The organism is Pirellulales bacterium, assembly GCA_019694455.1.
Lineage (GTDB): Bacteria > Planctomycetota > Planctomycetia > Pirellulales > JAEUIK01 > JAIBBY01.
In genome coordinates, this window is the sequence record JAIBBY010000043.1 from 1 (window position 1) to 42,081 (window position 42,081).

Sequence of the window (42,081 nt, forward strand, 5' to 3'; positions counted from 1 at the left end):
ATGAGGCCCTACCAACGGATAGAACATGAAGATCTACACCAAAACCGGCGATCAAGGCGAAACCGGCCTGTTTGGCGGTCCACGGGTCCGCAAGGATTCCCCCCGTATCGAGGCCTATGGCACGGTCGACGAACTGAACGCCGTGCTAGGCGCCGCGCGCGTCGAAACCACCGAGCTAGACGCCCCCCTCGACGAACTGCTTGCCCGCGTGCAAAACGACCTGTTCGACCTGGGCGCCGAACTGGCCTCGCCACAGGCCGAAAAGCATCGCCGCGCCATCGCCGCAGCGCAGATCGCCGAGTTGGAACAGGCCATCGACCGCTACGAAGAGCGCTTGCCGCCGCTGCGCGAGTTTATTTTGCCCGGTGGCTCTCCCGCCGCGGCGCAGCTTCATCTGGCCCGCACCGTCTGTCGCCGCGCGGAGCGTCTCGTCGTCGCCCTCTCAGCCGCGCCTGGCGAGTCGGTTTCGGATCTCGCAATTGTCTATCTCAACCGGCTCAGCGATCTCTTGTTCGTACTGGCGAGGGTCGCCAATCAACTGGCCGGCAAGGCCGATGTCGCCTGGCAAAAGCGCGGCGAGTAGCCCAGGCGACCGCTGCGCGCCGCTTGCGCAATCCATGCCGCAATCGCTGGCATGCCTCGATCAGCCCACGTCGTTTTCGACCGACGTCAAAAAAAGTGGCGCAGGTCTAATCTCTTGTGATTCCAAGAGATAAGGCATCTCCCTGCGCAATCACCCCAGGGTTCGGGGAGCCGGCTGGCCCGCCCCTTGCTATCAGCGGACTCCGCGCGTTTTAGGCGCGACGCACCGCGCCGGCGACACCATCCTTCTACCTTCTACTCGAACCCGTTGAGTTTCCTTCTGAAAGGCGGACCACCGTGTTATTTACTCGCCCCTCGATTCTCGGTTTGTGCTGCGCTGCCTTGTGCTGCGTACTGCTGCAACCAGGCCCTCTCTGGGCACAAGAAACCAATGATGCTCCCGCGGAGGCGGCGGCCGCTGCCCCAGCCGACAGCACCGCTGCGCCCCGCACCCTCGACCGGGGTGACAACGCCTGGATGCTCACCTCCTCGGCGCTGGTGCTCATGATGACTGCCCCCGGACTGGCCATGTTCTATGGCGGTCTCGTTCGCAAGAAAAACGTCCTCAGCGTCATCATGCAGTGCATCACCCTCATGGGGCTGATGTCTGTCATTTGGGCGCTGTACGGCTATTCGCTCTCCTTCGGGGGCGCCGCTGCCTGGATCGGCAACGATCAATACCTGCTCATGCGGGGGGTGCAGGCCACCTGGGATGAGGCCACCAACGCCTCGGTCATTCCGCTTCACGATACGCTTCCCATTCCCATGCTCACACACATGCTCTTCCAAGGCATGTTCTTCATCATCACCCCCGCGCTCATCTGCGGCGCCTTCGCCGAACGCATGAAGTTTAGCGCCATGGTGATCTTCTCCATCCTCTGGGGAACGATCGTCTATTGTCCGCTTTGTCACTGGGTGTGGGATGGCGGCATCCTGGCGTACGGCAGCGAGTCGGCCAAAACCTTCTCGGCCGGCGGCGCGCTCGATTTCGCCGGCGGCACCGTGGTCCACATCAGCTCCGGCATCTCGGCCTTGGTCTGCGCGCTTGTGCTCGGCAAGCGATTGGGCTACGGCAGCCAGCCGATGCCGCCCCATAACCTCACCTACACCGCCCTGGGCGCTGGCCTGTTGTGGGTGGGTTGGTTCGGCTTCAACGCCGGCAGTGCGCTGGCCGCCGACGGCATCGCCGCCAGCGCCTTCGCCGCCACGCATTTCTCCGCCGCCGCCGGCGCGCTCTCTTGGGCCGGCCTGGAATGGATCATGCGCGGCAAGCCCACCGTGCTCGGCGCCTCATCCGGCGCGGTGGCTGGCTTGGTCTGCATCACGCCGGCCGCCGGCTTCGTGCTGCCGATGCCCGCCATCTTCATGGGCGCGCTGGCCGGCGTGGTCTGCTGCCTGGCGTGCTCGCTGCTCAAGAACAAGCTGGGCTACGACGACTCGCTCGATGCCTTCGGCGTTCACGGCATCGGCGGCACCCTCGGCGCCTTGCTCACCGGCGTCTTCGCCACCCGAGCGGTCTGGGACATCTCCCTGAAAGGCGAAAAGCTGGGTCTGCTCGAGGGCGGCCCAGTGCTCACCGCGCAGGCTATTGCCACCGGCGTCACTTGGATCATGGCCGCCGTCGTGACGCTCGTCTTGCTCAAGCTGATCGATTGGACCATCGGTCTGCGTGTCACGGAGAACAACGAACGACAAGGGCTCGATCTCACCGAGCACGGCGAAGAAGGCTACATCTTTCTCTAATCGAGATCATCGCGTAGCTGTCTCGAAGCGCCGGTCCTGGTCGGAGTCGCCATCGACTCCGGCCAGGGCCTTTTGGTTTCTCGACTCGCTTGCCAGGCTTCAGTGCCGCTGCCGCGCTTTACGCTCACCAAGGGCCCCGTTACGCTGTCGTAACGAATGGGACCACAGGGGGCAGCGGGTCCACGCAAACGACTTACTTCCGACCAAGGCGCGTTATGGCGCATGTCCGCCGACCGATATTCCTCATCCTTGCATTGATAAGCTGCCTTGCCGTCGCGCGCGCTCAGAATGCCACATTCGACGAAGACGCCGGTATCGTCAGCGTCGAGGGAGACTCCGCCACCAGCGACGTGCAACCCACCGCCGCCGACTCTGGCGACAACGCCTGGTTGCTCACCAGCAGCGCGCTGGTGCTGCTGATGACCGCGCCAGGCCTGGCCCTCTTTTACTGTGGACTGGTTCGCAAAAAGAACGTGCTGGCCGTGATGATGCAGTGCGTCTTTCTGATGGGGCTAATGACCGTCGTCTGGGCGACCTACGGCTACACCCTGGCCTTTGGCGGCGATCCGCAGGCCGATCCCGATCATTTCCATCCCTATATCGGCAACACCGATTACTTGTTCATGGGGGCGCTGCACCAAGGCAGCGAGTCCAAGGGCGTGCAGCCGTATTACAACGAAAGCTCGCGCCAAGTCATTTACCCCATGACCGGCACGGTCCCCACCCTCACGCACATGCTCTTTCATGGCATGTTATTCATCATCACCCCCGCGTTGATCTGCGGCGCGTTCGCCGAACGCATGAAGTTCAGCGCCATGGCCCTCTTCATGATCCTGTGGGGCACCTTGGTGTATTGCCCCTTGTGTCATTGGGTCTGGGACAATGGGCCGCTGTCGTTCGACAATCAACAAGGCTGGTTTCGTTCGCTCGACTTTGCCGGTGGCACGGTGGTGCATGTCAGCGCCGGTGTATCGGCCCTGGTCTGCGCGCTGGTGCTTGGCAAACGGCTCGGCTACGGATCAGAGCCCATGCCACCGCATAACCTCACCTACACCGTGGTCGGCGCGGCGCTGCTCTGGGTCGGCTGGTTCGGCTTCAACGCCGGTCGAGCCGGCGCCGCCAACAATCTGGCCGCGAGCGTCTTCACCGCCACACACTTCGCCGCCGCCGCCGGTGCCCTGGCCTGGACCCTCGTCGAGTGGATCACGCGCGGCAAACCCACCGTGCTCGGCGCTTGCACCGGCGCCGTCTCCGGATTGGTCTGCGTTACCCCCGCCAGCGGCTATGTGCAGCCCATGCCCGCGCTACTCGTCGGCGCCTTGGGCTCGGTGGCCTGTTACTTCGCCGTCACGCAACTCAAGCCGCGGCTAGGCTACGACGACACGCTCGATGTGTTTGGCGTGCATGGCATTGGCGGCACGCTCGGCGTCTTGCTCACCGGTCTGTTCGCCACCAAGGCGATCAAAGGCGGGACCGAGGCCTTGGGCCTGTTCGAGAATGGCAAGCTGTTTGGCGCCCAAATTGGCGCCGTCGCCGTCACCTGGGCCTATGCCGCGGTCGTCACCTTCATTCTGCTCAAACTGCTCGACTGGATGATGGGTCTGCGCGTCACGCAACAACAAGAACTGCAAGGGCTCGATCTCACCCAGCACGGCGAAGAAGGTTACATCTATATCTAAGTCGAATGCCCAGGCGCGCTCGGCGCCGCGGCTCAGAGGAGCAAACAACATGAAAAAAGTCGAAGCCATCATCCGCCACTTCAAGCTCGAAGACGTCAAGAACGCGCTCACCGAACAAGGCGTGGCGGGCATGACCATCACCGAAGTGCGCGGTTTCGGTCGCCAGAAGGGACACACCGAGATGTATCGCGGCGCCGAGTATTCCGTCGACTTCGTCCCCAAGGTCAAAGTCGAAGTCGCGGTGCCCGATTCGCAACTCCGAGCGGTGATCGACACCATTCTCCGTTCCGCTCAGACCGGCCAAATCGGCGATGGCAAGGTCTTCGTTAGCGATCTGGTAGAAACCGTGCGCATCCGCACCGGAGAAAACGGCGACGAGTCGTTGACCTAAAGGTTAAGCCACACGCATCTTGTCCGGAGCGCCGCGCCATCATGTCTCTCAAGCCTCACTTGCGAGCCAGCGTCGCGGCCGCCAAGACTCAACTGACGGAAGGCCGCGACAAGCTGAAGCGCCGCCACGCGGCCGGCGCCCCGGGTGTGCAACTTTGCCATGCGCTCACCGACCTCGTCGATGCCGTCGTCCGCGAACTCTACGAGGCCGCCCTCGCCGAACTCGATGGCGCCGCTGCCAGCGCGCTCCGCGAATCGCTGACCTTGGTCGCGCATGGCGGCTACGGACGCCGCGATTTGGCGCCCTATTCCGATATCGACCTGATGCTCTTGTACGCGCCGGAGGCCGCGCGCCCCGTCGCCCAATTCGCCGAACGCTTGACCCGCGATCTGTACGACAGTGGACTGTCGCTCGGCCATAGCGTGCGCACCCCCAACGACGCTTGCGAGTTGGCCCTCAAAGACGCCACCATCGGCACCTCGCTCATGGAATCGCGCCATCTGGCAGGCAGCGAAAGCCTCTTCACGCGGTTTACCAGGCGATACCAACAACGACTGCGGCGCCGCGGCCACAAGCAGATGCAGGCCGCCCTCAAGGCCCGCGCCGAGGAACGCGTTCAATTTGGCGACACCATCTACCTGCTCGAGCCCAACATCAAGCGCTCGCCCGGCGGACTCCGCGATCTGCACCTGCTGCGCTGGACAGGTTACGCCCGCTATGGCGTCGGCGATCCCGAAGGCCTGCACCTGCGAGGTTATCTCACCCAGGAAGATGTTCGCGCCATTCGCAAAAGTCACGAGTTTCTCTTGCGCCTGCGCAACGAGATGCACTTTCACGCGGGCAAGGCCCACGACGTGCTCGATCGCGCCGAGCAACTTCGCGTGTCCGAGGCGCTGGCCTACGCTGGCGACGAGGCGCTGTTGCCGGTCGAAAAGTTCATGAAGGACTATTTTCAAGCCACCACCAACATCAGCCAGGTCACCAACCACTTTGTTCAAGGCGCGCAGCCCGGTCATCGTCTGCGCGCCTGGCTCGCGCCACTGGTCGGGCATCAGGTGCAAGGAGGCGACTATCTGGCGGGGCCGCTCGAAATCACCGCCACGCGCCGCGGCAAGGAAAAGCTGGCCGCCGACCTGACCGAAGCCTTGCGGCTAGCCGATCTCGCCAATTTGTACGACAAGCGCATCGCTTATTCCGCCTGCCAGGTGATTCGCAAGGCGGCCCCGTCCTATCCCGAGGGCGTCTCCAGCGAATCGGCCCGCCATTTCCTGTCGCTGCTCGCGCAGCCCGCGCGGCTGGGAGAAATGCTCCGCACGCTGCACGATCTGCGCGTGCTGGAGCGCGTCATCCCCGAATATGCCCACGCCCGCTGCCTCTTGCAGTTCAACGAATACCACCGCTACACAGTCGACGAGCATTGCATCCGCGCCGTCGAGCGCTGCGTGGAGTTAAAGAACGATCCCGGCGCGCTCGGCGAGGTCTATCGCAGCATCAAACAAAAGCGCGTCCTCCATCTGGCGCTATTGATCCACGATCTTGGCAAGGGGCACGTGGGGGACCATAGCGATGTCGGTTTGCAATTCGCCATCGAAACCGCGCGGCGGCTGCGGCTCCCCCCCGCCGAGACCGAACTGCTCAAGTTCTTGGTGCACAAACATCTGAACATGTCGCACCTGGCTTTCCGCCGCGATACAAGCGACGAGCAGCTCATCGTCAAGTTCGCTGTCGAAGTCGGTTCGCCCGAGGCGCTCAAGATGCTCTTCGCACTCACGGCGGCCGACTTCGCGGCCGTCGGTCCAGGCGTGTGGAACCGCTGGAAGGGCGAAGTGCTTGCCGAACTCTACCGCCGCACCATGCAGCATTTGGCCGGTGACGGCGGCGCCGGCGCCATCGATCAGGCCCTCGACGAGCGCCGTCGCGCCGTCCGCGCGCAACTGCGCACCGAAGACGATCTTGCCTGGTTCAACATCGAGATCGATTCGCTCCCCAGCGAGTACCTGCGCGCCACGCCTCCCCAGCAGGTCGCCGCCGAATTGAAAGAATTGCGCAATCTGCCGGGCGGCGCCGCCATCGCCCGCGGACGTTATCTCGCCGAAAGTCACACCGTCGAGTACACCATCTCCACTCGCGAGTCGATCGCGCCGGGCATCTTTCATCGCCTCACCGGCGCGCTCAGTAGCCAAGGCCTGGAAATTCTCAGCGCCCAGATCAACACCCTGGCCGAAGGGCTGGTGCTAGACCGCTTTGGCGTGGCCGATCCCGATTACGCCGCCGCCCCTCCGCAATCGCGCATCGACGCCGTCTGCGAACAACTTGTGGAATCGCTGCGCGCCGCCGATGGCCAGCGCCCTTCCTTCCGCCGCACCTGGTCGATGCGCGCCGACGCGCCCCGCTCGGTGCTACCCACGCAGGTCCGCACCGACAACAACACCTCCGACCGCTACACGATTATCGACGTCTTCGCCGCCGACCGCGCGGGACTGTTGTATCGCGTGACACGCGCGCTGTACGAACTGGGGCTTTCGGTCGCCTTGGCCAAGATCGCCACGCATCTCGATCAAGTGCTCGACGTGTTTTACGTCACCGATCAACACGGTCACAAGATCACCGACGATGCCCGGTTGCAGGCCATCGAGTCGCGCTTGCTGGAAGAGATCAACCAGCACGAACGCCAGGAAACCAGCCGCGCCAGCGCCTACTGAGCCTCGGCCGGCGCCGAAGAGTCCGCCCCATGTCGACCGATGCCTGGAATCCTCAGCAATACCACCAATTTCGCGACCAGCGCAGCCAACCCTTTCGCGATCTGGTGGCGATGGTTCAGCTCCCGCCCGGAGCGCGCGTCGTCGATCTGGGTTGCGGCACGGGCGAGCTAACGCGCGACTTGCGCCAACGACTCGCCGCGCGCGAAGTGATCGGCGTCGATAGCTCCGAGGCCATGTTGGAGCAGGCTCGCTCCTTGGCGGGCGATGGCCTCCACTTCCAGCGGCAATCGATCGAATCGTTCGACTCTGAGGAACCGTTCGACCTCATCTTCTCCAACGCCGCGCTCCATTGGGCGCCCGATCACGAGCGTCTGCTCGCCCGCTTGACTCGGCTTCTCGCGCCGCACGGTCAACTGGCGGTGCAAGTGCCCGCCATGCACGATCAGCCGTCGCATCAAGCCGCGCACGATGTGGCGCGGCGCCCCAAATTCAGCCGACTTCTCAACGGGTTTGTCTACCACTCTCCCGTTCTACAGCCAAAGCGTTATGCCGAACTGTTGTACGAACTCGGCTACGAACATCAGCAGGTGCGACTGGTGATGTACAGCCACCTGCTGCCATCGACCGACGCCGTGGTCGATTGGCTCAAAGGGACAACGCTCACCGTTTATCAAGCGCGACTCAGCCCCGACCACTTCGCCGAATTTGTCGAAGCGTATCGACAACTGCTCCACGAGCGACTGCCCCAGCGCTCTCCCTATCTGTTCGTGTTCCAGCGCATCCTGTTCTGGGCGCAGCGCTAAGTGATACTTATCACTCGCGAGGGGCGCCTCATAAGTGGGTTCCGGACCTCACACGCCACGTACGGCCGATCACCAAACTAGCGGTCACATTTTTTTGCCACTGGCCATCAGCCAATATCCTCCCGTTCCAATTGTCAGTCGCTCACGGTACAAAACTATTTCTGTATTGGTCCGGAACCCAATCGCGCTTTTCGCCCAATCCTTGGAGTCGCAACAAATGACGAGGCATCTTCCGCTTTCTTTCGCCGTCATGCTCGCGCTGGCGTTGCCGCTGCGGGCCGACGAAATCGATTGGGCCAGTCTCCCCTACACCGACATCCAAACCATGCAGGCGGTCAATGGCGCCGGCGGACCGGCGTTCTCGGGCGGCGCCTTTCCGCTCAAGGTCCGCGGCGTCATCCTCAATAATCCAGAAGACATGCTCGATAGTTCCGTGCCGCACCCGGCCGGTCCCTTCGATCTCGGCGCCATGTGGCAAATGTTCGTGCAAACCGTCGACGTCAACAACACCAGCGACTTTGGCGGCGTCGCCCTCTTCATGGGGCAAAAGTACGGCAATGTGCCGCCTAATCTCACCTTTCCTGGCGGTGTCCCCACGCCCGATCCTTCGGCCCATTATGACGACGCCACGTGGCTGTCAGAGGTCGATCGCGTCAATCACAGCGGAACCCACCTCTTGCGCGCCGGCGATCTGATCGAAGTGCGCGCCCGCGCGGGCTTGTTCTTCGGCGGCAAGTTCAACATCAACGAAGATCATCAAACCGATCCCGATTTCAATTTCGAGATCGTGCATCTCGGCAATGTCGGCCTGCCGACGCCCGAGCCATTGTTCTTGTCCAGCATCTGGGACGATGGCAACAATCAGGTCCTCTTCGATGCCACACGCGCCACTGGCGGCGAGCATTATCAAGGCGACTTGGTGCGATTGATGAATGTGCGCCTCAAGGATGGTTCTCCCTGGGGAGTCGATGCCAAGGCCACCGTGGTCGACGCCTTCGGACATGAGTTCCGCTTGCATCTCGGTCTGAACTCCGGCTTCGCCTCGCTGCCAACTCCCTTTGGCGCGTTCGACATTGTCGGCGTCTTTAATCAGGAAGCGGGCGCCGGCGGTCCCTTCACCAAGGGCTACGAGGTGTGGGCTATGGATGCCGACGAGTTTCGCCTGTCGGGCGACGCCAACCACGACGACTCCGTCGACGGCGCCGACTACACCATTTGGGCCGACAATTTCAAACTGAATGGCGACTTCGAGCAAGGCGACTTCAACGCCGATGGCAAAATCGACGGCGCCGATTACACCATTTGGGCAGACAACTTCATTTCGCCGGCCACTGCCGCCATTCCAGTGCCCGAGCCTGCCACTTGGCTGACTTTGTTCGTCGGCGTCGCCGCGCTGCCTTGGTTCGTCAATCGAAAACGCCGCGCGTGAGTTTCGATCCATGGTTGCCAAGCCGGCCATTTCGCGCCGCTTGAGCCAAGGTTTCACCTTGGTCGAGTTGCTGGTCGTGCTGGCCATCATCGGCGCGCTTGTGGCGCTGCTGATGCCGGCGGTGCAGTCCGCACGCGAAAGTGGCCGCCGCGCGCATTGCCTGGGGCATCTGCGGCAAATCGGCGTCGCGCTCTTGCAGTATCACGACGCGCTCGGCTCGTTTCCCCCTGGCAACGTCACCTTGACCGAAGGTATTTGCCGTGGTTCCAGTGTGGCTGGCGTGGGTTATCCATCGGAAGACGGTTGCAACTGGGCCATCGCCATTCTGCCGTACCTCGGCGAAGCGCCCATCTACGCCCAATACGACAGTCGTGACTTTAACGAGGCCCCGCAGAATCAAACGGTTCGCGAAGCCTTCGTCGAAACCTATTTCTGCCCGTCCGACATCGACTCAGAAACCTTGGTCGTCCCCGCCTCCGGTCCGGCTGGCGCGCACGCGCTGAACCTGGCATATCGCCCCGGCTCGTATCGTGGTGTCGCGGGGCGCAGCAATGGCGTCGGTTTTCTCGATTCGGCCGAGTTCGTGAACTACCCAAGCGAATGGCGCGGTCCGCTGCATACCGTCGGCATCCGCGAATTGACGAGCGAAAGCCTGCGCAATGTCGCCGACGGCGCCTCAAACACCTGGCTAATCGGCGAAAGCACCACTCGCACCAACCCCTCGTTTCGCACGCTGTGGGCCTATTCGTACGCGCACTACAGCCTGTCGACTGTTGTGCCGCAAGCGCGCACGCTGCTTGGCGATTACGACCAGTGCGCGGCGACCGGCGGCAAAGGGAACTCTGCCCCCTGCCGGCGCGGCTGGGGCAGTCATCATCCTGGCGCCATCAACTGGCTGCTCTGCGATGGCTCCGCGCGCTCCGTGGCGCTCGAGGCCGATCTGGAACTACTTGCCCAAATGGCCACCATCGACGGCGGCGAACCCGTCACGCCCCCCTAACCACTCCGCGAACGAAACAATCCGCCCTACACCAGCTCCGGCATCGGCTGGCGGATATTCGTCAAAAACTGCGGTCGTCCCGCGTGGTCGGCGATGGTCGTCGTGTTCACGTCGATCCCCACGTTGTGGTACAGCGTGGCGAACACCTCTTGAAAGTCCACCGGGCGGTCCTTGGCGTATTCGGCCAGTCGATTGGTGGCGCCAATCACCTGGCCAGTGCGCATGCCGCCGCCAGCCAATAGCGCGCAAGACACCTGTGGCCAATGATCGCGGCCGGCGTGCTCGTTGATGCGTGGCGTGCGGCCAAATTCGCCCCACACCACCACCGACACGTCGTCGAGCATGCCGCGCTGATCCAAATCTTCGATCAACGCCGACAAACCCTGATCCAAGAGCGGCATCTCGGTCCGTCCCTGGGCAAAATTGCCGCCGTGCCAATCCCAGCGGCTAAACGCCAAGGTCACGCAGCGCACCCCCGCCGACACCAATCGCCGCGCCACCAAAAATTGGTGCAGCGTGCGCGGGCCGCCATCGTCTTTGTTCTGGTTGATGCCGTAACCGTAGCGATCGCGCAGGCGCGGGTCTTCCCGCTCCACGTCTAGCGCCTCCAGCAGCTTGCTCGAAGTCAGCACGTCGAACGCGCGTTGGTTGAACGAGTCCATCCCCTCCATCATGCCGGTGGCGTCGCACTCGCGCCGCATTCGGTCCAGGCTGGCCAGCACCGTCTTGCGGTCTCCCAGCCGATCCAGGTTCACGCCGTTGAGCGTCATGTTGCCCATCCCCTCGCCGTCTGGCTTGAATGGGGCATGCGCCTTCCCCAAAAAGCCCGGCTCGCCTGGGTTCGCCCATGGCATATGACCCATCTTCGGCGCCAGGCCCACAAACGCGGGCACGGCCCGATCGACCGGTCCTTGCAACTTCGACAGCACCGACCCCAGCGCCGCGTGGCCGCTCTCGGTCTGCAGGCCGCCATCTCCCCAGCCGCTGTTGCACTGATACGAATCGTGCCCCCCCGCGGCGCCCACGATCGAGCGAATCACCGCGAACTTGTCCATCATCCGCGCCAGTCGCGGCATCAATTCGCAAATCTCAAGGCCCGGCACGTTGGTGGCGATTGGCTTGAACTCGCCGCGAATTTCCGCCGGCGCGTCCATCTTCAGGTCGAACATGTCTTGATGCGGCGGTCCCCCCGGCAAAAAGACCATGATCACCGCCTTGTGGCCGATCCGCGTGCCCGAGGCCTCTTGGGCCGCCATGATCTGCGGCATCGACAGGCCCCCCATCGCCAGGCCGCCGATCCTGAGAAAGTTCCGGCGATGAACGCCATCGCAAAAACGCTGCGGTCCGCCATAGATGTTCAGCATGATCGGTCTCCCACGGTGGGCTGGGCTGCCGTCGCCACCGGCGGGCATCGTCGCAAGGACGCTGCCGCAAGCGACTTGGGCGCGGTTGTACGTGAGCAAGCCGTTGGCCCAACCCGGTGCGGCTGGGCGCGGGGAGCCACGTTGTCGGGCGGCGAAACTACCTCGCTCTCCCGTCACCGTGGCATCGGTAGTATACCCGGCAACCAGCAGATCGGGCTACACAATTCATCCACGGCCGTTGATGGGTCGTGTTTGGCTACGGCTAGGGTTTTCTTGTGAACCAAGTGCCCACGTGGCTGGTTCCTTCGCCCTACTGCGCGCTCACTGCACCGGCATCGGGTGTCCCCGATAGCCCCCCTTCTTGAGCCCTATGCGATATAGCCCGTAGCTCCCCTCCTTTCGCTGGGCGTCTGGCGCCAAGGCCGCCGTCACATACAGCGTGCGCGCCTCTCCTTGCAGGCCAAACTCGCAGTTGGTCGGCGCGCCCGGCGTCGGGATCAGCGCCAGCAATTTCCCTTCCCGGTCGAAGACATACACACCCGCTAGTTCCTCCTTGCCGGCGGCGGCGTAGATGTTCCCCTCGGTGTCGAGCGTCATGCCATCCACGCCGCGCCGCCCCTGGCCAAAGTCGAACAGCACCCGCTTCTCTCCCAGCGTGCCATCGGCGGCGATCGGAAAGCTCACCAATTGCGGCTGCCCGCTCACGCTGTCGGAATCCGACACATACAACCGCTGATGGTCGGGCGAGACCAAAATGCCGTTGGGCCGCGTCAGTTCTCGCGTCGCCAATCGCAGCGCGCCGTCTGGCAGCACGACGAACACCCCGGCGAAGTCCAGTTCCAACGGTTCATTGCCCACGTAACGCGGATCGGTGAACCACACCCGCATTTGGGAGTCGACGAACAAGTCGTTGGGGCTGTTGAGCCGCTTGCCGTCGTAGTGATCGGCCAGCACGCGAATCTCGCCGTTACGCTCAGTGACGGTCACGCGTCGATTGCCGCCGTTGGCGCCCTCGGCGGCGTATAGTCGGCCGCGGCCGTCGAACATCAGGCCGTTGGCCTTGCCGCTATCCTCGCGATATACAGTGGTCCGCCCCTTGCCCGTGTCGTACCGCAAAATGCGATTGCCAATGTCCGAAAAGTAAATTGCCGCGTCGATGGGCGACGCCGCCGGACCCTCGGTGAACTCCCCTTCGTCCCATACCAGTTCAAACTTGGCGTTTGGCGCCACAATTTCTTCCTGGGCCGAAGGTGTGAACTCACTGGCCATGCAAGGGGCTCCCCGTTCGCGGGCGACAATTGCCAAAGCGACCAACAAAAGAAAACGCGTTATTGTGGCGTGGGACGGCATCGATTGAGCTTCCTGACGGTTCTCGCATAAAAATCGAGTGCCCGGCCGCACATTGTCGGCCCTTCACCGCCCAGAAGCAAATCCGTGTCAGGGGCGCCAGCGCTCCTCCGTAGATATATTGATAGCGCTTGGGCAAGGGATCATTGCCACCATGACAGCCGCAAAGCTCCGTTGGAAGTCGGTCGCGCTCTTCTGCGCCACCTGTCTGGCGCTATTCTTATCGTCAGCGGCCCGCGCCGATGAGGCCGCCGTCCAACAATTTGCTCAGCTTGGCGCTCGCTTCCACGAGCTGTACGCCGCCGGCGAATATCAACAGGCGCTCGCTGCCGCGCAGCAACTGGTCAAAATCGCCGACAAGAACGATCTGGAGAGCTACACCGCTGCCATCAGTTGCCTTTCGATCGCTTACTTGCAAGTTGAGCAATACGACCAGGCCGAGCCGTGGATGCTGCACTGCATCAAGCTTTTGAGCGAGGCGCCCGGCGATCATCAGACCGACATCGCCGATATGTTGCAGAACCTGGCGATCGTCTATCGCTGCCAGCATCGCTGCCGCGAAGGGCACGACGCCATCCGCCGCTGCCTCGAAATCAATCTCCGCGAGCGCGGACCCCAGCATCGCTACGTCGCCAACGCCCTCGACGAATCGGCGCTCTTGCATCTGGCCGAAGGCAAGTACGCCGACGCCGAACCGCTGCTCCGCCGCGCGCTGGCCATCTACAACCAACTGGAAGAGGCCGATTGGGGCGGCGTCTGGCGAGTCCACAACAACCTGGGACTCGTGTACGACGCCCAGTACCGTTTTCCGGAAGCCGAACAGGCCTACCGTCAGGCCCTCGACATCGTCGAAAAACTGTACGGCCCCGATCATCCCCAGATCGCCGGCGCGCTCATCAATCTGTCCAGCGCCCTCCGCTCGCAGAAGCGCCTTCCGGAAGCGCGCGAATATATCTTGCGCGGCCTCGCCATTCGCGAAAAAGCCTACGGCGGCGACTCTCCCTTTGTCGCAGACATCCTGAACAACGCGGGCGGTATCGAGAAGGACCTAGGCAACATCGACGTGGCCGAGCGACTCTTTCGTCGCTCGCTCGCCATCTTCGAGCGCACGCTCGGCGTCGATCATCCCCGCGCCACCAGCCCGCAGCAAAATTTGGCCGTGCTCTATTTTTGCCAAGGCCGCTATCAAGAGGCTGAGCCGCTCATCGAGCAGGTCGTCAAGGCGGTCGAAAATGGCAACGTCTCCGATCAAGATCGCGCCACCGCCATCGGCCTGCGCGGCGAAATCCGCTGGTGGCTCGGCCGTCAGGAAGAGGGGCTCGCAGACCTCGAGCGCTCGATCGAACTGGTCGAACGCCAACGCGCCCTCGTCTCGGGCGGAGAATTCGCGCAAGGACGCTTCCTGTCCGAATCGACCTACGTCTACGGTCAACTCATCCACTATCTGATCGAGCGTGGCGAATCGGCGCAAGCGCTGCGCGTGATGGAGCGCGCTCGCTCGCGCTCGCTGCTCGATCAACTCAAGCTGCAAGGCGCCGATCTGTTGGCCGGCGTCCCCGCCGACTTCGCGGCCGATCTTCGGACCCGAGATGAAAAGGCGCGCCAAGCCATCGCCCAAATCGAGAACTCACTGCGCGGCGCGCCAGACGACCCCGCGCAAGTCAAGAACCTGGTCAATCAACTTGAAACGGCCCGCGGCGAATTGGTCGAAGTCGCGCGCAGCATCCGCGACGTCAGCCCCACCTTTCGCCGCGCGGCGGCCGAGCCCGAGCAATCGATTCCAGTCGCCGAACTGCAATCCTGGCTTGCTCCGCGCAACGCGCTTTTCGTCGAGTACTTCTTTGGCTCCAACGTGGGCTACGTCTGTTGGGTTTCGCATCAGGGAGAACCGCGCTGCGCGCAGCTAACACTCAACGACGACGCCGCCAAGGCGGTCGGAGCTGCGCCCGGCCCGCTCACCACTACGCGGCTTGAACTTCTGCTCGCCGTCGACGGCCGCTCGCTGGCCGATTCCCTGTCGCGCCCCAAGATCGCGCCCGAAACCTTTGACCGGCTCGCCTTGCTCTGGCACGTCCTGATTCCCAGTGAACTGGCCAGCGAGTTGACCGGCGGTCAGCACAGCCATGCCTTCATCGTGCCCGATGGTCCGCTCGCGCTGTTGCCGCTGGAGATCCTGATTGTCGAGCCTGGCGGGTCCGGGGCCGAGCCAAAATATCTGCTCGATGTCGGGCCGGCGATCGCCTATGCCCCCTCGGCCACACTGCTGACGCGACTCGATGCTGCCGCCGCCAATCCCGCGGCTCCCCAAGCAGCGCCCGTGCTCACTGTTGGCGATCCCGCCTACGGCGCGGCGGCCCCCTCGAGTCGGCAGCGCGCGGCCCTCGTCGGGCAGTTGTCGCGTCTGCCATATTCAGGCCAGGAATCGCGCTGGGTTCGCGACGTCTTCGCCAAGCAAGGATGGCAGTCAACGCAACTGCTTGGCGCCAGCGCCAGCGAAGCGCGCATCCGCGCCGCGCTCGCCGGTTCCAAGATCGCGCATCTGGCGTGTCACGGTTTCGCCGCCGCGGATTACGGCAATTACTTTGGCGCCTTAGCGGTAGCCCCCGGCCCGGCCGCCGATCCGTTGGACGACGGATTCTTGTCGCTGCACGAAATCTACCAACTCGATCTCAAGCAGTGCGAACTGGCGATCCTCAGCGCCTGCCACAGCAATTTCGGCCCACAGCAAAGCGGCGAAGGGGTCTGGTCGGTGGGACGCGGCTTTCTGGTCGCGGGCGCCCATCGGGTGGTCGCCAGTAGTTGGCTGGTCGACGATCAGGCCGCCGCAGCGCTGGTTAGTTACTACGCTGCCAGTCTGGCCAAGCCGCTCGGCGCCGGCGAACCACCCGACTACGCCCAAGCGCTCGCCGATGCCAAGCGCTGGGTTCGCCGACAATCCAAGTGGCAAAGCCCCTATTTTTGGGGCGCTTTCGAGTTGATTGGTCCCAATTGACGCCACGCAAGGACAACTTTCGGTAAATTGGACGTTCCGCTAAGCTAATCACTCCTGCGTGCATGGGCGCCAACTGGCGCCAGATCGATCAATACCAGCCGGCCTCGCGGCGAATCCAGCCGTCGCAACCTGCCTTGCGAGGCCTGCCCCTGCTTTCCGCGGTTAGAGCATGAGTGTCACGATCGCCCGTACCCGCCAGGCGGCCATCGCGTCGCAAGTCGAAATCGTCCCGGTCCGCACGTGGCGCCAGAAACGCGAGTTTCTCAATTTCCCCTGGAAGCTCTACGCGGATGATCCACATTGGATTCCGCCGCTGCGGCTGAATCAAAAAGAGTTGGCCGGCTACGCCTATCATCCCTTTTACGACCAGGCCGAAGCGCAGACCTTTCTGGCCCGCCGCGACGGCAAAACGGTCGGCCGCATCTCCGCCATCGTCAATCACGCCTATGCCAAGGCGTTCCCCAACGAACCGCTGGGTTTCTTCGGCTTCTTCGAGTCGATCGACGACCAGCAGGTGGCCACGGCCCTGTTAGACACCGCACGCGAATGGCTGGCCGCCCGCGGGCTCGATGTGGTTCGCGGTCCAGTGAACCCCTCGATGAACTACGAGTGCGGCCTGCTGGTCGATGGCTTCGACAGCTCTCCCACCTTCATGATGACCTACAACCCGCCGTACTACGCGCGGCTCTTGGAGGAGTACGGCTTTCATAAGGCGCACGACCTGCTCGGCTACATCGGCTACATGGACGAGCTGACCAACATCGAGAACAAACTGGGGCAACTGGCCGAGCAGATCCAGGAGCGGTTTGAGGTCAAGGTGCGGCCTCTCAATCGTCGCCGCTTCATGGAAGACGTGCGCATGTTCCTCGAGATGTACAACAGTTCCATGGTATTCACCTGGGGCTTTGTGCCCATCTCCGACGCCGAGGTGCGGCACTTTGCCAAGTCGCTCCGCTTTCTGCTGCATCCGCAACTGACCATGATCGCCGATGTTGAAGGCCGTCATGCCGGCGTCGTACTCTGCCTGCCCGACTACAACCCCCGCATCAAAGAAATCGACGGGCGGCTGTTGCCGTTCGGCTTTCTGCGGCTGTTGAGCCGCAAGAAAGACATCCACCGCGTCCGTGTGGTGGCGATCAACGTGCTGCCAGAGTTTCAGCGCGTCGGTCTGGGACTGGTGCTGATGCGCGCCCTGGCGCAGCCTGCCCGCGATCTCAAGATTGCCGAAGGCGAGTTCTCCTGGGTGCTGGAGACCAACGAGCTGGCTCGGCTCGGTCTCGAAAAAGGAGGCGCCCGCATCTACAAGACCTGGCGCATGTACGACTACCGCCCCGAGGGGTAGCGAGCGGCCGGTTGGCCATCACTCGTAGCTCGCTATCGAGCGGGTGTGCAATCTCATTTCGTCTAGTCGCGGCCTGAATTTGTCCGGGCATCCGATCGAGTGCAAGCGCATGACCGATTTGTTGTCGGGTTCACAAGCATGGTATCGACGCAATTGCGATTGGGAGCATCGCTTCGGCATCACGCTCGAAACGTTGGATAACCCGGGCTGGCTCTTGAAGGTCGATCTGACAGCAACGCCACTCCATTCCAAGCCTTTCGCGCCAGTGAGTCATGGGTTGCTGCCCGGCAACATGACAGCCGCCGATTGGCTGGATTGCCGAGTTGAGGACAACCGGTTTCTCGGCGCGGGCAGCGATCTACCGACCGTCGTAAGAATGCTTCTGGAATGGTCGCGTTAGGAATAGAGGTTAGCGGACGCTTGGCCTGACGCTACGACGATGGGCGGCGTTCGTAGAGCGGTACACAGTTGTGCATGAAATTGGCCACCAATTCGGATTAGTTCACAATGGAGACCAGCCAACGAGCGTGATGTGGACCATGGTCATAATGTACGCTCCTGTATGGCTGCAAATGCTCAATCTGCTGCGGGCTTCGGGAACAGGTCCGCGATTAACGCCCAATCTTCGTCCGTCAACAACAAGCGAGCCATCGAAACGCCCACCTTGGCGACAAGAAATGAATGTCACCAAGGATCGTCGATTCGACCACACCGTCAAATACCAGTTCTGGGACAATGCCTAGTTAGCGGGTAAGCGTCATGAGTGAAGGAAATAGAAAAATATTTGTCGCGGGAGCCGGCGGCGTTATCGGCCGTAAGCTCTGCCCGATGCTAGTCGACGATGGCTGGTCCGTGGTCGGCACGACTCGCTCGGCGGGCAAGGCGGCGATGCTTCGCAACCTCGGCGTTGAACCGGTGATCGTAGACATTTTCGATGATGCATCATTGCTGGAAATCGTCCGCAGAGCACGACCGGAGGTCGTTATCCATCAACTTACCGACCTGCCTCCTGCGCTCGATTCCACGAAGATGGCCGAAGCGCTAGTCCGCAATGTCCGCATCCGCGAGGTCGGCACGCGCAACCTCGTCGCTGCTGCGACCGCCGCGAACGTGAAACGGATGGTGGCGCAAAGTATCGCGTTCGCTTACGCGCCTGGCTCAATACCCTATGCAGAGGACGCGCCGCTGGATCTGGATCATCCTGACTTCGGCGCGACCGCACATGCTGTCGCCAGTCTTGAACATCAAGTACTAGCTGCTCCGTTCGAGGGCATTGTTTTGCGATACGGAAAACTGTACGGACCCGGGACTGGCTTTGATCGGCCGCCAAGCGGTGGACCGCTGCATGTCGAAGCAGCCGCCGATGCAGCTCGGCGCGCAGCCGTTCGTGGGGAGACAGGCGTCTACAACATTGCAGAGGAGGACGGGACAGTTTCAAGTTTTAAAGCGGCAGCCTCGTTTGGCTGGAATCCCGAGTACCGTGCAGGCGCAAATACGCGCTGACAAGGCGCTGCAGCCGATGCTTCAACCGCGACGCGGTTTCAGTGCGGCTGAGCTTCATCGTTCGGCTACAAACCTTTGGAGGTGCTAGATGTTGCGAGGGATCCTCGTGTTCTCGGCGTTGTGTGCTATTGCTGCCGTTGGAGTAGCTTTCGCCCAGCATGGGCATAGCGACAGCAAAGGTCCAGAAGACAAAGTTATCTCTGCCGTTGATGTCGAAGAGGAGGTGAGTGGCAAGCTGGCGAAAGCAACTACTTTTGAAGTCACTTTTGGTCCAGGAGTTGAAGGAGCGCCTCACCGCCACCCCGGGCCAATCTTTGGCTACGTGATCGAGGGCGAGTTTGATTTCGCGGTCGGCGATGGAAAGGTTCAAAAGTTGAAGGCAGGGGACACGTTCTACGAACCAGCCATGGCGCTGCACGCTGTCTCACGAAACCCGAGCGATAAGTTCAAGACTCGCGTGTTGGCAGTGCTGGTTCACCCTCGGGATGTTAAAGAACTGGTCATCCCCGAACCCGAAACTAAGGAGAAGTAAGATTTGTGGAGTTCTATTCGCTCACCAGCGCCAGCGGTCCTGCTCCTTCGGTTCGCCCTCGCTGCTGGATTTTTGTCGGCGGTCGCTGATCGGTTCGGACTATGGTGGCCTGCCGGAACTCCCGGCGTTGCGATAGCCCATTGGTTTCGGATATAGGTGGGGACACAACGACTCGGAGGCCATGCCGCCGCTACTGCGCCGCTTTCCAGTGCCAAGTTGGCGCCTCGGAGTAGTCAATCGCCAGCCGATCTCCCGGGTTGAGCCAGATCGCTTGACCGCTCGCCAGCGCTCCTCCGAAAGTCTGCGCCGCCCCAACCACCGGCGTCTCCGTCCAGCGCTCCACCCTTCCGGGCCGGATAACTCGCGCCACGATCGGCCACGGATGACGATTGGCGATCTCGGCGCCAGCGGCGGGCACCGCCGGAGTGGTTGTCATCTCGGCAGGCGGCGAGGCGGTCACAATGCGATTAGTCGGCGAAGCGGCCTGGTTGGTGAAGCCTTTCAGTCGGGCGACGGTCACCAGGTTGTGTTCGGCATGCTTGCCAAAAACAATCTCGCGATCTTTGGCCATCCCTTCCGACGAGAGGTTGATCACATTCTCGGCCCCATGGATCACGGCGCCGGCGGCGTTTTCGATCCCTTGCGCCTCCATGTGAACGGCGATTCGATTCAATCGCGCCCGCACGGGCGTCACGTCCTCGTCGCCAATCTGCATGTGCGTTTGCGAAAGATGGATGCTAGTCGCCTCGATCGTGTTGTGCGTGCAGTCATGGGTCAAGTGAATGCCTCTCTCGCAACCCACGATCTCCGTCACGTAGATGCGGTTCGCGTCGATGGGCCCTTCGCTGCCATCGAGCAATAGCCCCGTGCCCACCCACTTGCGCTTTTTGTCCAGCGTGCTGTTGAAGGCCTCGCCGCTCGGCCAGGCGCCGCCTCCCCCGACCAGCGCGTTGAAATAGAAATCGGTGCTCGTGATGACCTTGAAGCGATCAGGTCCGGCGGTCGTTGGTTTCAGACGCACCGTGGCGCCCGGCGACATCGACACGATGAGCCCAAACCGGTAGGTGCAACTCATCTGGCTGTCGATCACGACCGCGTCTCCTTCCTTCGGCGCATAGTGAATGACGCAGTTGCCGCTGTCGCAACGGAAGTTTTGCATCCACGGTATATGCAGCGTCTCCCGCAAGACATAGACCACCGGCACGGTCTTGCTTTCGGTCCAACTCCCGCCGCTCAAGTACACGTCCTTCGCCTGTGCTTTGGCGGCGTTGAACGCCTCTTGCAGGCCAGACGTTTTTGTGCCCGGCGTATGTGGTCCAAAGTCGCCGCCGTCTTGGGGACCGTGCGGCGTGACGACAATGCAATTCCGTTTCGTCCCCTCCACGCCAGTTGGCTCACTCGCGGCTATCGACCCAGGACAAGATTGCGAAGCCAAGATGATGAAGAAGATGAAGCTGCGCCAGGCTCTCATGGACGTGCTCCGAGGTTGGATCAAGTCGCCGACATCGTATGTGCCGGCGCCGCACATGCTAGCACTTCGGCTTCGCCCATAAAACAACCCACAGCGCCCAGTCGCGCCGCTTTGCCCTTGCGAAAAAGCCCACTCAAGCCGCAAGGTTAACCGGCCGATGCTAGTGGTGATTTTCCGCCGCTGCGCGCGCCGCGCCCCGGCAACAAACGCCGCCCAACTGCGTACTACTTTCCTATGGCCACCACCACGCAAGACTTCGACGAAGCCGCCGGCGCCGGCATTGCCGAGGCGATCGCCGAGTGGATCAGTGACCTCGGCGCGCTGATCGTCGATTGGATCGTGGCGGTCGGCAACATCGGGCAGTTTGCCTATCAAACCATGGGCTGGCTGCTCACGCGCATGCCGCGGCGCGAAACGCTGTTGCCGGCCTTCTATCAGATTGGCGTGCTTAGCCTGCCCGTCGTCGCCCTCACCGGCACGTTCATCGGCATGGTGCTGGCGGTGCAAAGCTATGCTCAATTTCGCATGCTGCATCTGGAAACGCGGCTCGGCGCCGTCATCAATATGTCGCTGGTGCGCGAACTCGGGCCGGTGCTGGCCGCCACCATGTTGGCCGGTCGCGTGGGCAGCGCCATGGCTGCCGAACTCGGCACCATGCGCGTCACCGAGCAGATCGACGCCTTGGCCAGCATGGGCGCCAACCCCATTCAATACCTTGTCGTTCCCCGCTTTCTCGGCTGTCTGGTGCTGATCCCCATCCTCACCATCATGGCCGACTTCATGGGCGTGGTGGGCGGCTGGTTCTATAGCATCGTGCTGCTCGACATCGATTCGCATCACTACTGGGAACACTCGCAGTTTTTTATCGGCGCGTTCGATGTCTTCAGCGGTGTCTTCAAAAGCCTCTTTTTCGGCGCGGCCATCGCCCTGGTGAGTTGCCATCGCGGCTTCTATTGCGATCCCGGCGCCGAAGGGGTGGGCCGCGCCGCCACCGGCGCCTTTGTCACCTCCTTTGTCCTGATCCTCATTGTCGATTTGCAACTCGGCATCGTCATCAATTCGGTTTACTACACCTTGTGGCCAGACGCTGGAAAGCTCTTCTAACGCCTCTCGGAACGACAGGTAAACAAGCCAGGTGGTCCTGTTTCGATAGTTTGAGACCCTTAGCTCATTGAGTCGCATGGTCGATTCCGCTCGCAACACAAGCGCCGCGCCGCTGGTCGAAGTCGACCACGTGCATGTCAGCTTCGGCCGGCAGCGCGTGCTGCGCGATGTGAGCCTGTCGATCCCCCGCGGACAAACGCTGGCCATCATTGGCGAAAGTGGCTGCGGCAAGACCGTGCTCCTCAAAACGCTCATCGCGCTGGTGCATCCCACGCGTGGCCAGGTGCGCTTCGATCACCAAGACCTGAGCCTGCTCGGCGAGCGCGAGCTGGCCAGCCAGCGCATCCGCTTTGGCTTCGTCTTTCAAATGGCCGCGCTTTTCGACAGCATGACCATCGGTCAGAACGTCGGCTTTCCGCTCCGGCAGCACACCGCCAAAAAAGACGCCGAAATCCGCGAGCTGGTCGTTACCCGACTGGCCGAGGTCGGCCTCCCCTCCAATGTTCTCTCCAAGAAGCCCGCCGAGTTGTCGGGCGGCATGCGCAAACGCGTGGGCCTGGCCCGCGCGCTGGCCCTCAATCCTGAGCTGGTGCTGTACGACGAGCCGACCACCGGACTCGATCCGATCATGAGCGACGTCATCAACGAGCTCATGATCAGCACCCGCCAGAAGCATGGCGTGACCAGTGTGCTGGTGACGCACGACATGAAGAGCGCCAAGAAAGTCGCCGATCGCATTGTGATGCTCTATCCCCTTTCGCGGCTGCGCGAAAACGAGCCACAGATCCTGTTCGACGGCACGCCCGAACAGATCGAGCGCTGCGGCGATTCGCGAGTCACGCAGTTTGTGCGGGGCGAGGCGGGTGAGCGACTTATGGAAATGGCCGAACAGGCAGAAGCAGAGAGCGGGGCCTAGACACGTCATGGACGAACGGGTCATCCAGTTTCGAGTCGGCGTGATGGTGCTGGCCGCGCTCATCATCACCGCCATCCTCGTGCTGCTCTTTGGCGAGCTGCCCGCCATGGTGCGCGGCACCTACACCGTCTATATGCACTTTCCCGAGGCCCACGACGTCTCCGCCGACTCTCCCGTGCGCAAAAGCGGCATCCTCATCGGCCGCGTCACCAGCGTCGAATTCGCCGAAGGTGGCGGCGTGCTCGTCACCGCCAAGATCCGCGACGAGATCACCCTCCGCCGCAACGAAATCGCCCGACTCAGCAGCTCGCTGTTGGGTGGCGACGGCGAAATCCAGATCGTCCCCTCCCCGCCAGACGCCAAGCTCCCCGACGAGCCCGTCAAATCGGGCGACCTAATCGTCGGTCAGGCGCCGCCGTCCGATCCGATCCAGGTCGTCGGTCGGCTCGAGGGAGACCTCTCCACCGCCATCACCTCCATCGGCCGCACCAGCGACCAGATCGGACAATTGGCGGGGCAAGTCAACGACCTCTTGCGTGGAAATGGCGAACAGTTCAGCCGCATCGTGACTAAAGTCGAGCGCACGCTCGACGGACTGCAAACGGCGGTCGGCTCTGTCAACGAGATGCTGGCCGATCCCGATGCGCCGCTGCCGCCACAGGCCGAGGGGCCCTTGCCCGAAGCCACGGCCATGAACCAACCCACCCCCGCCGGCGCCGCTGGCCAGCCGCAAACGGTGGTCATCGAGCCCCCCGACGAGGCGCTCACGCCGCGCAGTCGGGGCCAACTGCGCCGCGCGATGGAAGAATTACCGCAAATCATGAGCGATGTGCGCGACGCGGTGCAGCGCATCCAAAAGGCGGCCGATCTGGCGCAGCAGAATCTGGAAAACTTGGAAGGCTTCACCCGCCCCCTGGGCGAGCGCGGCGACGATCTGGTGAACAACATCGACACCAGCGTCGAAAAACTGGCCGTGGTGCTCGACAACGTCAGCACCTTCACGAACAACCTCAACAGTTCCAACGGGTCGCTCAGCCGACTCGTCAACGATCCCGAACTGTATCAACGCTTGAACGCCGTCGCCTGCAACTTGCAGGACCTCACCAGCGACCTGCGTCCCATCATCAAAGACGCGCGTGTCTTTTCCGACAAGATCGCCCGCCATCCAGAACGACTGGGCGTCCGCGGCGCCATCGACCGCAGTTCCGGCGTGAAATAGAACGCCGACGCAAGTCCAGCAAAACTCGTGTCCTCCGCCGGTCAAAGAAAGATCGGATATCGGTCTGCCACGCGGTCAAGAACGTGTTCGTTGGACACTCTCCTCGCGCTGCGTTTCGTGTGACACAATCCGCATGTCATGCGCAATGTGAAATTTGCTTAATGTTAAATCCCGTTTACACTGCGTGTTTTCACAGGCGCACCCTCTCCAGGGGGGGCGAAGCCTTCGTCACCCACGACTACAGTGGTGGCACATCACGCAACCTCGCCCCCATCCCTCACCAAACCACTTACCCAATACCTTTCGAACTGTCTGCAAGTTCGTAGCGGTTGCAGAGGGCGACCGCGACAACTCGGACCGACAGCAAAGAGGAGACGCTAGTGAATCGCAACACAGTGGCTGCAGCGGCAGCCCGCCAGCGACCCACGTTGTTCATCGCCTTGTGCGCGCTGGGCCTCGCCCTGCTATCTTCCGCGCACGCTCTGGCCTCCCCGGTCACGTTCGCCCTGACGACCAGTCAGAGCTCAATCAATCTGAACGTGAAGAACGCCAACATCTTTGGCACCACCTTGTCAGTCAGTGAGCAGGCCACCGGCAGCCTCAACTCAAAGTATTCCGGCAACATCGTGACCGACATCACCGGCACGTCGATCAGCCTGCCGGGCGGAAGCAATGCCGATGCCAGCGAGCTGTCTGGCCTGTTCGGCATCAAAGTCAATCTGGCTCCCGGCGTCGGCGGCGTTGGCGCGCTGGCCCCGGCCGACTACGGCGCCAAGCTTGATGCGCCGATTGGCATCGATATCCCCGCCATTGATCTGTCGTTCCTCAACATCCCCGGCCTCTCCACCATCGATTTCGGCGCGTTCCAGTCGGTCGTCGTCAACATGGCCCTGCGCAATGTGGTGGCCGACGTCACCAGCCCGGGCTATCTTCCCCGCAGCGGCGTCCCCAACAACACCACCTTCGATTCGTCGCAACTAGGCTTGAGCCTTTCCGGCGACATCGACTTCGCCATCGGCGCCGTGCTCCGCGCCGGCGACTACTTGTCGTACACCGCCAATAACTTGGCATTGCAAGGCTTGGCCTCCGCGCTCAACGCGCAGATCCCCAATCTGATCAATGTCACTGGCTACAATGTGCTCAACTTCGGCGGGCCGTATGACCTGACGCTGTCGCTCGGCACGGGCTTCAAGTTCAGCGGCGTCAATGTCGCCAACGAAGACGCCAGCCTCGGCAAGCTGTCGACCATCCCCGGCAACAAGTTGCAGTTGACGTTGCCCGTCAGCTTCAACGCGATTCCCGATCTGAGCGGACTCGGCTCTTTCTCGGGCATCTTTTCCAGCCTGGTCAACATGAACATGGCCATGAGCGGCCAATTGGTGGGCACCGTCTCGCGTAACGGCCTCATCATTCCCGAGCCGGCCAGCGTGGTCACGTTCGGCATCGGTTTCTTGGCGCTGGCCTTCTACGGCTGGCGTCGTCAGGCCGGCTAACGCCTAACAGAGTGATCATCACAACCCTCGCGGCCGCCGGTTCCATCAGGAGTCGGCGGCCGTTTTTTTTTCGCGGCAACGCGCTGGCCGCCATGTGATTTATAAGTTACAATCGATGGCCAGGAAATGGTTGAAATTCGCCGCTATATCACCGAGTCCGGCAAAGATCCGTTTGGCGAATGGGTACAAGAATTGTCCGATCACCGGGCACGCGCGAAAGGACGCGCCAGCGATGAAACACAAGGCCAGTATTTCGCACGACGAGGCGACCATTCGCGAACTGCGAGACAACCCCGCCTATGCCGCCGAATACCTTCAGGCTGCCCTGGAGGAATCGGATGAGCCGCAGGTGCTGCTGATCGCCTTGCGACATTTGGCCGAAACCAAGGGGGGCATTGCCAAAGTCGCCCAGGCGGCCGGCATCCAACGCGAGAGCCTCTACCGCGCGCTCTCGACCAAAGGCAACCCACGACTCTCCACCTTAACCGCCGTCATCAAGGCAATTGGACTGCGCCTCACCGTCGAAACGGCGAAGTGACGCGCTCACGCGCATGCTACCTTGAAAGTTCACCTCGCGCCAGTCAGTCTTCGCCACCGCTGCAACCGCGCCAAGCGCCACATTCAAGAAGTCAAGCAGTCAACCGGCCATCGCCGCTCGATTCGTCGCGACCTGCGACCGAAATCCGCTGGCGCCCTAGCGCCCCGCAATGGGGTGGTATAGTTGCGATGCCGGTGGCAATGACGCCGCTCGCGTTCCGCATGACAGGTGGTTGCGATCAGCCCACCCGTCAAATCGCACGAGGCGCACCAGATCAGTGCCTGGTTTCGCAGGAAGCAAAATCGCGCGCCCTTGGCTACGGCCAGTCGCCAGCGCGCTCGTAGCGCTTGGGATTGCCCCCTTGGCTGTGGCTCAGCCTGCCACGCAGCCTCTCCCTTTCCCGCCCCCTGGCGATGCGGAACTGCTGGTTCCAACCGCTGCCGAGTTCCGCACGGCAATCGACATTCGTCCCGCGGTCGCCGATTTGAATCGCGGGCTCGAACTCGAAGACGCGGGCTCGGCCACTTGCGTCGACGCCTATTACGGCGCGGCCAGCGCCGCCTGGCGCTACCTGGCGCATGCCGAAGTCGGCTTCGACGCCGATCCGCGCCAGCCGGTGGCATTGCAAGTCTATCAGCAAAGCATGTCCCGCCTGCTGATCGCCGCGCACTGCCACGGCCGGTTCAACCCCGTGGTTGGTTTGACCGTCTGGACGCCTGCCGGACAATCGCAGGTTCCGGTCCTCTATCGCGGTTTCGCCTGGCGCCCCGGCGATTTCAATGAGTTGCGTTTGGCAAGCGACTTTCCCAATCAAGACATTCGCCGCCGCTTCGTGAACCACGGAATCGGCGTCCCGCTGGTCGCTATGCGCGTGGCCGACGAGTCAGATCCTTTTCTCCGCCCGCGCCAGCCATTTGCCGTTACCGCGCTGCTGCGCGACGACATGGGCCCGCCGACAACAGACACCGCATCCGAAATCGCGGGCCAGCCGTTCGTCATTGAACTCATCAATCCGCACGTCTTTGATCGCGCGCCGGTCGGCCCGCGCATGGCCCAGTTGGCGCGCGATCTCACCGCGCCGCTGGCCTTCGATGTGGCCGAGAATCCTCGGCAATGGTTCGCCGAGTTCCGCCAGCCGAGCGAGGCCGAGTTCGCCCCCCGGCTGAACATGCTGGAGCCGTATCAACCCGGCAAAATTCCCATCATCTTTGTTCACGGTCTGCTCTCCGATCCGCAAACCTGGGTCGACGCCGTGAACGACCTACGGGCACAGCCCGACCTCTACCGCCAATTCCAGTTCTGGTGGTTTCACTACCCCACCGGCGGCGCTTTGTTGGAATCGACCGCTCAACTCCGTGCGGCGCTGCACGTCGTGCAGCGGTCGTTCAACAGCGCCGGCGACGACCCAGCGCTCGATCGCATCCTGCTCGTCGGGCACAGCATGGGGGGGCTGGTCTCCAAGATGCAAATCTCCGACTCGCAAGACTGGATCTGGTCACAACTCTCCCAGCGCTCATTCGGCGAGTTGCGCGGCAATCCCGAAGTCATCGCCCGGCTGAGCAGCGCGGTCTTCTTTCACCCAGCCCCCGGCGTCGCGCGCGTGGTGTTTGTCGGCACGCCGCATCGCGGCTCGGTGCTTTCCCGCCGCGTGATCGGGCGCATGGCCTCATCGCTGGTCCGACCGTCGGCGGCCGATGAGCGATTCGCCCAGCTTGTCGCCGAAAATCCGCTGGTCTTCGGCGGAAGGACGATGAATCGCCGTCCCACCAGCATCGACCTGCTCGAACCAGACAGCCCCCTGCTCGCGGCGCTGGCCCAGATGCCGATCGCGCCCCACGTGCGAACCCATTCCATTATCGGCACGGGCGGAGTCACCCCCGTCGAAGGCCCCAGCGACGGCGTGGTCACCGTCGCCAGCGCGCGCCTGGCAGGCGTCGAGAGCGAACTCTTCGTGCCGGCGCGACATTCCGATCTGCAAAGCGACGATCTCGCCATTGCCGAACTTGCCCGCATCATGCGCTTGCACGCCGCCACCATGGCGACCGCTGCTGCCTCGCCAGCGCTTCTGCAATCCGGTTCTATCGGCCAATCTCAAATGGCTCAGTCCGCGCGGTGAAGCGCCGCACGCTCCCCGCTTTCTTGCAGCGGCCAAAGTGTGCGATGCGATAGATGCCCGGCTTCGCGTCGGCTGGCGACTCCCAGGTGATGGTCACCTGAAACGGATCGGGCTTGGCCGAGTAGCGCGGCGGCGCCAGGTCCAGCAGGTTGTTCCGTGGCGGCTTGCTGGGCTTGGGCTTGCCGTTGGCCAAGATCGGCTCCCACTTGGCCGTGGTGGTCCAATCGCTGACGTCATCGGCCGCTTCCCAAGTGTCGGGCGCCTTCGTCAGGCGTTCAATCGCCAGAAACGTGTCGTGCCGATCGTATTCGTTCACCGGACTACCGGTCCAAAACGTGGCGCTGATCGCTTCGCCCGCCGTGTATTTGGCTCGCGGCGACGCGACGATGTCGCCAAACTTCGCGCCGCTCGGCGTGCGCTCGTCGGGTCCATCTAGCATGGTCTTGCGATAGCTCAGCGTGCGCATATCGGTCGGCGCGACGGCCGTCTCCACCGGCTCATGAGCCTTGAGCGCGCGAGCCAGCTTGACGAATTCTTGTCGATACGCCGCCTCGCTCCACGGTCCAAACAGCGTGTGCCCTCCTTCGTACTGCTGCAACTGGTATTCGTGCCAGGTCGTCACGTACCCGGCAAAGTCGTTGGCGTAGCCCGCCACCACCACATAACGCGGATCAATCCCCAGTTCGCGCCCCACCGCCGCGCGAAACCGTCGCCCGCTCATCGTGGTGAATTCGGCCGGACCGATCACCAGCGCCAATTGGCCAATCCGCGCCACCGCCAGCGGCACAATCTGCTCGTGCATCGGCGGACGCGTTGAGCCAGTGGCGATCAAAATGGCCTTCGGCTTTTGCCGTTCGATCAGCTCAGGGGTCGGCTTCGCCTTGGGCACTACTAGCCGCAGCACCGAATCAATCGCCGGATCGGATTGAGTCATTCCCTCCTTGAACAGGCTGTGCCCGCCCCCCTCCGCGTCGCTCCCCGCGGCAAAGGAATATCCCCAGGCAGAAGGCGCCGTGCTCTGCTCCCCCGCGCCGGTGAACTCGTCCGCCACGACCACCTTTGAAAAATCAACAAAGGTGTGCCGCACTTCAATGGGTCCAGTCAATTCTTCCAGGGCCGATTCTTCTTGGGCCGACCTAAACAACCGCAGCGCCGCGTCCGCCTGACGCTGGCCAATAATTGCGCAACTTTCCAGGTCGGTCTGGCCCGGACCAGTCGCGTCGAGATTCAAATTCGGCGTCACATCGCCGCTGTTGGAATTGGCGTATGCCGCCACAAACGGCGCCGCGCCCGGCTGATCCCCCGTCAACGCCCGCTCGACGACCTCGGCCGCGTATCCCTTGTTGTCGCTGGTGGTCAGTTTGTAATAAAAGTTCACCGACGTGGGATGCACGGCAAACCAGTTCAGCAGTCCAATCGCGCCCTCCGCGCGCTCAAACTTGAGCAGCGTCATTCGCGTGTCGACCGCGCTGGAGTACTGCTTTCGCTCCGCCTCCGGGTTGTTGCGATACGCCACCGCCGAGCGATTGGCGCTGGCCTCCGGCACGTCTCCCTGCGCCAGCAAGATGCGGCCCGGCTTCAGATCGGCGTCGGCGGCCAGCACCGACTCCACGATGCCGTCGACCAGCGCGTCGAACGCCTGTGGAAAAAACTCTCCGCCCAGCGCGCTGATCGAAAGATGATGATGGTATCCCCCCGGCGTGCCGTGGGTGTGCGTCCCCGCCAGGATCAAATTGGCGTGCCCGTATCGATCCCCCAGTTTCTCTCGCAGTCGCTCCAGCACCGCCAACTTCACCGTGTGCGTGAGGAAGGCCACTTCGCAGGTGGTGTACGCCAACCGCGTGTCGTCCGCGGCGCTGGCGATCACGAACGTCCGCGCGTACTGCCGCTGGCGCAATCCCTCCCCCACCTGCTGCGGATGCACGTAACCGAGCATCTGAATGCCCCACACCGGCAACGTGATGTCCCCTTTCCCGCGGCCAATCAGGTATTCGTCGCCACGTGCCGCCGCTGTCAAACAGGCCGCGCCCAGCGCCGCCAAGATGATTCGCTTCATATGCATCGATTCCCGTCGGTGGTTGTAAACGTCTCTGGCGGTACGCGGTCGAATGGATGTAAATCTCAGCGATTTGCGCCCGTACGTGCGATGCGCCATTCGGTCAAACGTGTGGTTGACTCCGTCAAATATCGCCCCACACGCCGTCGCGCTCGCGCTGCCGCTTCAGCGTCCAACACAGTAGCGGCGCCGTGTCGTCAAAGTTTCGTTCGCCAGTCGGCTCCGAACCAGCCACTCGTCAGACGCCCCCGCAGTCGTGGCAGACACGCCCTTCCGGCACGGAGTCGACCGAATCGCTCTCAATCAGATCGCCGCAATCGGGGCAGGTCAACATTTGCGGGCAATCCGCCAAAATGACCTGGATAGTGGCCGGTTCATAACGCAGCGTTTGCGAGCCGCGCGTGGCAATCTGTGGCCAGCCGGCCGCAAGGTGTTCGCGAAACGCAAGGATCAAATCCAAATTCCAATAGGGATCTGGTCGAAACTGCGACAGGCAATAAATCCCTCGGTAGCTGTCCGCGCAGCGCGGGTGCAATGGGTTTTCGCGCGGCGTCTCGCCGCGTGGTATCCGCCGCGCGTACACAATGCCATCCACCAACACCACCTGGTTTCGCGACATCCCCAGCAGGTCGGGCAAAAACCCGTCGTTCGGATCGCGTATCTCCAACAGCCCTCGCCCCAACAACTGGTTCAACTGGCCATCCAGGTCGGAGTGCTCGAATCTTGGCGTCATCTCAGCGACTCCCGTTAGCAACTGGCGATCGCCCGCTGCCTCAGTCGCCGCGTAGCCCGATGCGATAGACGAACGGCTGGCTGCTCTTGTAGCCCCCCGTGTAACGCTGCATCGCCAGCACAATGTCCCCCGTCGCGCGGTCCTCAAACGCCGCCGCGTGCGCCGACAGCTCCACCCCATCGGTGTCGTCGTCCCGGCGGGTGTCGATCTCGATCACGCTCGACCGCACGAGCCGCAACGAGCGCGAATCCACCTCGCCGATGACCAATGGCCAGCGTGGGCTGTTCCCTTGGGGGTTGGCGGGACAGATGTTGCCAATCCAAAAATAGCGCCCGCTCGAATGCGCCAGCAACTGCGACATGCTGCTCGGCGAAAAGAACGCTTCGCCATCATCGTAGCGCCACGGCTCGGGCGTCGACCAATGCTCTCCTCCATCCTCCGAGACGGCCTGCCAGCGATGTCCAGCCAACTGGTAATCCGGATCCTTTGTCCCCCCATTGCTGCCTCGCAGCACCATCAAAATACGTCCGTCGGGCATCTCGGCCAGCGTCGGTTCGATCATCCCACGCGTGCTCCGCGCGGGGTCGGCCTCGACGCGCTGCGCCGCCCGCCACTTCAAACGCCGGTTGCCGGACCACTCGCCGATCAGCGTCACCGCGTCGGTGTAGGTGAATCCTCCCCCCGGAGACGACAACTCGCCATCGGCGCCCAGCAGGCACGCTTGCGCGGGCACGAGAAGCTTCCCCTCCCGCGTGCGCAATACCTGCGAACCCGCGTCCCCCATGAAGAGGGCGTTCTTCCCGACCCAGACCCCGTCGATCGGATTCTGCGCGGTGTGCCCTTCGGTCACAATCGGTTCGTCGCAGACATAGCTGCGGCCGCCATCGGTCGATACGCGATAGCGCAGGTAATACGTATTCAGCGCCACGGGCGGTTCGATGGCCGCGGGATCAACGCCCGGCGTGTCCATGGCGTTGATGATCGCCACCACGCAATTCTCCTCCGGGTCGTAAAAGCGTGTGGCGATCTCGCGGCGGTATCCAAACGGCAGCTTGCCGTCGAACCGGGTGAATGGGTCGATCTTCTCCCAGGTTTGGCCGTTGTCGGCCGAAAAGCCCCCCGCCGCCAATAAGTGGCGCTCTGTCGGCGAAACGTAAATCGCGTTCGTCAGCCCAGACGCTGCTTCCAGTCGCCGCCGCTCCACCAACTCGAGCCGCGTGCCAGTGCCCAGTTCGCCGGCAAGCGCTAACCCACCAGCGCCAAAAAACAAAACCGCCAAACAAAGTCGCATCGGCTTTCGGTCCACTATCTCTCCCCAGCGCGCCAGATCGAACTACGCCAGAATGTCATGCACCACCTGCCCATGCACGTCGGTCAACCGGAAGTCGCGCCCCTGAAAGCGGTACGTCAGCCGCTCGTGGTCGATCCCCAACAGGTGCATGATCGTGGCGTTCAGATCGTGAATATGCACCGGCTTGTCGGTGATGTTGTAGCTGAAGTCGTCGGTCTCGCCGTACACCAGCCCCCCTTTCACGCCTCCCCCCGCCAGCCACATGGTGAAGTTGCGCGGGTGATGATCGCGACCGTAGTTGTCCTTGGTCAACGTCCCTTGGCTGTAGATCGTCCGCCCGAACTCCCCTCCCCAGATCACCAGCGTCTCGTCGAGCATCCCCCGCTGCTTCAAATCTTTGATGAGCGCCATGCAGCCGCGATCAATGTCTTTCGACATCAGCCGGATGTTCTCGGGCAGGTTGTTGTGATGGTCCCAGCCGCGAATAAACACCTGCGTGAACCGCACCCCACGCTCCGCCAACCGCCGCGCCAGCAGGCAGTTGTAGGCAAACGTCCCCGGCTGCGTCGCCTCTGGCCCGTACAGATCGAGCACGCTCTGCGGCTCGCCCGAGATGTCGGCCAACTCGGGCACCGAGGTCTGCATCTTGAAGGCCATTTCGTACTGCGCGATGCGCGTGGCGATCTCCGGATCGCCATACACGGCCTGATGTTTTTCGTTGAGCGTGGCCAGCCCATCCAACATTTGCCGTCGCCGGTCGGGAGTCACACCGGGCGGATTCGACAAATACAACACCGGGTCGCCGCTGGAGCGCAGCGCCACCCCTTGGTGCTTGGTGGGCAAAAAGCCAGAGCCCCACAGCCGCGAAAACAACGCCTGCGTCCCCGCCTTAGCCGACCATTTGGAATGCAGCACCACAAACGCCGGCAAGTCCTGGCTGGGGCTGCCAATGCCATACGACACCCAGGCCCCCGCGCTGGGCCGCCCCGGCAACTGGCTCCCCGTTTGAATGTAGGTGATCGCCGGGTCGTGATTGATCGCCTCGGTGTGCATCGACTTGACGATGGTGATGTCGTCGACGATCTCGCGATGATTCGGCAGCAACTCGCTCAGCCACGCCCCCGACTTGCCGTGCTGGCTAAACTGAAATAGCGACGGCGCCACCGGCAGCCGCTTCTGCCCGGAGGTCATCGTGGTGATCCGCTGCCCCATCCGCACCGAGTCGGGCAGGTCCTTGTCGAAGAACTCTCCCAACTTCGGTTTGTAATCGAACAGATCAAGCTGCGAGGGGGCGTCGGCCATGAACAGCCAGATCACGCGCTTCGCCTTGGGCGCCTTGTGCAATTGCGGCAGCGCGCCCAGCGAGGCCAACGGATCGGGGGGCGAGGCGTCCCCCGCAAAGAGTTGCGGATTGACCACGCTCCCCAGCGCGGCGGCGCCCAGGCCAGCGGCCATGCGGCCAAAAAAGTAGCGCCGCGTTTCCGCCAGTGCATTCTCTCGGCGCGGATCCATGTCGGCTATTCCTTGGTGATCGTTTCGTCGAGGTTCAAGATCAGGTTGGCCACCATCGTCCAGGCGGCGTGCTCGGCCGGGTCGAGCGCCTCGTCGCGCTTCGATTCGCCCACCGCCAGCAATTGCTTGGCGGCCTCGGCGTCGGCGCGAAACTCGCCCAACTGCTTTTCATACATGCCGACCAGCACCGCCAATTCGTCGCTCTCCGGCACACGCGCGGTCGCCAGCCGCCAGCCAAAAGCCGCCCGTTCCGCCGGCGCGGCGCCCCCTTCTTTCATCATCCGCGTGGCCAGCGCCCGCGATGTCTCCACAAATTGCACGTCGTTCATGAGCGCCAGCGCCTGGAGCGGCGTGTTGGTCCGCGCCCGCCGCACCGTGCACGTCTCCCGCGACGGCGCGTCGAACGCCGTCAGCGAGGGCGGCGGACAGGTCCGCTTCCAAAATGTGTACATGCTGCGCCGGTACAGCGCCTCGCCACTATCCCGCTTGAAATCGCGCGTGTTGCTGCCGATGAAGCCGACCGTCTCCCACAATCCCTCGGGCTGATACGGCTTGACGCTCTTGCCCCCCACTTTCTCCACCAACAGGCCACTCGTCGCCAAGGCGATGTCGCGCACCACCTCCGCGTCAACCCGATAGCGTGGTCCCCGCGCGACGAGCCGATTCTCCGGATCGCGCGCCACCAACTCCGCCGTCGTCTTCGACGATTGCCGATAGGCGCTGGAGGTGACGATCAGCTTTTGCAAATGTTTGACATTCCAACCACTCTCGATGAACTCCGCCGCCAGCCAGTCCAGCAGATCGAGATGCGAGGGCCATTCGGCCTGCGAGCCAAAATCCTCGGCGGTCTTTACAATGCCCACCCCAAAATATTGTTGCCAGTACCGATTCACCGTCACGCGCGCCGGCAGCGGATGCGCCGGATCGACGAGCCACCGCGCCAGCCCCAACCGGTTGCGCGGCGCGTCGGCCGGCATCGGCGGCAAGATCGCCGGCGTCCCTGGCTCGACCTTGTCCGACTTCTTGTCGTACGCGCCCCGTATCAACACAAACGCCTCGCGCGACTTCTCCAGGTTGGCCATCACCATCGTCCGTGGCACGGCCGCGTCCAGTTCCGCCACGCGCTTGTTCACGTCGTCGATCTTTTGTCGCAGCGGCGCAAGCTGCTCGCGCGTGCCGGCATGAAAGTGCTCAAAAAAGTGCGCTCGCACCAGCGCGGTCTGCTCCGGCGTTCGTTTGCCAGACTCGACCATTACCGCCTCGCGCACTTCCTTGGGCAGTGTGCTGGTCCCTTGTGCCCGTTCGGCCGCCTCCCAGGCCGCCAGCGAATCAAAATACTGCCCCGCCTGCGGCGTGCGCGTCACGATCCCCGCGCGGTCCCACAGCACGGTGCCATCGTGCTGCGTAAAGGCCCAGCCGTTGAGCACGCTCCCCGGCTTGAGTCCCACCTTGGCCGCCTCCACCTCCAGACGCACCCACTGCCCGCGCACCGGCAGGCCACCCATCGGCAATTTGTTCGGCGTGCCCGACTCGCCAAACGGGATGACGTCTTCTCCCCAAAACGCGCGATGGTCCCACTGGCCATCGTTGAACTGCAACATGATCGACTTGGGCGGATCGCTGGGGTCCAAATAGACATAAGCAAACAGTCGATCCCCCTCGCCGATCTTGAGGCCCGGGTTCGCCTCCAAAAAGTAGTGCTGGCTCAAACCCTTGGCCTGCCGGATCGTCGCGCGCTCGCCGCTATACACCGGTCGATCAAGCTGCGACACAAATTGCCAACCCGCATCAGTGGCCGATGGCTTGCCCCCGGCCGGCAGCGCGTCCTCAATCCACACAAACTCGTGAGGCTGATTCACCACCAGGCTGGCGCCGGCCGGCTCGTGGTATTCAATCTTCGCCAGCGCCCCCTGCATTTGCTCGTTCGCCTGCGCCAGTTCCGCGTCGAGCGAGCGCTGCTGCTCCACCTGCTCCGGCGTGGGGGCCTTGATCATCGGCGGCGGCAGCAATTGATTGCCGTCCATCGCCGCGTCGGCCGCCGAGTTGAAGAACGCGTAAAGCTGATAAAACTCCTTCTGCGTCACCGGATCAAACTTGTGGTCGTGGCACACCGCGCAGCCCAGCGTCATCCCCAACCACACTGTCGACATCGCTTCGGTCCGATCCACCGCGTAGCGCACCAACACTTCGTCGTCGATCGAGCCTCCTTCCCCCGTCGACACGTTGCAGCGATTGAAGCCGCTGGCGATCCGCTGCTCCTGCGTGGCGTTAGGCAATAGATCGCCCGCCAACTGCTCCACCGTGAATTGATCGAACGGCAGGTTGCTGTTGAAAGCGTTGATCACCCAATCGCGATACAGCCACATCGAGCGCTCGTTGTCCAGGTGCAACCCATGCGTGTCGCCGTAGCGCGCCTCATCCAGCCAATACCGCGCCATATGCTCGCCGTAGCGCGGCGAGGCCAGCAGTCGATCGACCAGCTTGGCGTACGCCTCCGGCGAGTCGTCCGCCAAAAACGCGTCGACCTCCGCCAGTGTCGGCGGCAGGCCCGTCAGGTCGAGCGTCACCCGCCGCAGCAACGTCACCTTGTCGGCCGCGGGCGATGGCGCCAGACCTTCCTTCTCCAACCGCGCCAAAATGAACGCGTCGATTGGGTTGGCGACCCATTCCGGCTTCTGCACCGCTGGCTGCGCCGGACGCTCGATCTTGGTCAGCGACCAATGCTCCGCGTATGGCGCCCCTTCGTCGACCCACCGCGCCAGCAGTTCCACCTGCTCGGCCGTCAGCGTTTTGCCGCTGTCGGGCGGAGGCATCTTCACACTCGCGTCCGTCGAGCGGACGCGCGACACCAGTTCGCTTTCGCCGCTCTTGCCCGGCACGATCGCCCGCATCCCAGACGGCAACTCGGCGGTCGCCCCGGCCAGCGTGTCGAGCCGTAACTCGGCCTGCCGCTGCGGAGCGTCGAAGCCGTGACACTTGAAGCACGCGTTCGACAAGATGGGCCGAATATCGCGATTGAAATCGAGCGGTTCCGCGGCGCCGGTCCAGGCCACCAGGCCAACCAGCCAGCCAAACGCAGAGAATCGTCCAATCCAAACGGCGGGGCGCAACATAGGCGGGACCCTTCATCCGGTAGGGCATCACAGGGCAGAACCCTAGTTTACACAACCATTAGCGCGGATTGCCAATAGTTCGCCCCGCATTTCGCGCCCCAAGCTGCATCTGGCACGCCACTTGCCTCGCAGATCAACCGCTCACGTTCGCTCTGCCGCTCGGGACGCAACGCTTTCGCGGTTTTTGCCGAGTGGCATGGTCCGCCGCTGGCCGCGCGGCAGATCTCGCCGGTTCCGTGCGGCAATGGTTGCCGATCGGAGCCCCTCACGAATCAGAAAGGCACAGGTCGCGTATGCGAGTCGGCGCCGACGCCAAGTCTCTCGTCTTTCCACAATTCTCGGGCGCCCAATCGGCCATGCAGCGCAAGGACAAGCACGCCCCCGCCGCGGAACTGCTCGGCTCGGCGCCGCTCGGCGATGCGCCCAATGCCACGGCGGGTAACCCCGCGGCTGTCGATTTCACCCGCATGACTCGGCAGGAGATGTTCGACTGGGTCAACGAGCAGATCCGTGGCGGCGCCATGTCGCTTGACGAAAGCACACCCTTCATCGGCATGACGCTCAAGATGTCCGTCGAGACAGGTCAATCAGTCGACCTCGCCACTGACACCGAGCGAGTCGACTTCATCGAGAAAGCGCGTCGCGGCATCGAGGGCGCCCTCTGGCGCCGCAACTACGACGAAGCCGATCGCCTCCGCGGCGCCGTGGCTACAATGGAGCGCCTGCAAGACGCGGCGCCAGGCATTGACCTGATCGCCTGAGCCGCCTTGAAAGCGAGCCCCCCATGCCCTCCCAACGCGAACTCATGCTCGCGGGCGAGCCGTACGACCCGCTCGACCCCGAACTTGCCGCCGCCCGCCTGCGCGCTCGCGACCTGTGCCACGACCTGAACGCCACGCGCCCGGCGCAAACTGACGAGCGTCGAAAAATCTTGCAATCGCTCTTCGCCGCCGGCGGAGATTCGGTCTGGCTCGAACCGCCGTTCCATTGCGACTATGGCGCCAACATCCATCTGGGCGAGCGCGTCTATTTCAACTTCAACTGTGTCGTGCTCGACGTCTGTCGGGTGACCATCGGCGATTTCACCATGTTCGGCCCCGCCGTCCAGATTTACGCCGCCACGCACCCGTTGAACGCCGCGCTCCGCCGCCAGCAAGAGTCGGGCCGCCCCGTCGAGATCGGCGCCGATGTCTGGGTCGGCGGCGGCGCCATCATCTGCCCCGGCGTGCGCATCGGCGCACGCACGGTGGTTGGCGCCGGCAGCGTCGTCACGCGCGATCTGCCGGCCGACGTCTTCGCCGCCGGCAACCCCTGCCGCGTCATCCGCGCCATCGAACGGTAGCCACGCGCTGCTCGTGGCTAGGCGAAGTGCGTATACGAATCACCGACCATCGCACTGGCCCAACAATTTCGACCACTCGGCCAGTTCGCTTGCATCTGCATCGGTTCGCATTTCTCTCTCACAGGCCATCAGTTCGGCTGCGGCAGCGCTCGCCTCGTCAAAATCCTCAAGCAGCACGCGCGCAAGTGATATTCGAATCGAGCGAGTCGGCAACTGGTTCTGCTCTGCCAACTTGAGCGCCGCCCGGTAGAGTTCGACTTGAATGGTCGGTGAATCCTGAAAATCGGCGACGGTCTCCAGCAGCACCGGATGTTCGCCATGTCGACTACGTAGAGCCTCCAAGACTTCTTCAAGTTCGCTCATCAGCGACTGGCGCAGCACGACGTCGTCAGCTAACGTGGCGACCAGCACAGCATTGGTCGCTTCGCGCACGCGCAACCACTCCTGGTCTGAAAAGGGAAATTCGTCCATTGTGTCGCTTGGGTGGATTCCAATGGCAAATCAGAAACAGGGTTGGCTGATTCCGGCCCTGCGTCCCATGCTCGCCACTCTACCAAACGAGCCTCAAGTCCGCGTCGTACACCTGGCCGACGACGTTGAGCCGCGCCGCCATGTTGCGCCATTCTGCCTCTCCCCTCATTTCTGTTTGCCTCAACTCCCGGCGCACTGCACAATCTGGCTCATCGCTCGATCGCAATCGTTGTTCGCCGCTTACTTACCGGAGAGTCGCAACATGCGCACCACCCTTTGGCGAGAGTTGGCCGCCGAGTTTCTCGGCACGCTGGTCCTGGTCACCTTTGGCGTCGCCGTCGTCGCCCAGGTCGTCCTCGGCACGGGCGAGTTCGGCACGTATCTCTCCATCAACTTCGGTTGGGGGCTGGCCGTGGCGATGGGCATCTATGTCGCCGGTGGCGTCTCCGGCGCCCATCTCAATCCCGCGGTCACGCTCGCCCTGGCCCTGTTTCGCGGCTTCTCCTGGGCCAAGGTCGCTCCCTTCATCGTCACGCAGGTGGCCGCCGCCTTTGTCGCCTCGTCCCTGGTGTTTGTCACCTATCACGAAGCCCTCGACTACCACGACGGCGGCCAACGCCAGATCGAAGGCCCCAAAGGCACCGCCGGCATCTGGGCCACCTACCCCAACGCCCGCGGCTATCTGAGCAACGTGCCGGGCGGACTCGTCGATCAGATCGTCGGCGCCGCGCTGTTCGTCGGCGTCACCTTCGCGCTGGGAGACCAACGCAACAACGCCCCCCCCGCCTGGCTCGGTCCTCTCACCGCTGGCACGCTGGTCGCGCTCATCGGCATGACCTTCGGCTACAACGCCGGCTACGCCATCAACCCGGCTCGCGACTTTGGCCCGCGACTCTTCACCGCGGTCGCCGGTTGGGGCGGCGGCGTCTTCCGCGCCAGCGATGGCTGGTGGTGGATTCCCATCGCCGGCCCCATGATCGGCGGCGCGGTCGGCGGTCTCATCTACGAAGTCTTCATCGGCTGGCATCATCCGGCCGTCGAACCGGGAGACATCGGCCGCATCGACAGCCGAGACTGAAAAAGCCAAATCCACATCCGTTCGCCCGGTTGCGCTCCCCAGGAAAGCACGCCATGTCCGACGACAAATACATCCTCGCCCTCGATCAAGGCACCACTTCGAGCCGCGCCATCCTCTTTGGCCGCGATGCCTCGATCGCCGCTGTCGCGCAGCAGGAGTTCCGCCAGATACTCCCCACGCCCGGCCACGTCGAGCACGACCCCGAGGAAATCTGGAACTCGCAACTCACCGTTGCCCGCCAGGCGCTGCAGAAGGCGGGCCTCCGCGCCGAGCAGGTCGCCGGCATCGGCATCACCAATCAGCGCGAAACCACCGTCCTCTGGGAGCGCGGCACCGGCCGCGTGGTCGCCAACGCCATCGTCTGGCAAAGTCGAGTCAGCGCCGGCATCTGCGATAAGCTCCGCAGCGACGGCCACGCCGACACCTTCCGCCAAAAGACCGGCCTCGTCGTCGATGCCTACTTCTCCGGCACCAAAATCAAGCACCTGCTCGACACCATCCCCGGCTTGCGGGCCCGCGCCCAGTCGGGCGAAATCCTCTTCGGCACCATCGACACCTTTCTCATCTGGCGCCTCACCGGCGGACGCGTCCACGTCACCGATTACAGCAACGCCAGCCGCACGCTGATCTACAACATCCACACCCTCGACTGGGACGACGAGCTGCTGCGCCTGCTCGATATCCCCCGCGTCATGCTCCCCGAGGTCCGCGCGTCGAGCGAAGTCTATGGCCAGACCGACGCCGAGTGGTTTGGCGCCCCCATCCCCATCGCGGGCTGCGCCGGCGATCAACAGGCCGCCACCTTTGGCCAGGCCTGCTTCCAGCCCGGCGCCGCCAAAAACACCTACGGCACCGGCTGCTTCATCCTCATGAACACCGGCGAAGCGCCGATCGAATCGAAAAATAATCTGCTCACCACCATCGGCTGGGGCATCGACGGCAAGGTGACCTACTGCCTCGAAGGCGCCGTCTTCATCGCCGGCGCCGTGGTGCAGTGGCTCCGCGACGGCCTGGGCATCATCAAGCACTCGTCGGAGGTCGAACAACTGGCCGAGACCGTCAGCGACTCCGGCGGCGTCTACTTCGTCCCCGCCTTCGTCGGCCTTGGCGCCCCGTATTGGGACCAGTATGCCCGTGGACTGATCATCGGCCTCACCCGCGGCACAACGGCCGGGCATCTGGCCCGCGCCGCGGTCGACAGCATGGCCTACCAAACCCGCGATCTGGTCGAGGCCATGCAAAAAGACTCGGGCCTGCCGCTGGCCGAGCTCAAGGTCGATGGCGGCGCCAGCGTGAACAACGCCTTGATGCAAATGCAGACCGACCTGCTCGGTGTCGATGTGGTCCGCCCCACCGTCAGCGAAACCACCGCGCTGGGCGCGGCCTATCTGGCCGGGCTGGCGGTGGGCTACTGGAACGACCAGCGAGATATCGAGCGCAACTGGGCGCTCGATCGCCGCTTTTGGCCCCACATGCCGCCAGAAACGCGAGATCGCCTCTATGCTGGTTGGAAGCGCGCCGTCGAGCGCTCCCTGGCCTGGGAAGAGCCGAGCGCAAGCTAGCGCTGCGCAATGATCTGCCGCCCGCCACCGCCTGACGCGCTAACTTCAACTATCGCCGGGCTTGCACGATCTCCGCCGCGTAGCGATCCGGCGCCTGCCGGAACTTGTCCAGCGAGGCCTCGTCGGCGAACAGGTAAATGCGGTTCTCAAAGAACACGCCATGCGCCCGCTGGCCCGGCACGTCGCGACCTTGCTCGATCGCCAGCACCGGGTCCACTCCCGAGGCCACCGGCGCGAAACGATCCGGGTTGTCCCAAAACTTCTGCTTCGCCTCGGGCGTGGCGAACAGATAGATGCGCCCGCGATACTCCACGCCCCACTCGCGGTTGCCCGCCACCCATTGATGCTTCTCGCACAGCGTCACGGCGCAGTAGCCATCCAGCCCCAAGGGTTGCTGCGCGGGAGCGGCCGCCGCCGGACCCGTCATGCCCGGAGGCGCAACGCCCGGTTGCGGACCAACCGGTCCCGTCGGCGCTGCCGCGCCATACTGCGGCGCCTGCGGCGGAGCGTAACTCGCCGGCTGCATCGCCCCGCCCGGAGCGACCGGTGGCTGTTGAGCGTAAGGACTCGCCGCCGGCTGCGGCGGCGCTCCGGCGTAACCGGTAGGCCCAGTGGGGGGCGCGACGCCATACGGCGGTTGTTGCGGCGGCGCCATCG

33 protein-coding genes are annotated in these 42,081 nt (G+C 63.1%); 23 read left to right on the top strand and 10 right to left on the bottom strand.

Features of this window, described 5'->3' with window-relative positions:
• Positions 1-25: 25 nt before the first annotated feature.
• The 8 genes from K1X71_15800 (at position 26) to K1X71_15835 (ending at position 10,329) form a co-directional block, all read left to right on the top strand.
• Complete coding sequence (locus tag K1X71_15800) at positions 26-583, top strand: cob(I)yrinic acid a,c-diamide adenosyltransferase (protein MBX7074607.1); 558 nt, start codon at positions 26-28, stop codon at positions 581-583.
• 476 nt (positions 584-1,059) lie between these two features.
• Positions 1,060-2,325, top strand: a complete 1,266-nt coding sequence (locus K1X71_15805) for an ammonium transporter (protein MBX7074608.1) — start codon at positions 1,060-1,062, stop codon at positions 2,323-2,325.
• A gap of 215 nt (positions 2,326-2,540) precedes the next feature.
• Positions 2,541-4,004, top strand: coding sequence for an ammonium transporter (locus tag K1X71_15810; GenBank protein ID MBX7074609.1), 1,464 nt, complete (start codon positions 2,541-2,543; stop codon positions 4,002-4,004).
• Between the two features lie 49 nt (positions 4,005-4,053).
• The gene (locus tag K1X71_15815) at positions 4,054-4,395 is read left to right on the top strand and encodes a P-II family nitrogen regulator (protein MBX7074610.1); all 342 of its coding nucleotides are present in this window, start codon (positions 4,054-4,056) and stop codon (positions 4,393-4,395) included.
• Positions 4,396-4,436: 41 nt separating this feature from the next.
• Positions 4,437-7,097, top strand: a complete 2,661-nt coding sequence (glnD, locus tag K1X71_15820) for a [protein-PII] uridylyltransferase (protein MBX7074611.1) — start codon at positions 4,437-4,439, stop codon at positions 7,095-7,097.
• Positions 7,098-7,126: 29 nt separating this feature from the next.
• Entirely contained in the window at positions 7,127-7,900 is a 774-nt protein-coding gene (locus K1X71_15825) for a methyltransferase domain-containing protein (GenBank protein MBX7074612.1), read from the top strand.
• A 217-nt stretch (positions 7,901-8,117) separates the two neighbouring features.
• Positions 8,118-9,329 (top strand): hypothetical protein, encoded by a 1,212-nt coding sequence (locus K1X71_15830; protein ID MBX7074613.1) that lies wholly within the window; start codon positions 8,118-8,120, stop codon positions 9,327-9,329.
• Positions 9,330-9,339: 10 nt separating this feature from the next.
• Entirely contained in the window at positions 9,340-10,329 is a 990-nt protein-coding gene (locus tag K1X71_15835; GenBank protein ID MBX7074614.1) for a DUF1559 domain-containing protein, read from the top strand.
• A 26-nt stretch (positions 10,330-10,355) separates the two neighbouring features.
• Here the strand turns inward: K1X71_15835 and K1X71_15840 are convergent, their stop codons facing one another.
• The gene (locus tag K1X71_15840; protein MBX7074615.1) at positions 10,356-11,693 is read right to left on the bottom strand and encodes a DUF1501 domain-containing protein; all 1,338 of its coding nucleotides are present in this window, start codon (positions 11,691-11,693) and stop codon (positions 10,356-10,358) included.
• A 321-nt stretch (positions 11,694-12,014) separates the two neighbouring features.
• A complete protein-coding gene (locus K1X71_15845) occupies positions 12,015-12,962 on the bottom strand; it encodes an SMP-30/gluconolactonase/LRE family protein (protein ID MBX7074616.1) in 948 nt (315 codons plus the stop codon).
• A 232-nt stretch (positions 12,963-13,194) separates the two neighbouring features.
• Here K1X71_15845 and K1X71_15850 point away from each other — a divergent pair, with 232 nt between their 5' ends.
• The 5 genes from K1X71_15850 to K1X71_15870 all read left to right on the top strand — a co-directional run bounded on the left by K1X71_15850 (position 13,195) and on the right by K1X71_15870 (position 19,409).
• On the top strand, positions 13,195-16,032 hold the full coding sequence (locus K1X71_15850; GenBank protein MBX7074617.1) for a CHAT domain-containing protein: 2,838 nt from the start codon (positions 13,195-13,197) through the stop codon (positions 16,030-16,032).
• A 169-nt stretch (positions 16,033-16,201) separates the two neighbouring features.
• Positions 16,202-17,374: a GNAT family N-acetyltransferase gene (locus K1X71_15855; GenBank protein ID MBX7074618.1), complete on the top strand. Its 1,173-nt coding sequence runs from the start codon at positions 16,202-16,204 to the stop codon at positions 17,372-17,374.
• Positions 17,375-17,483: 109 nt separating this feature from the next.
• The gene (locus tag K1X71_15860; protein MBX7074619.1) at positions 17,484-17,774 is read left to right on the top strand and encodes an immunity 53 family protein; all 291 of its coding nucleotides are present in this window, start codon (positions 17,484-17,486) and stop codon (positions 17,772-17,774) included.
• Positions 17,775-18,133: 359 nt separating this feature from the next.
• Positions 18,134-18,877 (top strand): NAD(P)-dependent oxidoreductase, encoded by a 744-nt coding sequence (locus K1X71_15865; GenBank protein MBX7074620.1) that lies wholly within the window; start codon positions 18,134-18,136, stop codon positions 18,875-18,877.
• Positions 18,878-18,965: 88 nt separating this feature from the next.
• Complete coding sequence (locus K1X71_15870; GenBank protein ID MBX7074621.1) at positions 18,966-19,409, top strand: cupin domain-containing protein; 444 nt, start codon at positions 18,966-18,968, stop codon at positions 19,407-19,409.
• Between the two features lie 190 nt (positions 19,410-19,599).
• On the opposite strand, the gene K1X71_15875 is transcribed toward K1X71_15870, so the two are convergent.
• Positions 19,600-20,880: a hypothetical protein gene (locus K1X71_15875; protein ID MBX7074622.1), complete on the bottom strand. Its 1,281-nt coding sequence runs from the start codon at positions 20,878-20,880 to the stop codon at positions 19,600-19,602.
• 234 nt (positions 20,881-21,114) lie between these two features.
• Between K1X71_15875 and K1X71_15880 the strand changes: the two genes are divergently transcribed.
• The 6 genes from K1X71_15880 to K1X71_15905 all read left to right on the top strand — a co-directional run bounded on the left by K1X71_15880 (position 21,115) and on the right by K1X71_15905 (position 28,266).
• Positions 21,115-21,984: an ABC transporter permease gene (locus K1X71_15880; GenBank protein ID MBX7074623.1), complete on the top strand. Its 870-nt coding sequence runs from the start codon at positions 21,115-21,117 to the stop codon at positions 21,982-21,984.
• A gap of 76 nt (positions 21,985-22,060) precedes the next feature.
• A complete protein-coding gene (locus K1X71_15885) occupies positions 22,061-22,900 on the top strand; it encodes an ABC transporter ATP-binding protein (protein ID MBX7074624.1) in 840 nt (279 codons plus the stop codon).
• Between the two features lie 7 nt (positions 22,901-22,907).
• A complete protein-coding gene (locus K1X71_15890) occupies positions 22,908-24,119 on the top strand; it encodes an MlaD family protein (GenBank protein ID MBX7074625.1) in 1,212 nt (403 codons plus the stop codon).
• Positions 24,120-24,499: 380 nt separating this feature from the next.
• Positions 24,500-25,612, top strand: a complete 1,113-nt coding sequence (locus K1X71_15895) for a hypothetical protein (protein ID MBX7074626.1) — start codon at positions 24,500-24,502, stop codon at positions 25,610-25,612.
• 232 nt (positions 25,613-25,844) lie between these two features.
• Complete coding sequence (locus tag K1X71_15900; GenBank protein ID MBX7074627.1) at positions 25,845-26,150, top strand: putative addiction module antidote protein; 306 nt, start codon at positions 25,845-25,847, stop codon at positions 26,148-26,150.
• 361 nt (positions 26,151-26,511) lie between these two features.
• Positions 26,512-28,266 (top strand): hypothetical protein, encoded by a 1,755-nt coding sequence (locus tag K1X71_15905; protein MBX7074628.1) that lies wholly within the window; start codon positions 26,512-26,514, stop codon positions 28,264-28,266.
• On the opposite strand, the gene K1X71_15910 is transcribed toward K1X71_15905, so the two are convergent.
• From K1X71_15910 to K1X71_15930, 5 genes are all read right to left on the bottom strand, one after another.
• Positions 28,229-30,322, bottom strand: coding sequence for a neutral/alkaline ceramidase (locus K1X71_15910; protein ID MBX7074629.1), 2,094 nt, complete (start codon positions 30,320-30,322; stop codon positions 28,229-28,231). The genes K1X71_15905 and K1X71_15910 overlap by 38 nt on opposite strands.
• A gap of 238 nt (positions 30,323-30,560) precedes the next feature.
• On the bottom strand, positions 30,561-31,055 hold the full coding sequence (locus K1X71_15915; protein ID MBX7074630.1) for a hypothetical protein: 495 nt from the start codon (positions 31,053-31,055) through the stop codon (positions 30,561-30,563).
• Between the two features lie 40 nt (positions 31,056-31,095).
• Positions 31,096-32,346, bottom strand: coding sequence for a glycoside hydrolase (locus K1X71_15920; protein ID MBX7074631.1), 1,251 nt, complete (start codon positions 32,344-32,346; stop codon positions 31,096-31,098).
• A 42-nt stretch (positions 32,347-32,388) separates the two neighbouring features.
• Positions 32,389-33,858: a DUF1501 domain-containing protein gene (locus K1X71_15925; GenBank protein MBX7074632.1), complete on the bottom strand. Its 1,470-nt coding sequence runs from the start codon at positions 33,856-33,858 to the stop codon at positions 32,389-32,391.
• A 5-nt stretch (positions 33,859-33,863) separates the two neighbouring features.
• Positions 33,864-36,971 (bottom strand): PSD1 and planctomycete cytochrome C domain-containing protein, encoded by a 3,108-nt coding sequence (locus K1X71_15930; protein MBX7074633.1) that lies wholly within the window; start codon positions 36,969-36,971, stop codon positions 33,864-33,866.
• 293 nt (positions 36,972-37,264) lie between these two features.
• Between K1X71_15930 and K1X71_15935 the strand changes: the two genes are divergently transcribed.
• Positions 37,265-37,732 carry a hypothetical protein gene (locus K1X71_15935; protein ID MBX7074634.1) on the top strand — a complete coding sequence of 156 codons (468 nt, stop codon included), beginning with the start codon at positions 37,265-37,267 and terminating at the stop codon, positions 37,730-37,732.
• Positions 37,733-37,755: 23 nt separating this feature from the next.
• Positions 37,756-38,313, top strand: a complete 558-nt coding sequence (locus tag K1X71_15940) for a sugar O-acetyltransferase (protein MBX7074635.1) — start codon at positions 37,756-37,758, stop codon at positions 38,311-38,313.
• 39 nt (positions 38,314-38,352) lie between these two features.
• Here the strand turns inward: K1X71_15940 and K1X71_15945 are convergent, their stop codons facing one another.
• Complete coding sequence (locus K1X71_15945) at positions 38,353-38,745, bottom strand: hypothetical protein (protein ID MBX7074636.1); 393 nt, start codon at positions 38,743-38,745, stop codon at positions 38,353-38,355.
• A 301-nt stretch (positions 38,746-39,046) separates the two neighbouring features.
• On the opposite strand from K1X71_15945, the gene K1X71_15950 reads away from it, so the two are divergent.
• Together K1X71_15950 and glpK are read left to right on the top strand one after the other, a co-directional pair.
• A complete protein-coding gene (locus K1X71_15950; protein ID MBX7074637.1) occupies positions 39,047-39,862 on the top strand; it encodes an MIP family channel protein in 816 nt (271 codons plus the stop codon).
• A gap of 53 nt (positions 39,863-39,915) precedes the next feature.
• Complete coding sequence (glpK, locus tag K1X71_15955) at positions 39,916-41,424, top strand: glycerol kinase GlpK (GenBank protein MBX7074638.1); 1,509 nt, start codon at positions 39,916-39,918, stop codon at positions 41,422-41,424.
• A 49-nt stretch (positions 41,425-41,473) separates the two neighbouring features.
• On the opposite strand, the gene K1X71_15960 is transcribed toward glpK, so the two are convergent.
• The coding region (locus tag K1X71_15960; GenBank protein MBX7074639.1) for a hypothetical protein at positions 41,474-42,081 on the bottom strand (608 nt) is incomplete at its 5' end.

Bases quoted from the DNA above. Each gene is read 5' to 3' on its own strand.
- K1X71_15800 (MBX7074607.1), top strand. From the start codon at position 26: ATGAAGATCTACACCAAAACCGGCGATCAAGGCGAAACCGGCCTGTTT.
- K1X71_15805 (MBX7074608.1), top strand. From the start codon at position 1,060: ATGCTCACCTCCTCGGCGCTGGTGCTCATGATGACTGCCCCCGGACTG.
- K1X71_15810 (MBX7074609.1), top strand. From the start codon at position 2,541: ATGGCGCATGTCCGCCGACCGATATTCCTCATCCTTGCATTGATAAGC.
- K1X71_15815 (MBX7074610.1), top strand. From the start codon at position 4,054: ATGAAAAAAGTCGAAGCCATCATCCGCCACTTCAAGCTCGAAGACGTC.
- glnD (MBX7074611.1), top strand. From the start codon at position 4,437: ATGTCTCTCAAGCCTCACTTGCGAGCCAGCGTCGCGGCCGCCAAGACT.
- K1X71_15825 (MBX7074612.1), top strand. From the start codon at position 7,127: ATGTCGACCGATGCCTGGAATCCTCAGCAATACCACCAATTTCGCGAC.
- K1X71_15830 (MBX7074613.1), top strand. From the start codon at position 8,118: ATGACGAGGCATCTTCCGCTTTCTTTCGCCGTCATGCTCGCGCTGGCG.
- K1X71_15835 (MBX7074614.1), top strand. From the start codon at position 9,340: ATGGTTGCCAAGCCGGCCATTTCGCGCCGCTTGAGCCAAGGTTTCACC.
- K1X71_15840 (MBX7074615.1), bottom strand. From the start codon at position 11,693: ATGCTGAACATCTATGGCGGACCGCAGCGTTTTTGCGATGGCGTTCAT.
- K1X71_15845 (MBX7074616.1), bottom strand. From the start codon at position 12,962: ATGGCCAGTGAGTTCACACCTTCGGCCCAGGAAGAAATTGTGGCGCCA.
- K1X71_15850 (MBX7074617.1), top strand. From the start codon at position 13,195: ATGACAGCCGCAAAGCTCCGTTGGAAGTCGGTCGCGCTCTTCTGCGCC.
- K1X71_15855 (MBX7074618.1), top strand. From the start codon at position 16,202: ATGAGTGTCACGATCGCCCGTACCCGCCAGGCGGCCATCGCGTCGCAA.
- K1X71_15860 (MBX7074619.1), top strand. From the start codon at position 17,484: ATGACCGATTTGTTGTCGGGTTCACAAGCATGGTATCGACGCAATTGC.
- K1X71_15865 (MBX7074620.1), top strand. From the start codon at position 18,134: ATGAGTGAAGGAAATAGAAAAATATTTGTCGCGGGAGCCGGCGGCGTT.
- K1X71_15870 (MBX7074621.1), top strand. From the start codon at position 18,966: ATGTTGCGAGGGATCCTCGTGTTCTCGGCGTTGTGTGCTATTGCTGCC.
- K1X71_15875 (MBX7074622.1), bottom strand. From the start codon at position 20,880: ATGAGAGCCTGGCGCAGCTTCATCTTCTTCATCATCTTGGCTTCGCAA.
- K1X71_15880 (MBX7074623.1), top strand. From the start codon at position 21,115: ATGGCCACCACCACGCAAGACTTCGACGAAGCCGCCGGCGCCGGCATT.
- K1X71_15885 (MBX7074624.1), top strand. From the start codon at position 22,061: ATGGTCGATTCCGCTCGCAACACAAGCGCCGCGCCGCTGGTCGAAGTC.
- K1X71_15890 (MBX7074625.1), top strand. From the start codon at position 22,908: ATGGACGAACGGGTCATCCAGTTTCGAGTCGGCGTGATGGTGCTGGCC.
- K1X71_15900 (MBX7074627.1), top strand. From the start codon at position 25,845: ATGAAACACAAGGCCAGTATTTCGCACGACGAGGCGACCATTCGCGAA.
- K1X71_15910 (MBX7074629.1), bottom strand. From the start codon at position 30,322: ATGAAGCGAATCATCTTGGCGGCGCTGGGCGCGGCCTGTTTGACAGCG.
- K1X71_15915 (MBX7074630.1), bottom strand. From the start codon at position 31,055: ATGACGCCAAGATTCGAGCACTCCGACCTGGATGGCCAGTTGAACCAG.
- K1X71_15920 (MBX7074631.1), bottom strand. From the start codon at position 32,346: ATGCGACTTTGTTTGGCGGTTTTGTTTTTTGGCGCTGGTGGGTTAGCG.
- K1X71_15925 (MBX7074632.1), bottom strand. From the start codon at position 33,858: ATGGATCCGCGCCGAGAGAATGCACTGGCGGAAACGCGGCGCTACTTT.
- K1X71_15930 (MBX7074633.1), bottom strand. From the start codon at position 36,971: ATGTTGCGCCCCGCCGTTTGGATTGGACGATTCTCTGCGTTTGGCTGG.
- K1X71_15935 (MBX7074634.1), top strand. From the start codon at position 37,265: ATGCGAGTCGGCGCCGACGCCAAGTCTCTCGTCTTTCCACAATTCTCG.
- K1X71_15940 (MBX7074635.1), top strand. From the start codon at position 37,756: ATGCCCTCCCAACGCGAACTCATGCTCGCGGGCGAGCCGTACGACCCG.
- K1X71_15950 (MBX7074637.1), top strand. From the start codon at position 39,047: ATGCGCACCACCCTTTGGCGAGAGTTGGCCGCCGAGTTTCTCGGCACG.
- glpK (MBX7074638.1), top strand. From the start codon at position 39,916: ATGTCCGACGACAAATACATCCTCGCCCTCGATCAAGGCACCACTTCG.